51 protein-coding genes (2 of these 51 only partly in view) are annotated in these 57,671 nt (G+C 68.9%); 22 read left to right on the top strand and 29 right to left on the bottom strand.

The genetic code is table 11. From position 1 onward, the window contains the following. A protein-coding gene (locus tag FGL91_RS11615; RefSeq protein WP_153243889.1) for an NAD(P)H-hydrate dehydratase crosses the window boundary here: on the bottom strand, positions 1 to 565 show its 5' portion. It extends 266 nt beyond the left edge of the window; the window shows 565 of its 831 coding nt (coding positions 1-565); its start codon is at positions 563 to 565; the stop codon falls past the left edge of the window. Between the two features lie 55 nt (positions 566 to 620). Here FGL91_RS11615 and FGL91_RS11610 point away from each other — a divergent pair, with 55 nt between their 5' ends. After that, entirely contained in the window at positions 621 to 1,688 is a 1,068-nt protein-coding gene (locus FGL91_RS11610; RefSeq protein ID WP_153243888.1) for an NADH:flavin oxidoreductase/NADH oxidase, read from the top strand. 68 nt (positions 1,689 to 1,756) lie between these two features. On the opposite strand, the gene FGL91_RS11605 is transcribed toward FGL91_RS11610, so the two are convergent. From FGL91_RS11605 to FGL91_RS11595, 3 genes are all read right to left on the bottom strand, one after another. Then, a complete protein-coding gene (locus FGL91_RS11605) occupies positions 1,757 to 2,818 on the bottom strand; it encodes a hemolysin family protein (RefSeq protein ID WP_047524382.1) in 1,062 nt (353 codons plus the stop codon). Next, positions 2,815 to 4,131, bottom strand: coding sequence for a hemolysin family protein (locus tag FGL91_RS11600; protein WP_131492198.1), 1,317 nt, complete (start codon positions 4,129 to 4,131; stop codon positions 2,815 to 2,817). The genes FGL91_RS11605 and FGL91_RS11600 overlap by 4 nt, the downstream gene beginning before the upstream one ends. Before the next feature lie 112 nt (positions 4,132 to 4,243). Continuing rightward, positions 4,244 to 5,698 (bottom strand): GuaB1 family IMP dehydrogenase-related protein, encoded by a 1,455-nt coding sequence (locus FGL91_RS11595; protein WP_153243887.1) that lies wholly within the window; start codon positions 5,696 to 5,698, stop codon positions 4,244 to 4,246. A gap of 160 nt (positions 5,699 to 5,858) precedes the next feature. Here FGL91_RS11595 and FGL91_RS11590 point away from each other — a divergent pair, with 160 nt between their 5' ends. Then, positions 5,859 to 9,545 carry a multifunctional oxoglutarate decarboxylase/oxoglutarate dehydrogenase thiamine pyrophosphate-binding subunit/dihydrolipoyllysine-residue succinyltransferase subunit gene (locus FGL91_RS11590; RefSeq protein ID WP_153243886.1) on the top strand — a complete coding sequence of 1,229 codons (3,687 nt, stop codon included), beginning with the start codon at positions 5,859 to 5,861 and terminating at the stop codon, positions 9,543 to 9,545. 67 nt (positions 9,546 to 9,612) lie between these two features. On the opposite strand, the gene FGL91_RS11585 is transcribed toward FGL91_RS11590, so the two are convergent. From FGL91_RS11585 to FGL91_RS11575, 3 genes are read right to left on the bottom strand one after another with little or no spacing between them, the layout of a single operon-like run. Then, positions 9,613 to 10,914, bottom strand: a complete 1,302-nt coding sequence (locus tag FGL91_RS11585) for a GNAT family N-acetyltransferase (protein WP_131492201.1) — start codon at positions 10,912 to 10,914, stop codon at positions 9,613 to 9,615. A gap of 33 nt (positions 10,915 to 10,947) precedes the next feature. After that, on the bottom strand, positions 10,948 to 11,193 hold the full coding sequence (locus tag FGL91_RS11580) for a zf-HC2 domain-containing protein (protein ID WP_047524397.1): 246 nt from the start codon (positions 11,191 to 11,193) through the stop codon (positions 10,948 to 10,950). Further along, the gene (locus FGL91_RS11575; RefSeq protein WP_047524398.1) at positions 11,190 to 11,852 is read right to left on the bottom strand and encodes a sigma-70 family RNA polymerase sigma factor; all 663 of its coding nucleotides are present in this window, start codon (positions 11,850 to 11,852) and stop codon (positions 11,190 to 11,192) included. The genes FGL91_RS11580 and FGL91_RS11575 overlap by 4 nt, the downstream gene beginning before the upstream one ends. Positions 11,853 to 11,922: 70 nt before the next feature. Between FGL91_RS11575 and aroA the strand changes: the two genes are divergently transcribed. Genes aroA through bcp form a run of 3 tightly spaced genes read left to right on the top strand, consistent with a single transcriptional unit; the run spans position 11,923 to position 14,795 of the window. Then, on the top strand, positions 11,923 to 13,239 hold the full coding sequence (aroA, locus tag FGL91_RS11570; RefSeq protein ID WP_153243885.1) for a 3-phosphoshikimate 1-carboxyvinyltransferase: 1,317 nt from the start codon (positions 11,923 to 11,925) through the stop codon (positions 13,237 to 13,239). Positions 13,240 to 13,241: 2 nt separating this feature from the next. Beyond that, the gene (rsgA, locus tag FGL91_RS11565) at positions 13,242 to 14,312 is read left to right on the top strand and encodes a ribosome small subunit-dependent GTPase A (protein ID WP_131492203.1); all 1,071 of its coding nucleotides are present in this window, start codon (positions 13,242 to 13,244) and stop codon (positions 14,310 to 14,312) included. 9 nt (positions 14,313 to 14,321) lie between these two features. Beyond that, positions 14,322 to 14,795 (top strand): thioredoxin-dependent thiol peroxidase, encoded by a 474-nt coding sequence (bcp, locus tag FGL91_RS11560; RefSeq protein WP_047524401.1) that lies wholly within the window; start codon positions 14,322 to 14,324, stop codon positions 14,793 to 14,795. A gap of 51 nt (positions 14,796 to 14,846) precedes the next feature. Here the strand turns inward: bcp and FGL91_RS11555 are convergent, their stop codons facing one another. Continuing rightward, a complete protein-coding gene (locus FGL91_RS11555) occupies positions 14,847 to 15,233 on the bottom strand; it encodes a hypothetical protein (protein WP_227991555.1) in 387 nt (128 codons plus the stop codon). A 229-nt stretch (positions 15,234 to 15,462) separates the two neighbouring features. On the opposite strand from FGL91_RS11555, the gene FGL91_RS11550 reads away from it, so the two are divergent. After that, entirely contained in the window at positions 15,463 to 15,711 is a 249-nt protein-coding gene (locus FGL91_RS11550; RefSeq protein WP_017203224.1) for a WhiB family transcriptional regulator, read from the top strand. A gap of 64 nt (positions 15,712 to 15,775) precedes the next feature. Here FGL91_RS11550 and FGL91_RS11545 read toward each other — a convergent pair whose 3' ends face one another. Together FGL91_RS11545 and FGL91_RS19405 are read right to left on the bottom strand one after the other, a co-directional pair. Continuing rightward, a complete protein-coding gene (locus FGL91_RS11545) occupies positions 15,776 to 17,260 on the bottom strand; it encodes a sensor histidine kinase (protein WP_047524403.1) in 1,485 nt (494 codons plus the stop codon). A gap of 24 nt (positions 17,261 to 17,284) precedes the next feature. Beyond that, the gene (locus tag FGL91_RS19405; protein WP_047524404.1) at positions 17,285 to 17,671 is read right to left on the bottom strand and encodes an Rv3235 family protein; all 387 of its coding nucleotides are present in this window, start codon (positions 17,669 to 17,671) and stop codon (positions 17,285 to 17,287) included. A 130-nt stretch (positions 17,672 to 17,801) separates the two neighbouring features. Between FGL91_RS19405 and FGL91_RS11535 the strand changes: the two genes are divergently transcribed. Beyond that, the gene (locus tag FGL91_RS11535; RefSeq protein WP_153243884.1) at positions 17,802 to 18,413 is read left to right on the top strand and encodes a hypothetical protein; all 612 of its coding nucleotides are present in this window, start codon (positions 17,802 to 17,804) and stop codon (positions 18,411 to 18,413) included. On the opposite strand, the gene FGL91_RS11530 is transcribed toward FGL91_RS11535, so the two are convergent. Next, positions 18,401 to 18,679, bottom strand: coding sequence for a helix-turn-helix domain-containing protein (locus FGL91_RS11530; protein WP_131492206.1), 279 nt, complete (start codon positions 18,677 to 18,679; stop codon positions 18,401 to 18,403). The two genes, FGL91_RS11535 and FGL91_RS11530, sit on opposite strands and share 13 nt — an antisense overlap. Before the next feature lie 97 nt (positions 18,680 to 18,776). Between FGL91_RS11530 and FGL91_RS11525 the strand changes: the two genes are divergently transcribed. Continuing rightward, entirely contained in the window at positions 18,777 to 19,397 is a 621-nt protein-coding gene (locus FGL91_RS11525) for an SAF domain-containing protein (RefSeq protein WP_131492207.1), read from the top strand. Further along, positions 19,394 to 20,671, top strand: coding sequence for an AAA family ATPase (locus tag FGL91_RS11520; protein ID WP_131492208.1), 1,278 nt, complete (start codon positions 19,394 to 19,396; stop codon positions 20,669 to 20,671). Before FGL91_RS11525 ends, FGL91_RS11520 begins: the two co-directional genes overlap by 4 nt. On the opposite strand, the gene FGL91_RS11515 is transcribed toward FGL91_RS11520, so the two are convergent. Further along, positions 20,562 to 21,788, bottom strand: a complete 1,227-nt coding sequence (locus FGL91_RS11515) for a pyridoxal phosphate-dependent aminotransferase (RefSeq protein ID WP_047524408.1) — start codon at positions 21,786 to 21,788, stop codon at positions 20,562 to 20,564. The two genes, FGL91_RS11520 and FGL91_RS11515, sit on opposite strands and share 110 nt — an antisense overlap. 66 nt (positions 21,789 to 21,854) lie before the next feature. After that, on the bottom strand, positions 21,855 to 24,656 hold the full coding sequence (gene secA, locus FGL91_RS11510; RefSeq protein WP_047524419.1) for a preprotein translocase subunit SecA: 2,802 nt from the start codon (positions 24,654 to 24,656) through the stop codon (positions 21,855 to 21,857). A gap of 199 nt (positions 24,657 to 24,855) precedes the next feature. Here secA and FGL91_RS11505 point away from each other — a divergent pair, with 199 nt between their 5' ends. After that, the gene (locus tag FGL91_RS11505; RefSeq protein WP_131492209.1) at positions 24,856 to 25,506 is read left to right on the top strand and encodes a PadR family transcriptional regulator; all 651 of its coding nucleotides are present in this window, start codon (positions 24,856 to 24,858) and stop codon (positions 25,504 to 25,506) included. Between the two features lie 104 nt (positions 25,507 to 25,610). Next, a complete protein-coding gene (locus tag FGL91_RS11500; RefSeq protein WP_131492210.1) occupies positions 25,611 to 26,933 on the top strand; it encodes a hypothetical protein in 1,323 nt (440 codons plus the stop codon). A gap of 75 nt (positions 26,934 to 27,008) precedes the next feature. On the opposite strand, the gene hpf is transcribed toward FGL91_RS11500, so the two are convergent. The 5 genes from hpf to mtrA form a co-directional block, all read right to left on the bottom strand. Beyond that, entirely contained in the window at positions 27,009 to 27,665 is a 657-nt protein-coding gene (gene hpf, locus FGL91_RS11495) for a ribosome hibernation-promoting factor, HPF/YfiA family (protein ID WP_047524410.1), read from the bottom strand. Positions 27,666 to 27,797: 132 nt separating this feature from the next. Next, positions 27,798 to 28,346 (bottom strand): ComF family protein, encoded by a 549-nt coding sequence (locus FGL91_RS11490; protein ID WP_227991553.1) that lies wholly within the window; start codon positions 28,344 to 28,346, stop codon positions 27,798 to 27,800. Between the two features lie 191 nt (positions 28,347 to 28,537). Continuing rightward, on the bottom strand, positions 28,538 to 30,256 hold the full coding sequence (locus FGL91_RS11485; RefSeq protein ID WP_227991549.1) for an LpqB family beta-propeller domain-containing protein: 1,719 nt from the start codon (positions 30,254 to 30,256) through the stop codon (positions 28,538 to 28,540). Beyond that, positions 30,253 to 31,935: an MtrAB system histidine kinase MtrB gene (gene mtrB / locus FGL91_RS11480; RefSeq protein WP_131492212.1), complete on the bottom strand. Its 1,683-nt coding sequence runs from the start codon at positions 31,933 to 31,935 to the stop codon at positions 30,253 to 30,255. Before mtrB ends, FGL91_RS11485 begins: the two co-directional genes overlap by 4 nt. Before the next feature lie 7 nt (positions 31,936 to 31,942). Next, positions 31,943 to 32,623 carry an MtrAB system response regulator MtrA gene (gene mtrA / locus FGL91_RS11475; RefSeq protein WP_047524414.1) on the bottom strand — a complete coding sequence of 227 codons (681 nt, stop codon included), beginning with the start codon at positions 32,621 to 32,623 and terminating at the stop codon, positions 31,943 to 31,945. A gap of 97 nt (positions 32,624 to 32,720) precedes the next feature. On the opposite strand from mtrA, the gene FGL91_RS11470 reads away from it, so the two are divergent. The 5 genes from FGL91_RS11470 to FGL91_RS11450 all read left to right on the top strand — a co-directional run bounded on the left by FGL91_RS11470 (position 32,721) and on the right by FGL91_RS11450 (position 38,303). Further along, a complete protein-coding gene (locus FGL91_RS11470; protein WP_194239206.1) occupies positions 32,721 to 34,193 on the top strand; it encodes a hypothetical protein in 1,473 nt (490 codons plus the stop codon). After that, positions 34,150 to 34,791 (top strand): DUF4129 domain-containing protein, encoded by a 642-nt coding sequence (locus FGL91_RS11465; protein WP_153243883.1) that lies wholly within the window; start codon positions 34,150 to 34,152, stop codon positions 34,789 to 34,791. The genes FGL91_RS11470 and FGL91_RS11465 overlap by 44 nt, the downstream gene beginning before the upstream one ends. 2 nt (positions 34,792 to 34,793) lie before the next feature. Then, positions 34,794 to 35,975 carry a DUF4350 domain-containing protein gene (locus FGL91_RS11460; protein WP_153243882.1) on the top strand — a complete coding sequence of 394 codons (1,182 nt, stop codon included), beginning with the start codon at positions 34,794 to 34,796 and terminating at the stop codon, positions 35,973 to 35,975. 96 nt (positions 35,976 to 36,071) lie between these two features. Beyond that, on the top strand, positions 36,072 to 36,995 hold the full coding sequence (locus FGL91_RS11455; RefSeq protein WP_227992070.1) for an AAA family ATPase: 924 nt from the start codon (positions 36,072 to 36,074) through the stop codon (positions 36,993 to 36,995). Beyond that, positions 36,996 to 38,303: a DUF58 domain-containing protein gene (locus FGL91_RS11450; RefSeq protein WP_153243881.1), complete on the top strand. Its 1,308-nt coding sequence runs from the start codon at positions 36,996 to 36,998 to the stop codon at positions 38,301 to 38,303. A 29-nt stretch (positions 38,304 to 38,332) separates the two neighbouring features. Here the strand turns inward: FGL91_RS11450 and FGL91_RS11445 are convergent, their stop codons facing one another. Continuing rightward, the gene (locus FGL91_RS11445; RefSeq protein ID WP_047523006.1) at positions 38,333 to 39,325 is read right to left on the bottom strand and encodes a stage II sporulation protein M; all 993 of its coding nucleotides are present in this window, start codon (positions 39,323 to 39,325) and stop codon (positions 38,333 to 38,335) included. 16 nt (positions 39,326 to 39,341) lie between these two features. Between FGL91_RS11445 and FGL91_RS11440 the strand changes: the two genes are divergently transcribed. Further along, positions 39,342 to 40,151, top strand: coding sequence for an RDD family protein (locus tag FGL91_RS11440; RefSeq protein WP_153243880.1), 810 nt, complete (start codon positions 39,342 to 39,344; stop codon positions 40,149 to 40,151). Positions 40,152 to 40,202: 51 nt separating this feature from the next. Here FGL91_RS11440 and ahcY read toward each other — a convergent pair whose 3' ends face one another. The 5 genes from ahcY to FGL91_RS11415 form a co-directional block, all read right to left on the bottom strand. After that, complete coding sequence (gene ahcY, locus FGL91_RS11435) at positions 40,203 to 41,648, bottom strand: adenosylhomocysteinase (protein ID WP_153243879.1); 1,446 nt, start codon at positions 41,646 to 41,648, stop codon at positions 40,203 to 40,205. 43 nt (positions 41,649 to 41,691) lie between these two features. After that, positions 41,692 to 42,906, bottom strand: coding sequence for an ABC transporter permease (locus tag FGL91_RS11430; RefSeq protein WP_131491979.1), 1,215 nt, complete (start codon positions 42,904 to 42,906; stop codon positions 41,692 to 41,694). Then, complete coding sequence (locus FGL91_RS11425) at positions 42,903 to 43,667, bottom strand: ABC transporter ATP-binding protein (RefSeq protein ID WP_153243878.1); 765 nt, start codon at positions 43,665 to 43,667, stop codon at positions 42,903 to 42,905. The genes FGL91_RS11430 and FGL91_RS11425 overlap by 4 nt, the downstream gene beginning before the upstream one ends. Then, the gene (locus tag FGL91_RS11420; protein WP_153243877.1) at positions 43,664 to 44,590 is read right to left on the bottom strand and encodes an efflux RND transporter periplasmic adaptor subunit; all 927 of its coding nucleotides are present in this window, start codon (positions 44,588 to 44,590) and stop codon (positions 43,664 to 43,666) included. Before FGL91_RS11420 ends, FGL91_RS11425 begins: the two co-directional genes overlap by 4 nt. Positions 44,591 to 44,698: 108 nt before the next feature. Next, on the bottom strand, positions 44,699 to 44,905 hold the full coding sequence (locus FGL91_RS11415) for a DUF3499 family protein (RefSeq protein ID WP_047523011.1): 207 nt from the start codon (positions 44,903 to 44,905) through the stop codon (positions 44,699 to 44,701). A 78-nt stretch (positions 44,906 to 44,983) separates the two neighbouring features. On the opposite strand from FGL91_RS11415, the gene FGL91_RS11410 reads away from it, so the two are divergent. After that, positions 44,984 to 45,412, top strand: coding sequence for a hypothetical protein (locus FGL91_RS11410; RefSeq protein ID WP_227991546.1), 429 nt, complete (start codon positions 44,984 to 44,986; stop codon positions 45,410 to 45,412). A 17-nt stretch (positions 45,413 to 45,429) separates the two neighbouring features. Here FGL91_RS11410 and FGL91_RS11405 read toward each other — a convergent pair whose 3' ends face one another. The 4 genes from FGL91_RS11405 to manA all read right to left on the bottom strand — a co-directional run bounded on the left by FGL91_RS11405 (position 45,430) and on the right by manA (position 51,558). Then, complete coding sequence (locus tag FGL91_RS11405; RefSeq protein WP_153243876.1) at positions 45,430 to 46,812, bottom strand: DUF5719 family protein; 1,383 nt, start codon at positions 46,810 to 46,812, stop codon at positions 45,430 to 45,432. Next, entirely contained in the window at positions 46,809 to 49,853 is a 3,045-nt protein-coding gene (locus FGL91_RS11400) for a glycosyltransferase (protein ID WP_153243875.1), read from the bottom strand. Before FGL91_RS11400 ends, FGL91_RS11405 begins: the two co-directional genes overlap by 4 nt. A gap of 92 nt (positions 49,854 to 49,945) precedes the next feature. Beyond that, positions 49,946 to 50,266 carry a WhiB family transcriptional regulator gene (locus tag FGL91_RS11395; protein ID WP_081997016.1) on the bottom strand — a complete coding sequence of 107 codons (321 nt, stop codon included), beginning with the start codon at positions 50,264 to 50,266 and terminating at the stop codon, positions 49,946 to 49,948. 155 nt (positions 50,267 to 50,421) lie between these two features. After that, entirely contained in the window at positions 50,422 to 51,558 is a 1,137-nt protein-coding gene (manA, locus tag FGL91_RS11390) for a mannose-6-phosphate isomerase, class I (protein ID WP_153243874.1), read from the bottom strand. 67 nt (positions 51,559 to 51,625) lie between these two features. On the opposite strand from manA, the gene FGL91_RS11385 reads away from it, so the two are divergent. Continuing rightward, positions 51,626 to 53,041: an O-antigen ligase family protein gene (locus FGL91_RS11385; protein WP_131491973.1), complete on the top strand. Its 1,416-nt coding sequence runs from the start codon at positions 51,626 to 51,628 to the stop codon at positions 53,039 to 53,041. Further along, positions 53,038 to 54,336 (top strand): O-antigen ligase family protein, encoded by a 1,299-nt coding sequence (locus tag FGL91_RS11380; protein ID WP_153243873.1) that lies wholly within the window; start codon positions 53,038 to 53,040, stop codon positions 54,334 to 54,336. Before FGL91_RS11385 ends, FGL91_RS11380 begins: the two co-directional genes overlap by 4 nt. 36 nt (positions 54,337 to 54,372) lie before the next feature. Here the strand turns inward: FGL91_RS11380 and galE are convergent, their stop codons facing one another. Then, on the bottom strand, positions 54,373 to 55,362 hold the full coding sequence (galE, locus tag FGL91_RS11375) for a UDP-glucose 4-epimerase GalE (protein WP_153243872.1): 990 nt from the start codon (positions 55,360 to 55,362) through the stop codon (positions 54,373 to 54,375). Between the two features lie 148 nt (positions 55,363 to 55,510). On the opposite strand from galE, the gene FGL91_RS11370 reads away from it, so the two are divergent. Continuing rightward, positions 55,511 to 57,421: a glycosyltransferase gene (locus FGL91_RS11370; protein ID WP_153243871.1), complete on the top strand. Its 1,911-nt coding sequence runs from the start codon at positions 55,511 to 55,513 to the stop codon at positions 57,419 to 57,421. Next, positions 57,418 to 57,671 carry the 5' portion of a glycosyltransferase gene (locus FGL91_RS11365; RefSeq protein WP_153243870.1) on the top strand. The gene runs 709 nt beyond the window's last position, so 254 of the gene's 963 nt are visible here — the first part of the coding sequence; it begins with the start codon at positions 57,418 to 57,420; the stop codon falls past the right edge of the window. Before FGL91_RS11370 ends, FGL91_RS11365 begins: the two co-directional genes overlap by 4 nt.

The raw sequence follows: 57,671 nt of genomic DNA, 5'->3' as shown, positions 1-57,671 counted from the left end.
GGGCTGCGACCAGCGTGCGAGCGCCCTTGAGGAGCACGGTTCCGCCGATGTTCGCGGCGACCTGTCGGGCCCCTTCGGCGCGTTCGCCGCCTGGTTGCAGGCGCAGACGCTCCTGGAGCCTGGCGAATTCGCGTGCGTGCGGGGTGATGAGGAAGGGGGCGCGGGCACCGGGGGCGAGATCCAGCGCTCCGGCATCGATGACGACCGGCACGCTCCCCGCGAGGATCTCCCGGAGCGCGACGCTCTCCGCATCCGTCCGAAGGGCCGGATCCGTGCCGGATCCGATCACCCAGGCATCCACGCGGGAACGACCAGCGTCCGCTCCGACCACCGTCTCCGGGCGCCGGGCGAGCACGGCATCGGCCGCCCGCTCCTCCCCCACGTAACGCACGAATCCTGCACCGGTCCGCCACGCGGCCTCGACACCGAGCACCGCGGCACCGGGATAAGCGGCCGATCCGGTGCGGAGCGCCACCACCCCGCGCGTGTACTTGTCGTCCTCTGCGGCGGGCGCGCGGAAGTACCGGGACGTATCGCTGCGTGTCCACTCGCGCACCTCGACCATGACTCCACGTTAGTGCGGCGCTCCGCGAGGCGCGTCGTCGCGGTAGCGTCGAACGGTGAGTCTTCTCTTCTCCCCGCTGAGCATCCGTTCCGTCACGTTCCGCAATCGCCTCTGGGTCTCGCCGATGTGCATGTACAGCGCCGTCGACGGGCTGGTGCAGGAGTGGCACCACACGCACCTCGCGCAGTTCGCTTCAGGCGGCGCCGGACTGATCGTCGCGGAGGCGACCGCGGTGGTACCCGAGGGCCGTATCTCGCCGCGCGACGCGGGTCTCTGGAGCGACGAGCAGCGCGACGCCTGGACGCCGATCGTCCGCGCTATCCACGACCGTGGGGCGTCCGCCGGGATCCAGCTCGCGCACGCGGGACGGAAGGCATCGACGTGGTGGCCGTGGGCACGGGAGCGGGGGTCGGTGCCGGCCGCCGAGGGAGGCTGGACGACAGCTGCGCCGTCGGCGATCGCCTTCGACGGCTTCGACGCGCCGGTCGCCCTCGACCTCGCCGGGATCGACCGCGTGGTCGAGGCCTTCGCCGACGCCGCGCGACGTGCTCTCGAGGCGGGCTTCGACGTGCTGGAGATCCACGGTGCGCACGGCTACCTGCTGCACCAGTTCCTGTCCCCGCTCTCGAACCGGCGAGACGACGAGTACGGCGGCTCGCTCGAGAACCGCGCGCGGCTCCTGCTGCGCGTCGTGGATGCTGTGCGCGAGGCTGCGGGTCCCGAGGTGCCGGTCTTCGTGCGGATCTCGGCCACCGACCACGCCGAAGGCGGTTTCGCCCCCGATGAGGCGTCCGCCGTCGCCGACTGGGCCACGCAGCGCGGAGCGGACCTGATCGACGTGTCGAGCGGCGGGCTCGTGGCCCATCAGCGGATCGAGGTGTTCCCCGGATACCAGGTCCCTCTCGCCGAGACCGTCCGCCGCGGAGGCCGCATCCCGGTCTCGGCGGTCGGGCTGATCACCGCATCCGCCCAGGCCGAGCAGGTGCTCGCCGACGGCGCGGCGGATGCGGTCTTCGCCGGCCGAGAGTGGCTTCGCGACCCGCACTTCGCGCTCCGCACCGCACATGAACTCGGCGCCGAGGTCGCATGGCCACCCCAGTACGAACGCGCGCACTGGCGCTGAGCCCGGACCGAGACACGAAGGCCGCCGACTCCCCGGGGAGCCGGCGGCCTTCGTCCGTGTGATCGGGGTCAGCGTCCGCGGAAACGACGAGTCGCGTCCTGCACCTCTCCCACGAGCTCTTCGAGGATGTCCTCCAGGAACAGCACCGCGGTGGTGTTCCCCCGCGCGTCACGCACCTTCGCCAGGTGACGACCGGCGCGGCGCATGACCGCGAGGGCGTCCTCGAGATCCGTGTCCTCCTGGACGGGCACCATGTGGTGGATGCGCTTCGCCGGGACCGGTTCGATCATCTTGACCTCGGCATCGGGGCCCTCCGAGGCCCGGAGGATGTCCTTCAAGTGCACGTAGCCGATCGGCACGGACTCGTCGTCGACGATCACGTAGCGCGAGAACCCGTAGCGGGCGACCGCCTTCTCGATGTCGTCCGGCGTGGTCGACTGCGGAAGCGTGACCAGGTCGCTCAGGGGCACGGCGACGTCTCGCGCCTTCTTGTCGGTGAACTCGACGGCGGCCGCGACCGTTCCCGCGGTGTCCATGAGCAGGCCCTCACGCCGCGACTGGCTGACGATGGTGGCGACCTCGTCGAGGGTGAAGGTCGATGCCGCCTCATTCTTCGGCTCCACCCGGAACAGCCGCAGCACGCCGTTCGCCGTCGCGTTGAGCACCCAGATCACGGGCATGAACACCTTCGACACCCACACGAGGGGCGGGGCGAGGATGAGCACGGCACGGTCCGGCACCGAGAACGCGAGGTTCTTCGGCACCATCTCGCCGAACACGACATGAAGGAACGACACGATCAGCAGCGCGATGGCGAACGACACCGCGTCGACAGCGCCGTCTGGCCAGCCGAGGGCATGCAGCGGCACGGCCAGCAGGTGGTGGATCGCGGGCTCGGAGACGTTCAGGATGAGCAGCGAGCAGATCGTGATGCCGAGCTGCGAGGTCGCGAGCATCAGCGTCGCATGCTCCATCGCGTACAGCGCCGTCTTGGCCGCGCGCGATCCCTGATCGGCGCGGGGCTCGATCTGCGACCGCCGCGCGGAGATCACGGCGAACTCGCCGCCGACGAAGAAGGCGTTCGCGACGAGAAGCACGACGAGCCAGGCGAGTCCTGCCCAATCGTTCATCGGGTGGCCCCCTCTCCCTCGACGAGCGGACTCGGCACGTAGCGGACGCGATCGACGCGTCGGCCGTCCATGCGCACGACCCGGAGCGTGCCGCTGTCGAGCGGAACCTCGTCGCCGACCGAGGGCACGCGCTCGAGCACGCTCATGACGTATCCGCCGACGGTGTCGTAGACGTCGCCCTCCGGAACCTCGACCCCGGCGCGACGACGCAGCTCATCGGGCCGCAACTCGCCGGGGAAGGTGATGCCCTCACGGTTGCGGATCACTCCGGCCCGAGTGCGGTCGTGCTCATCGGCGACCTCGCCCACCAGCTCCTCGACGAGGTCCTCGAGCGTCACGAGCCCTGCCGTTCCGCCGTACTCGTCGACGACGACGGCCAGTTGGTAGCCGCGTGCCCGGAGCTCGGAGATCAGGGCGTCGACGTGGACCGTCTCCGGAACACGGAGGGGCTCGGTCGCCAGCGCGCCGACAGGCACCTCCGCACGGCGCTCGCGCGGCACGGAGATGGCAGCTTTCAGATGCACGACGCCCATGATGTCGTCGAGGTCGTCGTCGTAGACCGGGAACCGGCTGTGCCCGGTGCGGCGGGCGAGCTGGATGACATCGTCGGTGGAGTCACCGGCGGCGATCGCGTGCATGCTCGGGCGGGCGGTCATCACATCGGCCGCGGTGAGTCGGGAGAACGTCAGAGTGCGGTCGAGGAGCGTGGCCGTGTCGGCCTCGAGCATGCCCGCGCTGGCGGAGCGCCGGACCAGCGAGGAGAGCTCCTCCGCACTCCGCGCGCCGGAGAGCTCCTCTTTCGGCTCGATCCCCATGCTGCGCAGCACGCCGTTGGCGCTGCCGTTGAGCACGACCACGGCCGGCTTGAAGACCGTGGTGAATGCGATCTGGAAGGGGACCACGAGCTTCGCGGTGGCGAGGGGAAGAGCGAGCGCGAAGTTCTTCGGCACCAGCTCACCGAGGATCATCGAGAGCACGGTGGCGATGAACATCGCCACGATGGTCGCGATGGGCGAGACGGCGGCTTCCGGAATGCGCCAGGCCAGAAGCGTCGGCCGGAGGAGGTTCGACAGCGCCGGCTCCATCGTGTAACCGGTCAGCAGCGTCGTCAGCGTGATGCCGAGCTGGGCCGCGGAGAGATGGGTCGACGTGTGCTTGAGGGCACTGATCGTGAGCGAGAGCCGGGACTCCCCCCGAGCCTGACGCGCTTCGAGGTCGGCGCGGTCGAGATTGACCAGCGCGAACTCGCTCGCGACGAAGAGGCCGGTGCCGACCGTGAGCAGGAGCCCCACGCCCAACATGATGTAGTCCATCAGAGGTTCCTCTCCGAGGAGAGAGGCGGACAGTGGGGCGATGTTCTACAACTGGGAGGGTCGTCCATTATGGGGACGATTGTATCGAATGAGGACGGGCTCGCGCTCGCGCTCACCAACTGACCGGCAGCGCCTTGCCCTCTTCGTATCCCGCTGCCGACTGGAGGCCGACGAGCGCACGGTCGTGGAACTCGGGCACGGTCGACGCTCCCGCGTAGGTGAACGACGAACGTACGCCCGAGGTGATCATGTCCAGCAGGTCCTCCACGCCGGGCCGCAGGGGGTCGAGGTAGATCTTCGACGAGGAGATGCCCTCGGCGAAGAGCTCCTTGCGCGCACGCTCGTACGCGTCGAGCCGGCCGAATCGCGCCTGCACCGCCTTGGTCGACGCCATGCCCCAGGACTCCTTGAAGAGACGCCCGTCGCCCTCGTGCTGCAGCTCCCCCGGAGCCTCGATGGTTCCCGCGAACCAGGAGCCGACCATGACGGAGGCCGCACCGGCGGCAAGCGCCAGCGCGACGTCGCGGGGGTACCGCACCCCGCCGTCGGCCCAGACGTGTGCGCCGAGCTCCCGTGCGGCCTGCGCGGTCTCGAGGACCGCCGAGAACTGCGGTCGACCGACCGCCGTCATCATGCGGGTCGTGCACATGGCCCCGGGCCCGACACCGACCTTGAGGATCGAGGCGCCCGCGTCGACCAGGTCGGCGACGCCGTCGGCGGTGACGATGTTCCCCGCCACGATCGGGAGCCCCAGGTCGAGATCGGCGACCGCGCGAAGCGCCCGCAGCATGCCTTCCTGGTGTCCGTGTGCCGTGTCGACGACGAGCACGTCGACGCCTGCTCCGGCGAGTGCCCTCGCCTTGGCGGCGACGTCGCCGTTGATGCCGACGGCCGCGGCCACCGCCAGACGACCGTCAGCGTCGAGCGCCGGCCGGTAGAGAGTGGACCGCAAGGCGCTGCGTGCGCTCAGAGTGCCCACGAGGTGACCGTGGTGGATCACCGTCACCATCTCGACACCGGCGTCGGTGATGACGTCGAACGCGTGCCGCTCCGAACCGATGTCGTCGGCATCGATCGACGGCGTACCCCGGTGGACGAGGTCGCCCAGTTGCGCATCCGGCAGCGCCGTGGCGAGTCGGACGGCGGGGAGGATGCCGACGATGCGCTCCACGTCGATCGGTGCGTCGCCGCGGGCCACGACGATCCCGTGTCCGCTCGTCGCTGGAAGCAGGCGGAGCGCATCGGCGACGGACGCTTCCGGCGGCAGCACGATCGGGGTGTCCCAGAGGACCGGCTGCGCCTTCACCTCGCGAATCGCGGAGTCGAGATCCTGCAACGGCAGGTCCTGCGGAAGAACACCGAGAGCGCCGCGTCGCGCGAGCACCGCCGCGATGCGCGGACCCGTCACGGAGTTCATGTTGGCGGCGACGATGGGCAGGGTCGCGGGGGTGCCGTCCAGGGGCGCCAGATCGACCTGGAGGCGGCTGCTCACCGCGGATCGGCGCGGCACGAGGAAGACGTCCGAATAGGTCAGATCGACGGCCGGCTGCGCTCCTGAGAATTCCATGTCTCCACGGTACCCAGATCCCCTCGCCACGGGCGCATGGCTTCGACGAATCCCCGAGCGAAACACGTTAGGCTTGTTGGTCGAGAGCGTGCGGGCCCGAACGCATCCTGCGACGACGTCCGCACCAGAGAGCTTCAGCGATGAAAGAGGGCGATCGAGCGTGTCGAACCAGGTGACCGGCGTCAACGGCGACGGGGGGTTCGGAGCCAATTCCTGGCTCGTTGAAGAGCTCTACGAGCAGTTCAAGGTGGACCGCGACTCCGTCGACAAGGAGTGGTGGCCGATCCTGGAGAAGTACCACTCCGACGCGGCGTCCGCGGCTCCTTCCACGGGCACGGCGACGGCTGCTGCGCAGGCACATCCCGTCACCGCCCCGATCCCCGTGATCGGCTCGCAGCCCGTGGCACGTACCACGGCCAAGCCGGCCGCGACGGCGCCGATCCCCGCCCAGGCTCCCAAGCCCGCGCCGAAGCCCGAGGCGAAGGACACCACGGACGTCGTCGAAGAGGACAAGGTCACCCCTCTGCGCGGCCTGCCGAAGACGTTGGCCGCCAACATGGACGAGTCCCTGACCGTCCCGACCGCGACCAGCGTGCGCACCGTGCCGGCGAAGCTGATGATCGACAACCGCATCGTCATCAACAACCACATGTCACGCACCCGTGGCGGCAAGATCAGCTTCACCCACCTCATCGGCTGGGCTCTCATCCGCACGCTCGACGAGTTCCGCAGCCAGAACGTGTTCTATGCCGAGGTCGACGGCAAGCCCTCCGTCGTCGCCCCGGCCCACGTCAACCTCGGCATCGCGATCGACCTGCCCAAGCCCGACGGCACGCGCGCTCTCATGGTGCCCAGCATCAAGCGCGCCGACACCATGTCGTTCACCGAATACCTCTCCGCCTATGAAGACCTGGTCACGCGCGCCCGCGGGAACAAGCTGACCGCGGGCGATTTCCAGGGCACCACGGTCTCCCTCACCAACCCCGGCGGTATCGGCACCGTGCACTCCGTGCCTCGCCTGATGAAGGGCCAGGGCTGCATCATCGGAGCCGGTGCCCTCGAGTACCCGGCCGAGTTCCAGGGCGCCAGCGAGAAGACCCTCAACGAGCTCGCGATCGGCAAGACCATCACGCTCACCAGCACCTACGACCACCGCGTCATCCAGGGTGCGGGGTCCGGCGAGTTCCTCAAGAAGGTGCACGAGCTGCTCATCGGCCAGCGCGGCTTCTACGACGACATCTTCGCCGCGCTGCGCATCCCCTACGCCCCGATCCGCTGGAACCCCGACATCGCGGTGGACCTCGCCGAGCGCGTCGACAAGCAGTCCCGCGTGCAGGAGCTGATCAACTCGTTCCGCGTGCGCGGTCATCTGATGGCCGACATCGACCCGCTCGAATACGTGCAGCGCTCGCACCCCGACCTCGAGATCGAGAGCCACGGCCTCACGTTCTGGGACCTGGACCGCGAGTTCGTCACCGGAGGGTTCGGCGGTCGCCGCGTCGCGAAGCTCCGCGACATTCTCGGTGTGCTCCGCGACTCGTACTGCCGCACCCTCGGCATTGAGTACATGCACATCCAGGATCCGGAGCAGCGCCGCTGGTTCCAGGAGAAGGTCGAGGTCAAGTACCAGAAGCCCGGCCACGACGAGCAGCTGCGGGTTCTCCGCAAGCTCAACGAGGCCGAAGCGTTCGAGACCTTCCTGCAGACGAAGTTCGTGGGTCAGAAGCGCTTCTCCCTCGAGGGCGGGGAGTCTCTGATCCCGCTCCTCGACGAGATCCTCCAGGGCGCAGCCACCGCCGGGCTCGAGGGCGCGGCCATCGGCATGGCCCACCGTGGCCGACTCAACGTGCTCACCAACATCGCCGGCAAGACGTACGGTCAGGTGTTCCGTGAGTTCGAAGGCACGCAGACCCCCGGCAACCAGCGCGGCTCCGGCGATGTGAAGTACCACCTCGGCACCGAGGGAACCTTCGTCGCCGATGACGAGTCCGAGCTTCCGGTCTACCTCGCCGCCAACCCGTCGCACCTCGAGACGGTCGACGGGGTGCTGGAGGGCATCGTCCGCGCCAAGCAGGACCGCAAGCCGATCGGCACCTTCGCGTGGCTGCCGATCCTCGTGCACGGCGACGCCGCCTTCGCGGGCCAGGGCGTCGTGGTCGAGACACTGCAGATGTCGCAGCTGCGCGGCTACCGCACGGGTGGCACGATCCACGTCGTCGTGAACAACCAGGTCGGCTTCACCACCACCCCGAACGACGGTCGCACCTCGATCTACTCGACCGATGTGGCCAAGACGATCCAGGCGCCGGTGTTCCATGTGAACGGCGACGACCCCGAGGCCGTCATCCACGTCGCCCAGCTCGCGTTCGAGTATCGCGAGCGTTTCCACCGCGACGTCGTGATCGACCTCGTCTGCTACCGCCGACGCGGCCACAACGAGGGTGACGACCCCTCGATGACGCAGCCGCTCATGACCGACCTCATCCAGGCCAAGCGCTCGGTGCGCCGCCTGTACACGGAGTCGCTCGTCGGTCGTGGCGACATCACGGAGCAGGAGTACGACGAGGCCAAGGCGGACTTCCAGAACCGTCTGGAGATCGCCTTCGCCGAGACGCACGCAGCCGAGACCGGCACCCTGGACGTGACCCCGGACGCCCCGCCCGTCGATGACACGGTCGGTGCTCCGGACGTGACGGGTGTGCCGAGCGAGGTCATCCAGCTGATCGGTGACGCGTTCGTGAACAAGCCCGGCGGCTTCACGGTGCACCCGAAGATCCAGCAGCTGCTGGAGAAGCGTCTCGACATGAGCCGCAACGGAGGCATCGACTGGGGCTTCGGAGAGCTGTTGGCCTTCGGCTCCCTGCTCGTCGAGGGCACTCCGGTGCGACTCGCGGGCCAGGATGCGCGTCGCGGCACCTTCGTGCAGCGGCATGCGACCCTGCACGACCGCGCGAACGGCCAGGAGTGGCTGCCGCTGTCGAACCTGTCGGACGCCCAGGGCCGCTTCTTCGTCTACGACTCGCTGCTGAGCGAGTACGCCGCCCTCGGGTTCGAGTACGGCTACTCGGTGGAGGCGCCGGAAGCCCTCGTCCTGTGGGAAGCACAGTTCGGCGACTTCGTGAACGGTGCTCAGTCGGTCATCGACGAGTACATCTCGGCAGCCGAGCAGAAGTGGGGCCAGCAGTCCAGCGTGACCCTGCTCCTCCCCCACGGCTACGAGGGCCAGGGCCCCGACCACTCCTCGGCGCGGATCGAGCGTTTCCTGCAGCTGTGCGCGCAGGAGAACATGATCGTCTCCCGTCCGTCGACGCCCGCGTCGTACTTCCACCTCCTGCGGCGCCAGGCGTACGCCCGTCCGCGCAAGCCGCTGATCGTCTTCACTCCGAAGGCGATGCTGCGCCTGCGGGGCGCGACGAGCCCCGTCGAGGCCTTCACTCAGGGTCGGTTCGAACCGGTCATCGACGACGACCGCGGTCTCGACCGCGCTGCCGTCAAGCGCGTGCTCGTGCACTCGGGCAAGGTGCACTGGGATCTGCGCGCCGAGCTCGAGAAGAACCCGAACCCCGAGGTCGCGCTCGTCCGTCTCGAGCAGCTGTACCCGACGCCGATCGACGAGCTCAAGACGATCACCGATTCCTACCCCGGCGCCGAGCTCGTGTGGGTCCAGGAGGAGCCGGAGAACCAGGGCGCCTGGCCGTTCCTCGCGCTCGCCTTCGCGGACGTCCCGGGAGACCGGTCGTTCCGTCCCGTCTCGCGTCCCGCGTCCGCCTCGCCGGCGACGGGCTCGTCGAAGGTGCACGCGGCCGAGCAGGCCGAACTGATCCACGCGGCCGTCACGCTCGACTGATCCGCAGACGAGGACGGGCGCCGCGACTTCGGTCGCGGCGCCCGTTCTCGTTTCCGTCCAGCTCCGGTCAGTACCAGATGTCGAGCGAGGGCGACGGGAACGCGACCAGCGCCTTGTCGAAGGCGTCGATCGCGGCACGATCCCCGGTGAGACGGCCGGCACCGTGCAACGAGGACGCCCGAACCCCGCCGGCGTAGAGCGACGACAGCGCTGAGACGTCGAGCTCGATGTCGGCGGAGCCTCCGTGCGCCTCCTCGACGGTGGCGATGCCCGACTCGTCCACGCGCAGCCGCCAGTCGCCGGCGGTGAATCCCAACGGGTCCTCGACCCGCAGGACCGTGTCGAGCGGTGCCGAATAGCCCCGCGCGGTGAGGGCGGCCGGGAGGTCGAGGATGCGCAGCCAGCCGTGGTCATGCACCTCCTGCTTCACGCCACGCGGATCGGCGACGAGCCACGGCAGCGGGTCATCCAGCGGACGGAGGTCGGCGACGACCTCGTCGACCAGATCGTGCTGCAGCACGAAGCGCCAGAGCGCGGTGCGTGCATCGGCCGTCTCGGCGACGAGCAGACGCACGTCCATCCGGAACCGGAAGGTGCCGCTCGCCTCGCTCACCGTGTACGCCAGGACGCCGCGGAGCACTCCGTCCTCGTCGAGGTAGCGCACTCCCCTGGCCTGGTCCCGATCCGGTGTCGGCGCGACTCCCGAGTACCCTTCCCATCGGCCCTGCCAGCCCGGGATCTGCCCGGGGACCTGTCGACGCGCACGCTCGTGCACGGTCCCGAGGTCGGCGGCCAGCGTGTCGCGATCGACATACTCGAGGCGCCCGGGGGGCGTCGCACCGCCCCATCCCGCACGCCGCGTGTTCACGGTCAGCCGTGCGACCGGTATCGCGGAGCCGAAGCCGTAGCGCCCGTAGATCGTCGCCTCGGAGACGGTGAGGCCCGCGACGGGAACGCCGGCCGATGCTGCGGCTCGCAACTCGCCCTCCAGCAGAGCCCGCGCGATCCCGCGGCGCCGGTGCGTCGCCGCGACGGTGACCGCGCTGATCGCCCACATGTCGATCTCGCCGCCGCCCGGGAGCGTGAGCGGCGTGATCCAGGCGTTCGTGGTCGCGATCGGAAGCGTCGCATCCGTCGCGTCGGGCTCGAACACGCCGATGTTGCGCCGAGCCGCGAAGGTCTTGGTGACCTGGGCGATCATGTCGCCCGTCGGCTCGGCTCCCAGGAACCCGCGGTCCACCGCGCGTTGGAATGCCGCCGAACGGGTGTCGTCCGACAGATCGACGACCCGGTATTCGAGCCCGGAGGTCGCCAGGCGTTCAGTCGAAGTGGGGTCTGCGGTCACGTCCCGCGCATCGATGGAGCTCATCCATCCACACTACCGAGGCGGTCGGACGCGACGTCAGTGCTGCGCGGCCTGAGCCTCACGCAGACGCGCGAACACCTGATCGCGCAGCTGCTCCGGAGCCGTCTCCTTGCAGGCGCGGGCGATGACCTCGGTGAGGGTCGTCGCCACCAGCGCCTCGTCACGGCACGAGGGGCAGTTCTCCAGATGCTCGCGGATCTCGGTGTGCTCGGTCTTGCACACCTCGTTGCGGAGGTACTCCTCCAGATCCTGACGCGCTTTCTCGCAGCCGCAGTCGCTCATCCCTTGCTCCTCGTGTCAGCCGCGGCGATGCCCCGCTCGGCGGCGTAGTCTGCCAACAGCTCCCGCAGCATCCGCCTGCCACGGTGCAGGCGGCTCATCACGGTGCCGATGGGCGTCTTCATGATGTCCGCGATCTCCTGGTACGCGAATCCCTCGACATCAGCGAGGTACACCGCGAGTCGGAAGTCCTCCGGGACGGCCTGCAGAGCGTCTTTGACGACCGAGGCCGGCATCCGGTCGATCGCCTCCGCCTCCGCCGAACGACTGTGCGACGCGGTGGTCGACTCCGCACCGCCCAGCTGCCAGTCCTCGAGCTCGTCGATCGTGCCCTGGAACGGCTCGCGCTGCCGCTTGCGGTAGATGTTGATGTACGTGTTCGTGAGGATGCGGTACAGCCACGCCTTGAGATTCGTCCCCTGCGAGAACGTCGACCAGGAGCCGTACGCCTTCACGAACGTCTCCTGCACGAGGTCTGCGGCGTCCGCCGGATTGCGCGTCATGCGCATCGCGGCGGCATAGAGCTGATCCATGAAAGGGATCGCCTGCTCCTCGAACTCGCGCCGAGGGTCGCTGACGGTGTCTGCGGTTGCGGTGTCGTCCATCACCGGCCAGTCTAGGCCGCTGAGGTCGATCACCTCGCGCTCCAACGTCGCCGGCATTCTCTCTCCTTCACCTCGGGAGCCTCGTCTGTCGCGCCGAAGCTCCCTGCGTTTACTAAGGTGAGAACCGATGAGCGCCAACAGGTATTCCCCCATCCGCGTGCAGGGTGCCTTTCCTGCGCCCACCACCGATGTGCCCGTGCATGCCGAGCTCACGATCCCCGGCTCGAAATCGCTGACGAACCGCGAGCTGATGATCGCCGCGATCGCAGACGGCCCCGGCCGGCTGATCGCGCCGCTGCACTCCGACGACTCCGCCCGCATGGTCGATGCGCTGCGCGCGCTCGGCGTCGGCATCGAGGAGGTGGAGGCCGGTCACGAGTTCGGTCCCGACCTGGTCGTCACCCCGGCGAAGCTCAGCGGCGGCACGACGATCGACTGCGGACAAGCCGGTACCGTGATGCGCTTCATCGCTCCGCTCGCGGGGCTCGCCGAGCACGACGTGCACCTCACCGCCCACGAGACGGCCCTGCACCGACCGATGGGCGGACTCATCAGCGCCCTCCGCGACCTGGGCGTCGACATCGACGATGAAGGCACCTGGTCCCTCCCGTTCACCATTCGCGGTCACGGACGCATCCGTGGCGGCCGCGTCGAGGTCGACGCCTCCGCATCGAGCCAGTTCGTCTCCGGTCTCCTGCTCGCCGCTCCCCGGTTCGATGTCGGGCTGCACCTCGTGCACACCGGCGAACACCTCCCGAGCCTGCCCCACATCGACATGACCATCGAGGCGCTGAGCCGTCGCGGCATCCGCATCGAGCGTCCCGCCGTCGGCGAGTGGCTCGTCGAGGCCGGCGTGCCGCGCGCCAAGGAGCTCGCGATCGAACCCGATCTCTCGAACGCGGCGCCGTTCCTCGCCGCGGCGCTCGTCACCGGCGGTTCGGTGGCTGTCACCGGTTGGCCCGCGCACTCCACACAGCCGGGCGCGATGCTGCCGGACATCCTGCAGGCTTTCGGTGCCCACGTCGGACGCCACGGCGGCACGCTCACGGTGCGAGCCGGCTCGAGCATCCGCGGCCTCGATCTCGACCTCTCGGCAGCGAGCGAACTCACCCCGACGCTCGTCGGTCTCGCCGCCTTCGCCGAGACCCCCACCACGATTCGCGGCATCGGCCACATCCGCCTTCACGAGACGGATCGGATCGCCGCGTTGATCGGCAACCTCCGCGCGCTCGGCGGGGAAGCCGAGGAGCTCCCGGATGGGCTGCGGATCATCCCGCGCCCGCTGCACGCAGGAGAGTGGGCGGCGCACCACGACCACCGCATGGCCACGACCGGCGCGCTCATCGGGCTGCGTGTCCCCGGCGTCGTGATCGACGACATCGGCACGACCGCCAAGACCCTCCCGGAGTTCACGATGCTCTGGGAGCGGATGCTGCGGGGCTGACGGTGAGCTGGCTCGACGACACCGACGACCTCGACGACGACTTCGAGGACTACGACGAGAGCACCATCCGCACCCGTCCCAACCCGAAGGCCAACCGCCCCAGGACCAAGCGTCGCCCTGCGCATGAGGATGCCGAAGTCGGCAGGGTGCTCGGCGTAGACCGCGGTCGCTACTCCGTGCTCGTCGGCGAAGACACCCCCGACGAGCGCATGATCACCACGACCAGGGCCAGGGAGCTGCGTCGCATGCCCATCGTCACCGGCGATCAGGCACGCGTGGTCGGCGACACCTCCGGTGACGAGGGAACGCTCGCCCGCATCGTCGGCATCGTGGAGCGTACGTCCCTCCTCCGGCGCAGCGCCGACGACACGGACCAGGTCGAGCGGGTGATCGTCGCGAACGCCGACCAGATGCTCGTCGTCGTGGCGGCTGCCGACCCGGAGCCGCGTGCGCGTCTCGTCGACCGGTACCTGGTCGCGGCGCTCGATGCCGGGATCCGCCCCCTTCTCGTTGTGACGAAGACGGACATCGCGGACCCGACGGAGTTCCTCACCCATTTCGACGGCCTCGACCTGCGGGTGTTCACGAGCGCACAGGAAGAGATGCCGGTGGACGAGATCGGCGCCGCCCTGGTCGGGCACTCGACCGTCTTCGTCGGGCACTCCGGCGTCGGCAAGTCCACCCTCGTCAACGCGCTCGTCCCGACGGCCGGACGCGCCACGGGTCACGTGAACCAGGTCACCGGACGGGGGCGACACACCTCCTCCTCCACGGTGTCGCTCCGGTACCAGGGCGCCGAAGGGACCGGCTGGGTGATCGACACCCCCGGCGTCCGCTCCTTCGGTCTCGGTCACGTGGATCCGGCGAACATCCTCGCGGCCTTCACCGAACTCGCCGAGATCGCGGAGAACTGCCCGCGTGGCTGCACGCACCTGGCGGACGCTCCCGATTGCGCGCTCATCGAAGCCGCCGATCGGGGCGAGCTGGGCGAGACCGGGCGCGCGCGCCTCGACTCGCTCCAGCGACTGCTGCAGACCTTCGCCGACAAGGCGGAGCAGGCCCCCGGCCGGTAGGCTGGAGGCGTGACCCAGCGCCTGGAACCCGGTACCGCAGCCCCCGACTTCTCCCTCCTCGACCAGGACGGGAACCTCGTCCGTCTGGCAGACCTGCGCGGCGAGAAGACCGTGCTGTACTTCTATCCGGCGGCGATGACGCCCGGATGCACCACCCAAGCCTGCGACTTCCGCGACAGCATCTCCTCGCTCCAGGGCGCCGGCTACCGGGTCATCGGCATCTCCCGCGACGAGCCGGCGACCTTGGCGAAGTTCCGCGAGCGGGACGCCCTCACGTTCCCCCTCCTCAGCGACCCCGACCACTCGGTCCATGTCGCCTACGGCGCCTGGGGCGAGAAGATGAACTACGGCAAGGTCGTCGAAGGCGTCATCCGCTCCACGTTCGTCCTCGATGAGGACGGGAAGATCGACATCGCCCTCTACAACGTCAAGGCCACCGGCCACGTGGCGCGGCTGCGCAAGCAACTCGGCATCGACGCCTGACCCGGTTGGCGGCGGCGCGGCCGCGGCGTCGACACGGGCACCGCACGGAGCTCACTCCGGCGCGCGCTGCGCGCCTTCTCGTCGTGCGCTCGTGATGAGCAGGGCGAACCCGAGCAGAGCCGGAAGTCCGACGCCGAGGGTGAACGTCCAGGAGACCGGTTGAACCGTCAGGGACGCGAGGGCGAGCGCGACGGCCAGCACCTGGAGCACCACCCCTCCCGAACGCGCCCACGACTTGCCGGCGCGCGTTCCGAACGCGAATGCCGCGAGAGCGGCCGCACCGATCAGCGTGAGAACGATGAGCGCGATGGCGGTCGGCAGCGACGACGCGTCGCCCGCTCCGAGACCCGCGAGTTCGATGATCGCGAACACCAGGAGCGCCACCGCTTCGAGGGCAAGGACCCCTGCGGCCGCGAGGGCGATTCCGGGTGCGCGCACAGTGTCTCCCAAGGATCGAAAGAGGAGAAAACCCTTGATTTCAGGGTATTCATGTAACAGAATAGAGAAAGTCATGTGCTCCCACAGCGGCGTGGGGCGGGCGTTCACGCTCGCATCACAATTCGCGGCATTCCGTCCGCATCTCAACAGGGTAGCCGAACCCGAACAGCTACCCGAATCCGAGAAATCGCACCGCGACATCTCTTGAAATCCACACCGAGGAGCCCCCATGGACTGGCGCGATAAGGCCGCCTGCCTGACTGTCGACCCCGAGCTTTTCTTCCCCGTGGGGAACACCGGCCCGGCCGTCGACCAGATCGAGAAGGCGAAGACCGTCTGCGCCACCTGCACGGTCACCGAGATCTGCCTGCAGTACGCCCTCGAGACCAGTCAGGACTCGGGCGTCTGGGGCGGCCTCTCCGAAGACGAGCGCCGTGCGCTGAAGCGCCGCGCCGCTCGCGCCCGCCGCGCCTCCTGAACTTCCGAAAGCGGCCCGAGATCGACTCTCGGGCCGCTTTCGCGTGTGCCGGGAGCGCCGGCCCTCAGCGGTCGAGCCAGCGGAGCGGGATGTCGATGACCACCTCGGTGCCCTCGCCGTCGCTCCCCCGCCACTCGATCGTGCCGCCGAGCTCGCCCTGGATGAGTGTGCGGATGATCTGCGTCCCGAGCCCCTGACCGATCCGGCCTTCGGGCAGGCCCAGACCGGTATCGCGCACCGTCACGCGGAGGTTCTCCTCCGTGCGCTTGGCGTCGATGGTCACGATGCCCTCTTGGCCTGCCAGACCGTGCTCGACCGCGTTGGTCACGACCTCGGTGAGCGCGAGAGCGAGCGGTGTCGCATACTCGCTCGGAAGCACACCGAAGCGCCCGGTCGACTGCGTGCGCGCGCGGGTGCTCGGCGCCGATGCCACCTCCGCCACGAGCTTGAGCACGCGGTGGAAAACCTCGTCGAAATCGACCTTCTGCGTGAGTCCCTGCGCGAGCGTGTCATGCACCACCGCGATGGCGTCGACACGGCGCATGGCCTGTGTGAGCGCGTCTCTGGCCTCATCGGAGTGCGTGCGGCGGGCTTGGATCCGCAGCAGCGAGGCCACCGTCTGCAGATTGTTCTTCACCCGGTGGTGGATCTCGCGGATCGTCGCATCCTTGGTGATGAGCTCCTGCTCCTGGTGACGGAGTTCCGACACATCGCGGCACAGCACGATCGCCCCGATGCGGGTGCCGTGGTCCTTCAGCGGGATCGCACGCAAGGACACCGTGACACCCCGCGCCTCGATGTCGGTCCGCCAGGGGGCGCGCCCTGTGACGACGACCGGGAGTGACTCGTCGACCTGCCGCGAAGGCGGCACCAAACGCGTGGTGACTTCGGCGAGGGACTCCCCCTCGAGTTCGTCGTCGAAGCCCATCCTGTTGAAGGCGGACAGAGCGTTCGGACTCGCGAACGTGCTGATCCCGTCCACGTCGATGCGGATCAGGCCGTCCGACGCGCGAGGGGCGCCTCGGCGCGGCGAGGTCGGCGCTGCGAGATCGGGGAAGCTCCCGTCCGCGATCATCCGGAACAGGTCGTTCGCGCACTCGTCGAAGGTGATCTGCTGGCGAGACGGCGTCCGCAGCTCACCCAGGTTGGTGTGTCTGGTGACCACGCCGATCGCTGTGGGGGCTGTGCCTGTGTCCCGGCGTTCGGGCACGATCGGCACGGCTCGGACCCGCGTCGGCGTCTCCTCGAACCAGTCCGGTGATGAGGAATCCACGATCTCGGCCGACTCGAAAGCGCCCTGCACCTGCGTACGCCACTGAGGCCGGACCCGCTCCCCGACGATGTCACGATAGAAGAGCGTGGCCGCACCACTCGGTCGTGCGTGCGCGACCGCGATGAAGGAGCCATCCTCGGTCTGGATCCAGATGACGATGTCGGCGGACGCGAGATCGGCGAGGAGCTGTCCGTCTCCGGCGAGACGATGGAGCCACTCCACATCGCTGTCGGTCAGGAGACCCTGGGCATGGGCGAGATCGCTGAGGGTTGACACCCTTCCAGCCTACGGTCAGATCGGTCAGAGAATCGCCAGGGAGGTCGCGCGCCAGCGTCGATCGATCCCATCCAGCCTCACCGCGACCGCCCGCGTGCGCCCCGGTCCGGCCACCACGACGACCGCTTCGATGACCCCGTCGATCGGAGCCGTCACCCGCAGGGACCGGATCTCGAACGTCGGGCGAGCGGGAGCGACTCCGCGCGCGCTGCGCGCCCTCGCCGACAGGTTCGCCCGGGTGACCAGGCTGCGGAACGCGTCTTCGCTGAACCACCGCGCGAGCTGATCGACCTCACGGACGCCGGCGAGCACTTCGAGCACACCGCGGGTGAGACTGCGCAGGAGCGGTGCGGGATCGGGCAGTTCGCTGGTCGGTGTCGGCTGCGGAGCGAAGTACTCGTGAGGCGTCATGTCGATCTCTCGGTCGGGAAGGTCTGCGAGGTCGTCAGTACAGCACCGACCGCCGGGCTCCCGAACGCCGATCGAGGAAGTATGTGGATAACTCGTACGTCCGAAATCGGCGTCGCCTACGCTCGGTCGGGTGCACTGGGACCGACTGTTCGAAGACCTCGAGGGCCAACTGGCGTCCGAGTGGGAGGCCGAACGCGCCGTGCTCGATGCGGAGTCGGAGAGGCTGCGCATCGCCCGGTTGGATCTGCGTGCGCGGCTGCGGGTTCTCTGCGGCTCCGACACGGACGCCCTGATCGACCTCGTGAACGGTCAACGCCTTCCGGTGACGGTGCGCACTCTCGGGGCCGACTGGATGGCCGTCGAATCACGCGGCACCGGGGATGCCGTCCGCGCTCCGGCGGCCGCCCTGCTCGTCCCGCTGCACGCGATCGCCGGCATCACCACCGACCACGGCATGATCCTGGCGAGCCTCGAGGAGGTCCCTGTCATCGAGCACGCACTCCGGGAGAGGATGACACTGGGCTTCGTGCTGCGTGATCTCGCGCGGCGCCGCGTCCCCGTACACCTCACCACCCGGGTGGGTGAGGTGCACGGCACGATCGATCGCGCGGCCGCGGATCACCTGGATCTGGCGGTGCACGACCCGGGGCAGGCGCGCCTCACCGGTGCGGTGCAGAGCTTCCGCATCGTCCCGTTCTCCGCACTGGTCGCGGTGCGTACCGCGGGAGATCAGTTGCCGTGAGCCGACGAGATGCCCCAGACCTCGGGGAAGCTCGCCACCTGTGATTGCCTCCACAGCGCCATACGGCGAGACGTCTCCGATTCCTCGGCCAGATAGCCTTCCAGGCTCGACTCCTCCACGCGCCAGCGCGGCGGCGACCCGAGCTGAGTTCCTCGCAGTCTGCCCTCGTGCACGAGCTCGATCACCTCGCCCACTCCGATGCTCAGCAGCTCGGCGACCTGCGCGGGGGCGAGGAATCGCGGCGCGCGCGAGGACGGGGCTGACATGCCCCCATTCTCCCTGACACGCTCCCCCGGATCGGGTCGGACGGAACCCTGTGGATAACCGAGGAGGTCCTGTTTCGATCTCTGTGACGATAGCGCCATGCCTTTCCTCTCCCGACCTCGGCGCGCGTTCTGGGGCGACCTGCGGTTCCTCATCGGGATCGCTCTCGTCGCGCTCTCGATCACCGCCGTGTGGCTCATCATCGATGCGGCAGACGACGCGGAACCGGTACTCCGAGCCGACCACACCATCGTCGAGGGCGAGACCCTCACCGCGGACGACTTCCAGGTCGTCGAGGTGGGACTCGGGTTGCTGAGCGACGACTACCTCGGGCCCGAAGACCTGCGATCGGGGCAGATCGCGGCACGGACGATCGAGAAGGGCGAGATCGTGCCGTTATCGTCTCTCACCGACGCGGACCGGAGCCGGAAGACCACGATCGTGATCGAGAGCAACACCGGCATCCCGGAGGAGGTGGAGCCCGGCACCGTCGTCGAGGTCTGGCACGCTCCGCCGATCGACGACGGGCGCTCGCACGAGGCGCCCCGTATCCTCGTCGCCGACGTGATCGTCCGCGACGTGATCGAGCCGGACGGGGTCCTGGCTTCGGCGGGCACCCGGCTCGAGCTCGTGATCGACCGATCCGACGTGGCGGAGGTCCTCGCCGCGGTCACCGGCGGATCCGCCCTTTCGGTGCTGCCTGTCGGAGGCGCCTCATGACCGCGGTGGTCGTGGCAATCGCGGAGCCACGCGCGAGCGCACTGGCCGCCGAACTGGAGCTGGAGGGGATCGACGTGCTCGCGGTCCTGACGGCCGGCGCTCCGGTCGTCGACCTGCCTCCCGGCACCGAAGCGCTCATCGTTCCGGCGACCCGGGCCGTGCTGACCACCGAGCTGATCTCGACGTGTGATCGTGCGGGAGTGCGCGTCCTCGCCCTCGGCGGAGCGGACAGCCGCCTGCGCGGACGACTCGGGTTGTCTGCACCGCTGCCCACCGAAGCCACCGGCTGGGAGGTCGCCGCGGCGCTGGGCACCGAGACCGTCGACGCGCCACTGCCTCACGGCCCCGAGCCCCACCGCGTCATCGCCGTCTGGGGACCGCACGGCGCCCCTGGACGCTCGACCGTCGCGATCCAACTCGCGGTCGAACTCGCCCGGGCCGGCCGCCGCACGGCTCTGATCGACGCCGACACCGTCGCGCCGTCGATCGCCCTGCTGCTCGGGCTCAGCGACGACGCTCCCGGAATCGCCGCCGCCTGTCGTCGAGCCGAACGAGGTGCCCTCGACGACGACGAACTGTCCCGCTTGTCCACCCGAATCCTGAGCGGAGGTCAGGACGTCGAGGTTCTGGCGGGGATCAATCGCCCGAGCCGCTGGCCGGAACTGGCATCAGCCCGTCTCCGCACCACGCTGCAGGCCAGTCGGGGGTGGAGCGAGGAGACGGTCGTGGATGTGGCCGCAGCCTTCGACGCGGACGACGAGGTCACGTACGACCTCGCCGGGCCCCGTCGACACGCGGCGACCTCGGCGACGCTGATCGAGGCGGACCTGATCGTGGCCGTCGCGGCGGCGGATCCTCTCAGCATCAGCCGGTTCCTGCGTGACCACGCCGAACTGCGCCGCCTCACGGCCCCGACGCCCCTCGCCGTGGTCGTCAATCAGGTCAGGCAGGGTCCCCTCGGCATCGATGCGCGCAGGCAGGTCCGGCGCACCCTCGAGCGATTCGCGGGCATCACTGAGGTCACGTTCCTGCCCTTCGATCAGCGCGCTGCCGATGCCGCACTGCTGCACGCCCGGCCGATGACCGACGTCACGCCCCGTTCACAGCTCGTCGCCGGTGTGAGGAGGCTGGCCGCGACCCTGTCTCCCACACGTCCGGAGCTTCCTACTGGCGGTAGCTCGAGAGGAAGTTCCCCAGTCGTTCGACGGCTTCGCTCAGCACTCGCGGCTCGGGCAGCGTCACCAGTCGCAGGTGGTCCGGGGTCGGCCAGTTGAAACCGGTGCCCTGCACCAGGAGGATGTGCTCGGAGACGAGGAGGTCGTAGACGAGGCGGGCGTCGTCCCTGATCTCGTGCACGTTCGGATCGAGACGCGGGAATGCGTAGAGCGCACCCTGAGGCTTGACGCAGGAAACCCCGGGAATCGACTCCAGCCCTTCCCAGGCGATGTCTCGCTGCTCGCGCAGACGCCCGGTGGGAGCGATCAGCGCCTCGATGGACTGCACGCCCGACAGCGCGGCCTGGACGGCGTGCTGCGCAGGGACGTTCGGGCACAACCGCGTCGACGCCAGCAGCGTGATCCCCTCCAGGAAGCCCTTGGCGTGCCCCTGCGGGCCGGTGATGACCATCCACCCCGAGCGGTATCCCGCCACCCGGTACGTCTTGGACAAACCGTTGAACGTGAGGCAGAGCAGGTCGGGAGCGAGTGTCGCGGTCGGGATGTGGACCGCGTCATCGAACAGGATCCGGTCGTAGATCTCGTCGGACAGGAGGAGCAGCTGGTGCTCCCGCGCGATCTGCACGAGACCTTCCAGGATTTCACGCGAATAGACGACACCCGTCGGGTTGTTCGGGTTGATGATGACCAGAGCCTTGGTGCGAGGCGTGATCTTCGAGCGGATGTCCTCGAGATCCGGCTGCCACTCGTCGTCCTCGTCGCAGAGGTAATGCACGGGCGTGCCTCCCGCGAGACTGGTCATCGCGGTCCACAGCGGATAGTCGGGGGCGGGGATCAGAACCTCGTCGCCCTCGTCGAGCAGAGCCTGCATCGTCATCGTGATGAGTTCGGACACGCCGTTGCCGAGGTAGACGTCATCGGGGTCGAACCGGGGGAACCCCTCGATCTGCTCGTACCGGCTCACGACCGCGCGACGGGCGGAGATGATGCCCTTGCTGTCGCTGTAACCGTGCGCCGTGGGCATCGCGGCGAGCATGTCGTGCACGATCTGGTGCGGTGCATCGAAGCCGAAGATGGCCGGATTGCCGGTGTTCAGCTTGAGGATCTTGTGACCCTCCGCTTCCAAGCGCGCCGCCTCGACGAGGGCGTTTCCGCGAATCTCGTACAGGACGTTCTTGAGCTTCGACGACTGGTCGAAGTTGCGCGTTGGGGTCATCGACCAAGCCTACAGCGACGAAAGGAGGGCCAATCCACCCGGACTGGCCCTCCTCCTCACCGAACGCTACTTCTTCTTCTTGCTCTGCGCACGACGCTGTTCACGGTTGCCGGCGGCCGGTGCGTCGCCGTCCGTGCGCTGCCCGAACGCACCGCGGGGTGCCTCCTCGGGCTCGGTCTGCGGCGCCTGCGCGCGCACGGCGGCCTGACGGACGCGATCCGTCGCCGCCTGCTGAACCTGGCCGCGGTCGTTGCGCACCTCGACCTCGCCCGCATCGTTCGCGGCGGAGTACTCGAGACGCTGCTCGCCTCCGCCCGCGGCGAGGCCCTTGGCTTCGACCTCGGTGGTGTCCGAGTCGGCGGCACGGCGCACCTCGACCTCGAGGTTGTAGAGGTAGCCGACCGACTCCTCCTTGATCTGCCCCATCATCGACTGGAACATCGCGTAGCCCTCACGCTGATACTCGATCAGCGGGTCGCGCTGCGCCATGGCTCGCAGGCCGATGCCGTCCTTGAGGTAGTCCATCTCGTAGAGGTGATCCCGCCAGCGGCGATCGAGCACCTGCAGCACGACGCGTCGCTCGAGTTCGCGGGTCGCGGCCTCGCCCAGCGACTCCTCGCGGGCTTCGTAGGCGATCTTCGCGTCGGAGAGCAACTCGCGTGTGAGGCCTTCCGCGGTGATGCCGCCCTTGCGCCCTGCAGCCTCCGAGACGACCTCGTCGATGGTGACCCCGACCGGATAGAGCGTCTTGAGCTCCGTCCACAGAGCATCGAAGTCCCAGCTCTCGTTGTGGCCCTCGCCGGTGTGGTCGCGGACGACTCCGGCGATCGCGTCCTCGATGAAGTGCTGCACCCTGTCGGCGATGTCGTCGCCCTGCAGGATGTGACGGCGGTCGGCGTAGATCGCCTCGCGCTGGCGGTTCAGGACGTCGTCGTACTTGAGCACGTTCTTGCGCATCTCGGCGTTGCGCGACTCGACCTGCGACTGCGCGCTGCGGATGGCGCGGGAGACGAGGCCGGACTCGATCGGCACGTCGTCCGGGAAGTTGGTGCGCGCCAGGATGGCCTCGGCGGCACCGGACTGGAACAGTCGCATCAGGTCATCGGTGAGGCTCAGGTAGAAGCGACTCTCACCGGGGTCACCCTGACGACCCGAGCGACCGCGGAGCTGGTTGTCGATACGGCGCGACTCGTGACGCTCGGTGCCGAGCACGTAGAGCCCGCCGGCCTCGATGACCTTCTCGGCCTCCTCGGCCACGACGCTCTTCATCGCCTCGTAGGTCTCGTCCCAGGCGGTCTCGTACTCCTCGGGGGTCTCGACCGGATCGAGGCCCTTGGCCTTGAGATCCTGCACCGCGAGGAACTCGGCGTTCCCGCCGAGCATGATGTCGGTGCCTCGACCTGCCATGTTCGTGGCGACGGTGACCGCTCCCAGGCGACCCGCGCGGGCGACGATCTCGGCCTCACGCGCGTGGTTCTTCGCGTTGAGGACCTCGTGCTTGATGCCCTTCTTCGCGAGCAGGCGGGACAGGTACTCGCTCTTCTCGACGCTGACGGTTCCGACCAGCACCGGCTGACCTTCGGCATGACGCTCGGCGATGTCCTCGACGACCTGCGCGAACTTGGCGGTCTCGTTCTTGTAGACGAGGTCCGACTGGTCCTTGCGGATCATGGGACGGTTCGTCGGGATCGGGATCACGCCGAGCTTGTACGTCGACATGAACTCAGCCGCTTCGGTCTCGGCGGTACCGGTCATGCCGGCGAGCTTGTCGTAGAGGCGGAAGTAGTTCTGCAGCGTGACGGTCGCGAGCGTCTGGTTCTCAGCCTTGACCGGCACGCCCTCCTTGGCCTCGATCGCCTGGTGGATGCCCTCGTTGTAGCGGCGTCCGACCAGGATGCGGCCGGTGTGCTCATCGACGATCATGACCTCGTCGTTCATGACGACGTAGTCGGTGTCCTTCTTGAACAGCGCCAGTGCCTTGATCGAGTTGTTCAGGAACGAGATGAGCGGAGTGTTCGCGGACTCGTACAGGTTGTCGATGCCGAGGTAGTCCTCGACCTTCTCGATCCCGGGCTCGAGCACGCCGACGGTGCGCTTCTTCTCGTCGACTTCGTAGTCCTCGCCCACCTCGAGGGTGCGGGCGATCTTCGCGAACTCGGCGAACCAGCGGTTGGCCTCGCCGGAGGATGGTCCGGAGATGATGAGCGGCGTACGGGCCTCGTCGATGAGGATCGAGTCGACCTCGTCGACGATCGCGAAGAAGTGCTCGCGCTGGACGAGGTCTTCCTTCCGCCACGCCATGTTGTCGCGCAGGTAGTCGAACCCGAATTCGTTGTTCGTGCCGTAGGTGATGTCTGCGGCGTACTGCTCACGGCGGATCGCCGGCGTCTGACCGGAGACGATGATGCCGGTGGTCATGCCCAGGGCACGGAACACACGCCCCATGAGTTCCGCCTGGTAGCTCGCGAGGAAGTCGTTGACGGTGATGACGTGGACGCCCTTGCCGGCGATCGCGTTCAGGTACGCGGGGAGGGTGGCGACGAGGGTCTTGCCCTCACCGGTCTTCATCTCCGCGATGTTCCCGAGGTGCAGCGCCGCGCCACCCATGATCTGCACGTCGTAGGCGCGCATACCGAGCGTGCGCTTGGCGGCTTCGCGCACCGCGGCGAACGCCTCGGGCATCAACTGGTCGAGCGTCTCACCCTTCTCGTACCGCGCCCGCAGCTCCGTCGTCTCGTTGCGCAGTTCGTCGTCGGTGAGCTTGGAGATGTCCTCTTCCAGCGCTCCCACTGCCTTGACGACCTGATTCAGGCGGCGGATGACCCGCCCCTCGCCCGCACGCAGCAGCTTCTCAAGAGGATTGGCCACGGATGTCATCTCCCTGTCAGTGGGTAAATCGCCGGCCATCGGTGGACCCGACGCCAGGCATACTTCGCCATGTTACCGGGCCGTGACCTCCACGTCGCCTGCACGTCGCCTGCAGGACGACCCGCGCGTCACGACGAGAGCATGCCCGGTAACCATATACTCGGTATCGCATTCGGCCCGATCACACGAGGAGACGACGATGTCCGTACGCCAGAGCATGCTCGCCATCCTCGCCCAGGGACCCTGCTACGGATACCAGCTCCGGCACGAGTTCGACCGACGCACCGGTTCGGTCTGGCCGTTGAACGTCGGCCAGATCTACAACACCCTCGAACGACTCGAACGGGACGGCCTCGTGCAGCGCGGCCACACCGATGAGCAGGGGCATGTGTACTGGCGGATCACCCGCGCCGGAGAGGCGGAGGTCGCACGGTGGCTCGCCTCCCCCCTCGCGCGTGCCAAGGGAGCCCGTGATGAGCTGGCGATCAAGCTCGCCGTCGCCGCGACCCTCCCCGGTGTCGACGCCGCGACCACGATCCACGCCCAGCGCGCGGCATCCCTGGCGCATCTCGAGACGTTGCGGCAGGCCAGACGGACGAAGCGCGGTGAGGACGGCCCCGAGGGACTCGCCTGGTCACTAGTGGTCGACTCGATGATCTTCTCCGCCGAAGCCGAGGTGCGCTGGCTCGACCACGCCGCCGAGCGCCTCACCGGACACCCGCAGCACGCGATGGCGCTCGAACTCACGGAGGAGCGACCCAAACGCGGACGCCCTGCGAAATCCGGCGCCGCGATCACCGATGCCGAGATCACCGGCGCCGAGATCACCGAGACCGCGCCTGCAGCCTGAGCGAACCCCGTCGCGACGACCTCAGGGCCGCTCGGCCGAACTTCCCCGTTCGCCCGGAGCGGATGCTCAGCCGGCTCATGCGCCGGGGAAACTAGGATCGACCCATGGCTGGTTTTTGGGGCAAGCGCAAACGCGAACAGGAAGAGCTCGCCGCTCGGGACGCCGATCTGGCTCGGCGTGCGGAGCAGGCCCTCGTCGGAGCGGACGAGCGGATCCGCACCACGGCCGACGAGCTCTCCTTCGCCGAGGCCGAACTCGGCGAAGGCCTGACCGCCGACCTGCGGACGGCACTCGCCGCGGTGCGCACCCATCTGCGCGAGGCGTTCCAGCTCCACCAGCTGAATCACGATGAGATCCCCGACACGGACGAAGAGCTCCGCACCCGCAATGCACGCATCCTGCAGCTGTGCGACTGGGCGCAGGACCTCCTCGACGAGAAGACCTCCGAGCTCGCGGAGTCCGTCTCCACGGTTCGACGCGCGCCCGAGATCATCGCACGGGTGAGAGCGGAGGCTGAGGCGCTCAGCGCCCGCATCCCGCAGACCAACGAGGCTGTCGCACGTCTCTCCGCACGCTACGCCGATTCCGCGATGCACCAGATCACGGCCAGCGCCGCCGAAGCGGAGCAGCTCATCAGCTTCGCGACCCACAGCGCCGACGTGTCGGAACGCCGTCGCACGGCGAAGCAGAACGAAGAGGCGAACGTCGCGCTCGAGACCGCGACCGAAGCGACCCGGCGAGCATCCGCGCTCCTCGACGCGGTCGAGGACTTCGAGATCGAAGCATTGCGCGCCGAATCCACGCTCGCCGAAGTCGTGGCAGACTCCCGCAACGACCTCATCGCCGCACGCAACGCTCCCGCGGTACCGGCGGTGGCGTCAGCCGTCGCAGACCTCCAGGCCGCGCTCTCGGCGCTGACGCCGTCGGGACAACCCAACGATCCGTTCGCGGAGCTCTCCCGCTTGCGTGACGCCAACTCCGCGCTGGACGACGCCATCGCGAAGGCACGCCACCGCGCCGAGAACCCGCTCCCGAGCATCGCCCAGGTGCAGCACGCGATCGACGACGCCGACCGGCAGCTGGGTGTGGCACGCGGCTTGATCGCCGGTCATCGCGGCTGGATCGGCGCGGACGCCCGCACACGCCTCGCCGAGGCGGAACGACTTCGTGTCGACCTCTCCGACCTCCTCCCGGCCGAAGAGACCCGCGAAGCCGCGCTCGTGCAGGCACGACGGGTCGCACACCTCGCCTCCGAGGCGCTGCAGCTCGCCCAGCGCGACATCGACTCGTCCCGCCCGCAGGACGAGGGCTGGGGCGGCGGCGGATGGGGAGGCGGCGGCGGACGACGCGGTGGCGGCGGAGACCTCGCATCCGGCATCCTCGGTGGACTCGTGATCGGCAGCCTGCTCGACGGCATCTTCGACTGACCCGAGCCCTCACGCCTCCCGGACGTCGAAACGGCCCGGTCCCTTTCTCGGGGCCGGGCCGTTTCGCAACGTCGATCAGGAGGCGAGGGCCTCGGACGGCGGAGCCTGGGTGCTCAACGCGATCACGCCGTAGTCCCAGCCCTTGCGCCGGTAGACGACACTCGGGTGGTCGGTGCGGACGTCCACGAAGAGGAAGAAGTCGTGTCCGACCAGTTCCATCCGGTCGACGGCCTCCTCGACGGTCATCCACTCGGCGTCGAAGCTCTTCGTGCGGATGACGACGGGCGAGTACTCCTCCTCTTCCGTCTGCTGCACCGGCACGTTGCCGGTGGCGACGGCATGCAGGACATCCGCCGACGCCGGCTGGACGTCGATGCCCGTGAGAGCTCCGCTCTCCTTCTCGAAGTGAGCGCCGCGGGGGTGCTGTCGTCCATCGACCCGCTTCTCCTTCGCGCGACGCAGCTGCTCGGACATCTTGTCCACCGCGAGATCGAGAGCGACGAACTTGTCTCCATCGGTCGCTTCGGCTCGGACGACCGGTCCCTTCCCGATCAGCGTGAGCTCGACGGTCTCATCGGGCACATGACCGTTGCGATACACGCGATGGGTGACCTTCACATCCAGCCGCTGCGCGCGAGACGCGAGCATCTGGATCTTGGCGATCTTCTCTTCGACAACGGTTCGGAAGCGATCGGTGATACCCACTCCGACGCCAACGATGCTTGTTTCCATTGCTGCCTCCTTGTCCCGGTCCTCCCGGCCAAGGGCGGACCGTGGTCGCCTTGTGTCCCCCCACCGTAGTCCGCCCGTCGACGGATGTCACGAGCTGGTTCTCCTGTGTCTCCGGTGGGTTGTCGATGAGGTTCATGCGAATCCGCCACGAAGCGGCGTGGCGGCGAGCGCGACGGCCGCGACGACTCGGAACCCGGCCACCGTGAGGGCGCGCGCTGCCTCGTCGAATGTCGCCCCGGTCGTGATCACGTCGTCGACGATGACCGCCTCGGCTCCCTCCCCTCGGTGCCGTGCACGCATCGCTCCGCGGACGTTCGTCTGGCGTGCGCGAGCGCCCAGCCCGCGCTGATCCGGGCGCGCTCCCTCGACGGCGAGCACGGCCTGCGGATCCGCGTGCGCACGGCGGACCAGCAGGTCCGGGACACGGTAGCCCCGACGTCGGAAAGCGGCCCGGCTCGTCGGAACGGGCACGATCCACGTCGCCGATGTCACCAGCGGGCTGAGGACGCTCGCCAGCGCCGCACCGAGCGGGCGCGCGATGAGCGTGTCCCCTCCCCCTTGAGCCGCCGGATGCAGCGCGCCGCCACCCCGTCGAACTCGAGGGCGGACCAGACGGGCAGCCCCGCCGGTGTCACCGACTCCTGCGCCCGCGGCGCCAAGGCACTCCGACAGCCTGGGCACAGCAGGAGGCCGGGCTCAGCGCAGCCCGCGCAGTTCGCGGCGAGCAGGAACGCGGCGACCTCGGCTCCGATCCGAAGGAGACGGGATTCTTCCTGCATCCGACGATTCTGCGACTCCTGGCATCGGTGACGCCGCCGAGCCGCCGGCCGTCCTGCACAAGCCTCGTGCGGGACTCTGCCGTGCAGGAAGGGTCATTCGCCTGCGCGGGTGGCGAGGACGGAGATCCCGGACGCGACTTCACGCCAGGCCGTCCCCGCATGTGCGAACAGCTGTCCGCCCGCACCGAGGATGCGCACTCCCGCGGTCGTCCGCGCACCGGCGGCGGAGATCGCATCGCCCGGAGCGGCCTCCGAGGTACCCGGCCCCCCGACCATCTGAGTGATGAGTTTCGGACTGCTCGGGTCCATCAGCACACCCAGCTGGTCGGGACCCAACCACACCAGGCCCGTCGCCGGCTCGGAGAGCTGGATCAGCTGCTTGGCATCGCTGAGCTCGATCGGAACACCCGCGGCGTCGCGGACGACGCCGGCCACGACCACCCAGTACTGCCTGCCGACCGTGATGACCGCGGCAACCCGACTGCCGTCCGCGGCGACCCGGAGGTCCGAGATCGCGGAAGCATTCGGCCAGGCGTTCGCCACCGTCTGCGGAACCACCTCAGCGTCCCAGGCGCGTAGGGCGGAAGGATCCCCTCGCGGCACCGACCAGGTGTACCCGTACGGGTCGAGTGAAGGATCGATGAGCCCGGTACGCGAATCCAGCTCGATGCGGCTGCCGTCGCGGACGAGGTAGACGTGACCGTCTCCGAGTCGCGCCGCGACCTGGGACTCGTCCGCCGCCACATCGAGGGAGAGGATGGGTTGAGCGATCGCGGCGATCTCGGTGCTGATGCCGGGGAGCGGCGAGATCTCATCTCCCACGATCTTGCCGAAGACCCCGTCCTTCAGGACGAGCGTGCCGATCTCGGTCGAAGGTTCGATCACGTCGACCACGCCGGCATCGAGGTCGCGGCCGTCCACGGTGAACTGCACGCGCGTGACTGCGACCCCCGCGGCCCTCAGCGTCGCCTGCAACTGGGTGCGCATCCGCGCGAGCGTCGTCTCGTCGAGCGCGACCGCAGGACGGGTGAGCGCGACTTCGGCCACCTGCCCGGTGATCGGAACCGCGTCCTGGGCCAGCTGGACGTCGGCGGGGAACGAGTTCTGCACGACGGGATCCAGCCAGGCGCTGGGCACACCGCCGATCAGTGCCCGCGTCACCGTCGTCGCCGGACTCTGGCGCCGAGGGAACCACCTCATGTCGGGGACGAGTCGCGACCAGCTGACGTCGAAATACTGCAGCGGGTAGGCGTCGTACACCTTGTCGAACCGCGGGTCGTCGATCACGACCCCGTCCAGCGCTTCCGTGATGCGCCATTCGCCGTCGTCCATCCGCTCGAGGGCGAACGGCATGGTCGAGGCACCGGGCGCATCCGCGTAGGCACCGGATTCGTCGACGCTCGCGACCAGGTCCAGCTCGACCTGCACCTCCGCCGAATCCGCCTCCTCGACCAGCTCTTCGGGGACCGTCGAGGTGAGCGTGCGGGATTCCGGGCCCGCGTCGACGGACACGCCGGACGCGGGTCGCCAGGTCCGCTGCAACGCCGGCGAAAGGAACTCGCGTGCTGTGGCCCAGTTGTCAGCCGTGGTGATGCCGGCCTCCAGGAAGCCCTCCACGATCCGCTCGGGGCCGGCCCCCTTGACCGGGCCCGAGGCGACCGGGAAGAAGTCGATGTCCTGCGACGATTCGCCGAGCTTGAGGCCGACCGTCACATCGCCGCTGGTCGGAAGCCCTGCACACGCCGGCAGCAGCAGCGCGGCGATCGCCAGCGCCGCGCCACGCAATCGTCTCTTCGATCGTGCGCGGATCATGGCCTCTCCCCCTCGTCGAACAGCTCGATGCGACTCTCGGCGAGCGAGATCGGCTGTGTCGCGTCGCCCAGTTCCGCCAACGGCTCCTGCGGCTCGACGGGGACCGGGCTCGGTCCGTCCAGCGTCCCCTCGTGCCGAGGAATGGTCAGCACGAAGTTCGTCCCGACCCCGAGTTCCGACCAGACCGCCAGCGTTCCGCCGTGCAGGGTGGCGTCGCCGAGAGCGATCGACAGCCCGAGCCCCGTGCCGCCGATGGTGCGCTGTCGCGACGGGTCCGCCCGCCAGAACCGGTCGAACACCCGCTCCGCGTCACCCGGCTCCATCCCGAGACCGAAGTCCCGGACGCCGGCGGCGACCGCGTGCTGGTTGCTGTCGACCGTGATGACGACCGGACGGCCCTCACCGTGCTCGATCGCGTTGCCGATCAGATTGCGCAGCACCCGGCGCACCCGGCGGGGGTCCATGTCCACGGGCGAGTAGCCGCCCGGCGCCACCAAGCGCAATTCGGTGCCGTGGCCGTCCGCGAGCGGTCTCATCTGTTCGATGATGTCCTCGGCCAGGTGCGCGAGACTCGTGGCCTCGAGCTCGAGCTGCACCGACCCCGCATCGTAGCGACTGATCTCGAGCAGGTCGGAGAGCAGCGTCTCGAACCGCTGCACCTGCGCGTGCAGCAGTTCCGCTGCGCGCGCCGTGGTCGGCTCGAACTCCGCACGCTGGTCGTTCAGCATGTCCGCGGCGAGTCGAATCGTCGTCAGCGGTGTACGCAACTCGTGCGAGACATCGGAGACGAAGCGCTGCTGCACCATCGACAGCTCGCCGAGTTCCTTGATCTGCGCCTCGATGCTGTCGGCCATGGCGTTGAACGAACGCCCGAGAACGGCCAGCTCGTCCTCGCCGTGCACATCGATCCGCACCCCCAGATCGCCCGCGGCGAGTCGCGCACTCGTCTCGGCGGCCTGGACGATCGGTGTCGACACGGCTCGCAGGACGATCCAGGAGATCGCCGCCACGATCGCCACGAGCCCGATCCCGGCGATCCAGAGCGTGCGTTGCACGAACAGGAGCGTCTGATCGGCATCGCCCAGGTCATAGGCGAAGTAGATCTCGAACGGCCCTGCTTCCGGGACCTGGAGCTGCTGCCCCACGACGATCCCGGGGACCACCCCACCGTTCTCGACCGGGAGCGCGACGGACTGCCACTCCTGGCGGTCATCGAGCTCGACCACACGCCTGCGCAGTTCCGGGCTCAACAGGCTTTCGTTCAGCCCGGCCTCGAACCCGTTCAACGGCGAGGTGTCGGCGCCCGTCTCGATCTTGTATCCCGCGAGCTGGTCGGTGCTCGACGTCCGCGCCAACGTGTCCCTGATGCCGTCCCAGAGAGTGCTGAGTGCAGCCGGGTCGTCGCCCACCTCGGCCACATCGAGGATCCGCTGCGCCTGGTCGACCGCCCGACGGGCGTCTTCGAGGGCGACGTTCTTCCGTGAGATGAAGAGGTCGTTCTGGATCGCGAGAGCCATCGTCACGCACGTGATGAAGATCGCCAACGAGGTCGCGAGCAGCGTGATCGAGAGGGTGCGGAACCGGAGGGACCGTCTCCACAGGAGACCGAGCATCGTCGGCCAGCCTCGCCAGTCGCGCAGGACGGCGACCGTCGTCGTGGTCGCTGTCGTCGCAGCCATCGTGCTCCTAGCCCACGCTCCCGGCACGGTAGCCCACACCACGCACCGTCATCACGATCTTGGGGTTGTCCGGGTCGAGCTCGACCTTGGCGCGAAGGCGCTGCACGTGCACGTTCACGAGTCGCGTGTCGGCCTTGTAGTGGTATCCCCACACCTGTTCCAGGAGCATCTCCCGGGAGAAGACCTGCTGCGGCTTCGAGGCGAGAGCGACGAGCAGCTGGAACTCCAAAGGCGTGAGTGCGATCGGGTCCGTCCCTCGACGCACCTCATGCGCGTCCACGTCGACGGTGAGGTCACCAACCCGCAGCTGTTCGCTGGTGGCCTGCGGCGTCGGGCGGAGACGAGTACGGATCCGCGCCACGAGTTCCTTGGGGTTGAACGGCTTGACCATGTAGTCGTCCGCGCCCACCTCGAGCCCACGGACGACGTCGGCGGTGTCGCTGCGTGCCGTGAGCATGATGATCGGCACCCCGGATTCGGCGCGGATGCGCGTGCAGATCTCGATCCCGTCCATCCCGGGGAGCATGAGGTCGAGCAGCACCAGATCGGGTCGCTGCGTGCGCCACTCCTCGACGGCTCGCGCTCCGTCCGCACAGAAGACCGGCTCGAAACCCTCGGTGCGCAGCACGATTCCGATCATCTCGGCGAGTGCTGTGTCATCGTCGACCACGAGAATGCGTGAGGTCATAACTGTTACCTTATGGCACCCAGTCCCAGAGGCCCCAGGTCTGCGCACCACGTCGTGGATATGACACGATGGGACCGCACGATGGAGGGAGTGCCTTTTGAGTGGCCAGACATGGACGCCCGCCCCGAAGAAGGGGATCATCCCTCTTCATCCGCTGACCTTCGGAATGCTGCTGGGGAAGGCCTTCGCGGCGCTTCGGCACAACCCGAAGGTGCTGTTCGGGTTCGCCGTCGTCATCCAGCTCGTCGTCGTTCTCGTCACCGCGGGCGTGATGGGGGTCGTGTTCTTCACGACGTTCTCCCGGTTGGAGACGGTCTCCCCCTCGTCACCGGACTTCGAGGCGGTGCTGGCCGGGACGGTCGGGATCAACCTCATCGCCGGAATCGCCGTGGGCCTCGCGACGATCGCGTTCACCGCGGTCATGCAGGGCGTCGTCGCCGCCGAGATCGGCTACGCAGCCGTCGGCGTGAAGGCCACGCTCCGGATGCTCTGGCGCAGGATGGCGCCGTCGTTCTGGCGGCTCGCCGGCTTCGCGTCGCTGACGGTGGCCGCGGTCTTCGGGCTCTTCGCGATCGTCGCGGCGATCATCGCCGCGTTCGTGGCGGGCGGCCTGGGTGGCAGTGCCGAGTTCATCGGGGTCGTCGTGCTCACGGTGGTCCTCATCGTGCTGGCCGCCATCCCGCTGTTCGTGTGGCTGACGACGAAGCTGCTGCTGGTGCCGTCGATCCTCGTCCTCGAACGCGCACGCTTCCGCGACGCACTCGTCCGGTCCTGGCGCCTCACCCGGGGCCGCTTCTGGGTCGCCTTCGGGGTCGTGTTCCTCATCAACCTCATCATGGGTGTGGCGATGCAGGTCGTGAGCATCCCCTCGACGCTGCTGAGCACGCTCCTCACTCCCGTGATCGCGCCCACCGGCGCCGTGGAACCTGCGGCCGTCGTCGGTTTCGTCCTCGCGATCCTCGCGCCGCAGATCCTGATCCTCGTGATCCAAGCGATCGCGGCGGTGGTCCAGAGCACCGGTGCCGCGCTCATCTACGTCGACTGCCGGATGCGGTACGAGGGCCTGGATCAGACACTCCTCGCGTATGTGGAACGCCGGGACCTCGGCTGGACGGACGAGCAGCAGGGTGACCCGTTCCGCGTGGACCCCGCCCGCGCCGTCAGCTCCGCACCACCGCCCCGACAGGTTCCCGAGCACGTGCAGATGACCCAGGGCTACGCCTCTGCTCCGTACGGCACCGCACCGGGTGCTCCCTCCTCCCCCTACCCGGCAGCACAGCCCTACCCGGCAGCACAGCCCTACCCGGCAGCACAGCCCTACCCGGCAGCACAGCCCTACCCGGGACAGCCTTTCCCCCGCCCCCGGCGCCGCTCTCCGCACCCCCGGTGGCGACACCATCGCCGGGGAGCACGGGATCGATGGGGACCGCGCCGACGGGGTTCCCGCCCCCGCCTCCGCCCGCACCGCCCGCACCGACCACCCCTCGGGAGACCGGGTGGGCTGCGCCCGGCGGCGATGACACGGCATGATCCGACCGTTCGACGACCTGTTCGTCCCCGACGGCGATGAGGCGCGACGCTGGGCCGAGGAGGAGCTCTCCAACCCGCGCTATGCCGACGCGAAGCCGACGTGGTTCGACCACTTCGCCCGTGACGTGGGCCGTTTCCTCGCCGATCTGTTCAACGCCGACAACAGTGCGAATGTGGGGCCGGCTGCCCTCATCATCGTGATCGCCCTCATCGTCGCCGCGTTGATCGCGGCCCTCATCATCTGGGGTCGGCCTCGAAGGTCTCGCACCGTCCGACGCGGCCGCGCGGATCTCCTGGGCGCGGCCGATGATCGCTCGGCGTCACAACTGCGCAGCGACGCCGAGCGCCGAGCACGCGAAGGCGATTGGAGCACGGCGACGATCCTCCGGTACCGAGCGATCGCCCGGAGCCTGCTGGAGCGGGATCTGATCGATCCCGCCCCCGGCGCCACCGCGCAGTCCATCGCGCGCGACGCGATCCGGGTGTTCGAGCAGGAGGCGGAGGCGATGCGCCGCGCGGCCACTGCGTTCGACGACGTCCGCTACCTCGGGCACGCCGCGACGGAGCAGACCTATCGAGAGCTCGCCGCGACCGACGCCCGACTCCTGTCGCTTCGCCCCGAGGAGGTGCCGGCGTGAGCATGACCGCTCAAACCCCGTCCGTCCCGTCGACCGCCGAGCACCGACCGCGCAAGACGAAGGCGATCGTGGGCTGGCTGATCGTGGTGGCGCTCGTGCTGATCGTCGCCTTCGTCGCGCTCCGCGTCAGTGTGACACCGCCGGGAGCACGGGGAGCGCTCGATCCGGAAGGCCGGGACGATGCGGGCGCGCTCGCCCTCGCCGAGATCCTTCGCGACCGAGGAGTCGACGTCGACGTCGAGCGTTCCCGGACGGCCGCGCGCGCGGCGATCGGCGACGACACGACCCTCGTCATGGCGAATCCGTACACGTTGACGGACGACGCCTTGGAGACGCTGATGGAACCGGCGGACCGCATCGTGTTCCTCTCCGCAGGCACCCATCTCCTGAGCGCACTCGACATCGGCGAGAACGCCCCGGGGACGCTTCCTGCGGTGTCCGCCGAGTGCGATGTCGCCGAGTTCGCCCGAGTGGGGACGATCCGCGCGGACAGACTCTTCTCCCCCACGAGTGGGGTGGTGCCCTGCTTCGGCGATGCGAACGGCGCCGCGGTGCTCGTGGACGACCGCACGGACGACCGCCGCGTCGTCGTGGAGGGCTCGAGGCTCTTCGGAAACGCGTCCCTCGCGGAGAACGGCAACGCCGCGCTGGCCCTCGCCCTGCTCGGGCAGACGGACCACGTCGTCTGGTACGTCCCGAGTTTCGCGGACTCCGACATCGAGGGCGAGTCGATCGACACGCTCGGAACCTTGACACCGCCCTGGGTCACCCCGGTGATCCTCCTGCTGCTCCTCACGGGGATCGCCGCAGCCGTCTGGCGCGGTCAGCGCTTCGGCCCGCTGGTGGCCGAGACCCTGCCCGTGACCGTCCGCGCCTCCGAGACGATGCACGGGCGCGCGCGTCTGACGGCCAGGGCCGCGGACTCGGCGCACGCCGCGGAAGCTCTCCGCGACGGCGCCCAGCGCCGACTCGCACGACGCCTCGGGCTCGCCGCACACGCCGGCGCGGACGAGGTCGCCGACGCGGCCTCCGACCGCCTTCGGATCCCGCGCGGCACCCTGCAAGCCCTGCTGGCCGGGCCCCTGCCCACCGACGACACAGCCCTGATCGATCTCGCACGACGACTCGATGACCTCGAGGCCGCAGTGGAGTCGAGCACGCACAGTGCGAGGCATGACGAATGATCGAACGAACCGACCCTTCCATCCACCCAGAGAAGCCGAGGGAACCCCGTGACCGTTGAGAATCTCCCCGCCGACGACGCCGCGCTTCGTCAGGCCATGCATCGGGTCCGCACCGAGGTCGACAAGGCCGTCGTCGGGCAGGCCGGCACCGTCACCGGACTCCTGGTGTCCCTGCTCGCCCGGGGCCACGTCCTCCTCGAGGGCGTGCCCGGGGTCGCGAAGACGCTGGTGGTCCGGTCCTTCGCTCGGGCGCTCGGCCTCGACACGAAGCGCGTCCAGTTCACGCCCGACCTCATGCCGGGCGATGTCACCGGTTCGCTCGTGTACGACGCTCGCACCGGTGAGTTCGATTTCCGGGCCGGCCCCGTGTTCACCAACATCCTGCTCGCGGACGAGATCAACCGCACGCCTCCGAAGACGCAGGCAGCCCTTCTCGAGGCGATGGAGGAGCGCCAGGTGTCGGCCGACGGTGTCAGTCGTCCTCTGCCAGACCCGTTCCTCGTCGCTGCGACCCAGAACCCGATCGAGCACGAGGGCACCTACTCACTGCCCGAGGCACAGCTGGACCGCTTCCTGATGAAGCTCGTCGTCGGCATGCCCGAACGCGATGCCGAGCTCTCGGTGCTGCGCCGCCACGCGGACGGCTTCTCCCCCCGCGAACTCACGGGTATCGATCCGGTGGTCTCGCCGGACGAGATCCGTGCCGCCCAGGAGCGCGCGGCGGCGGTCGAGGTCACCGACGACGTCCTCGGCTACGTCGTCGACCTCGCGCGCGCGACACGCCAGTCCCCCTCGGTCGAGCTCGGTGCCAGCCCCCGCGCCTCGACGGGACTGCTCGCGGCAGCCAAAGCCTGGGCCTGGCTCAATGCCTCCTCCGCGGTGACCCCCGACCACGTGCAGACCATGCTGGTTCCGGTCTGGCGCCATCGGCTCCAGTTGCGGCCGGATGCCCAGATGGAAGGCGTGTCGGCCGACGCGGTCCTCACTTCCGTGGTGCAGCAGACCCGGGTGCCGATCTAGGTGTTCATCACCGGCCGGCTCACCATCGCCCTCGCCGTGGGCGTCCTCCCGCTCGTCCTCATCGGACTGGCGGGCTATCCGGCGTACCCCGCCCTCGGGGCCTGGATCGGCCTGTGCGTGCTGCTGGTCGCCCTGGATCTCGCACTCGCTGCGAACCCCCGATCGGTGACCGTGAGCCGCCGGGTGCCCCAGCGAGCTCGTCTGGGCGAGCAGGTCCCGGTGAGCGTCGCCGTCCACAACCACGGCACCAGGACACTGAACGCCGTGATCCGCGACGCCTGGCAGCCCACGGCCGGGGCTCCCGCCGAACGCCAGCAGTTGCGTGTGGCGCGGGGGGAACGCGCCCGGGTCTCGATCACCCTCCGCCCCCGGCGACGCGGGGAACTGGTGAGCGAGTTCGTGATGATCCGCTCGCGCGGCCCCCTCGGCCTCGCCGGCCGACAGGCACGACACGTCGTCCGCGGCGCGATCCGGGTGCTGCCTGCCTTCTCCTCGCGAAAGCACCTGCCCTCGCGCCTCGCGCGGTTGCGCGAACTCGACGGCAACACCAGCATCCAGGTGCGCGGTCAGGGAACCGAGTTCGATTCGCTGCGCGAATACGTACGGGGCGATGACGTGCGCTCGATCGACTGGCGGGCCACGGCTCGAGCCGGAACGACGATGCTGCGCACGTGGCGTCCTGAGCGCGACAGGCACGTGGTCATCATCATCGACACGGGCCGCACAGCCGCTGCCCGAGTCGGGGACGGCACCCGTGTCGATGCCTCCCTCGAGGCCGCTCTGCTCCTCGCCGCGCTCGCCTCCCGTGCTGGCGATCACGTGCACCTGCTCCTGTACGACCGCGTCGTCCGTGGCAGGGTGACCGGTGTCGACGGCAGCGCGCTGCTCCCGGCGATGACCGACGCGATGGCCCCGGTGCACGCACGCCTGGTCGACACCGACTGGCACGGTGCCTTCGCCGCAGTCCGCTCGCTCACCACACGACCGTCGCTGATCGTCGCGCTGACCGCGCAGGATGCCGCAGAATCGGCGCGCGGCTTCCTCGGGGCCTTCCCGCGGGCGTCACGGGCGACGACGGTCCTCGTCGGTTCGGTGACGGACGACGGCATCGGTGCCCTGGCCCGAGAACGAGGTTCCCGGGAAGAGGTGTACCTCGCTGCCGCGGCCGAACGCACCCTCCGTGACGCGGAGAACGTCGCCGACGCGATCCGCAGAGCCGGTGGAGAGGCGATCGCCGCCGACCCGGAGGAACTCCCCCCTCGCATCGCGGATCGCTACCTCGAACTGAAGGCCGCAGGACGCCTCTGACCTGTGCCGTGCCCGTGCACTGAGGGCGATCAGCCGGAGATGAGCCGCGGAGTCCCTGCCTCGTACTCGACGAGGTCGCCGGTCTCCCCCGCCCGGTGCGCACGCCCTCCGATGACGAGCATGTAGATCAGGAACACCGCGAGCGCGGCCGCACCGATCCCGATCTTCACCGGCCATGGGAGACCCCAGCCGGTCACGAAGCCCTCGACGAGCCCCGACAGGAACAGCGCGAAGATGAGTCCGATCGCGACCGTGGCGAGTGCCCTCCCCTCCTCGGCGAGAGCCTCCCCGCGGGTGCGGTGCCCGGGAGCGACCCAGGCCCAGAAGATGTGCAGCCCCGCGGCGCCGGCGACGAAGATGCAGGTCATCTCGAGCATGCCGTGCGGGAGGATGTAGAGCACCATCAGATCGGCCTTGTCGTGCGCCGCCATGATCGCGCCGGCAGTGCCGATCCCCATCGCGTTCTGCACGAGCATGTAGACGGGCCAGATCCCGGTGACGCCGAACAGCACACACTGCATCGCGATCCAGGCGTTGTTCGTCCACACCATGCCCATGAACGTGGCCGCGGCGTTCTCGGTGTAGTAGCCCGTGAAGCTCTCGTCCGCGTACTGCTCGAGGGCGTCGGGCGGACCGAGGGTCGCGATCAGCGCCGGGTCGCTCGCGATCCATGCGGCTGTGCCGACCGCGACCGCGATGAAGGCGACCGCGATCACCAGAGTGGTCCATCGCAGGCGATAGAGAGCGGCAGGAAGCTGCAGTCGGAAGAACCGTGCCGTCTGGGTGAGGATGCTGTCGGACGCGCCGGTGAGGCGGAGCCGGGCTCTCACGAGGATCGTGGACAGGTACGCACCCTGCGGCGAGTCGCCGACCGAGGTCTTCAGTTCGGCGAGGTCGGCCGACGCGGCGCGGTAGCGGACGATGAGCTCATCCACTCCGGCGCCGTCGAGTCGGGCGCGGCTGAGCTCGTCGAGCCGTTCCCACTCGGCACGGCGTGCATCGGTCAACGCGTCGGCATCCACCTGATTTACTGTACTCATGTCCACCCCGATCGACGTCTCCGACGAGGTGCTCTCCGGCGAAGCCGTCGCCATCGATGTGCAGCCGGTCGGCTTCCTGCTGCGCGCGCTCGGTGCCGCCATCGACATGCTCCTCGGATACGCCGTGTTCGCGCTGTGGCTCTTCCTGCGCATCTGGCTGCTGAACGCCGGCGTGCTCGACGATGCCACCGACCGCATCGCGACGGTCGCGGCGATCGTGGTCAGCTTCGTGGTGCTGCCGATCACCATGGAGGTCGCGCTCAAGGGCCGCAGTCTGGGCAAGCTCGCGATCGGCGGACGCATCGTCCGCGTGGACGGAGGCGCCGCCGGATTCCGCCATGCCTTCATCCGCGCGCTCATCGGCGTGCTGGAGATCTACATCACGTTCGGCGGCATCGCCGTGCTCACGGGCGCCTTCACGGCGCGGTCCCAGCGGCTGGGCGACCTCGTCGCGGGGACCTACAGCCAGCGCGTCCGCACTCCGGCCCTCATCTCGCACGCCCCCGTGCTGCCCCCGGCGCTGGCCGGGTGGGCGCAGATCGCCGACGTCGCGCGAATGCCCGACCGGCTGGCTCGGCGCATCTCGCAGTTCCTGGTGAGCGCTCCGCGGATGATCCCCGCCGCGCGGGCCCGCGTCGCGCAGGAGCTGCTGGCGGAAGCGACACCGTTCGTGTCGCCGGTGCCGCCCGTGTCACCCGAGCACGTTCTCGTCGGCATCACCGTGCTGCGCCGCGAACGGGAGCGCCGAGCGCTGGAGAACGCCGACCGCCGCGCCGAACGGCTCACCGGACGTCACGTCGGCGTCTGAGTCCCGCCGGAGGACGAGCTCCGAAGCGGACGAGCGCCGACGCGGACGCGGTCAGTAGCGGTAGTGCTCGAGCTTGTACGGCCCCTCGACCGGCACGCCGATGTATGCGGCCTGCGCGGCGCTGAGCGTGGTCAGCTGCACCCCCAACGCGTCGAGATGGAGGCGGGCCACCTTCTCGTCCAGGGACTTGGGAAGCACGTACACGCCGATCGGGTACGCCTCGATGTTCGTGTAGAGCTCGAGCTGCGCCAGCACCTGGTTCGTGAAGGACGCACTCATCACGAAGGACGGGTGGCCGGTGGCATTGCCGAGGTTCATCAAGCGGCCCTCGCTGAGCACGAGCACACTGCGTCCGTGGGGCAGACGCCACTCGTGGACCTGCGGCTTGATCTCGATCTTCTCCGCGCCGTCGAGGGCTTCCAGACCCGCCATGTCGATCTCGTTGTCGAAGTGCCCGACGTTGGCGACGATCGCCAGGTGCTTCAGCGCCAGCATGTGCTCGGTCGTGACGACATCGCGGTTGCCGGTCCCGGTCACGACGATGTCGACCTCGCCCGCGACGTCGAGCAGACGCGCCACCTGGAAGCCGTCCATGGCGGCCTGGAGCGCGCAGATCGGATCGATTTCACTGACGATGACCCTGGCTCCCTGTCCACGGAGGGCTTCTGCCGCCCCCTTGCCGACGTCGCCGTACCCGCAGACGAAGGCCACCTTGCCGCCGATGAGCACGTCGGTCGCGCGGTTGAGCCCATCGGGGAGGGAGTGGCGGATTCCGTACTTGTTGTCGAACTTGCTCTTGGTCACCGAGTCGTTGACGTTGATCGCCGGGAACAGCAGGTCTTCGGAGGCGGCGAGCTCGTAGAGACGATGCACGCCCGTCGTGGTCTCTTCCGTGACCCCGATCAGCCCTGCGGCGAGCGCCGTCCAGTGATCGCTCGACTCCGCGAGGGAGCGGCGCAGGAGGTCGAGGATGATCGAGTATTCTTGTGAGTCGGTCTCGGTCGGTGCAGGTACTGCTCCGGCCTTCTCGAACTCGACGCCCTTGTGCACGAGCAGAGTCGCATCGCCGCCGTCGTCGAGGATCAGGTTGGGTCCGTCGAACCCGCTCGACGACCAATCGAAGATCCGCGCCGTGCAGGCCCAGTACTCCTCGAGGGTCTCCCCCTTCCAGGCGAAGACGGGCACGCCTGCCGGGGCGTCGACGGTGCCTTCGGGACCCACGACGACGGCGGCGGCCGCCTCGTCCTGCGTGGAGAAGATGTTGCAGCTCGCCCACCGGACCTCGGCGCCGAGGGCCACGAGCGTCTCGATGAGGACCGCGGTCTGCACCGTCATGTGGAGCGAGCCCGCGATCCTGGCGCCCTTCAGCGGCTGAGCACCGCCGAACTCCTCCCGGAGTGCCATGAGTCCGGGCATCTCGTTCTCCGCGAGCCGCAGCTGGTGACGGCCGGCTTCGGCGAGGGACAGATCGGCCACACGGTACTCGAGCTCAGGCATGCGCTCATTCTTCCATCCTGTCGGCCCCTCACGACCGTGTGTGTCAGAAGCGGATCGCGTCGATCACCTTCACCCGTAGAGCCACGAGCGCGGGGATGAACCCCGACACGGCGCCCACGACGACCGAGGCGATGAGTCCGACCAGCGCCGCCCTCATCGGGAACGGCGGGACGTCCTGGATCCCGTAGAACATCGTGGTCACGATCCAGTCCGATCGCAGGACGGCGACGACGATCGCGATCCCGATGACTCCGGCGACGGTCGTCGCGACGAGGCTCTCGAGGAAGACCGAGAAGAAGACCCGGCCCGAACTGGCGCCGAAGGCGCGTCGCACGCCGATCTCCCGCACGCGCTGCCGCATCGCCACGAGCTGGATGTTGATCAGGCTGAGAGCACCGAGGGCGAGGATCAGCGAGGCGATTCCTCCCGTGATCATCTCGAAGGTCGCCTGGACGTCCAGAGCGCCCGGCTGCGCCGCCCAGTCGGTGCGACTCACCGAGATCGTCTGCCCCTCGGGCAGCCCCGCGCGCAGATCCATCGCCAGCACCGGGCCGATCTGATCGGCTTGATCGACACCGACCCACACCTCGTACTGCGTCGAGACTTCCGCGGGCAGAGCGTCCACTCTGTCGCGATAGTCGTCGTACAGCAGATCGACCCGCAGCTCCTCGTCCCCGAAGCCCTGCCGGGGAACGATGCCGATCACCTGATAGGTGCCGCCTGCCGCGCCGCCGAACTCGACGGTGGGGTGCTGAGACAGCGGCACCCTCCCCAGACGGTCCCAGAGCGCCTCCGTGATCACGACCGGAGGTGCCATCGCCTCCAGGTCGGAGTCGAGGAACCAGCGCCCCTCCAGGAGCTTCTCGCGATGGATCTGTGGGAATGCCGGGTCCATGATGCGCGCGGGGACCGCGGTGATGCCCTCGGGAAGATGCACATCCAGCACGACGCCCTGCGCGATCCGCGTGGTGTGACTGAAACCGAACCGCTCGGACACCCGGGTGAAGCGATCGTCGAATTCGTCGGCGTCGATCGGCGTGCCGTCGGCCGTGCTCGCCGAGACGGCGATGGTCGCGGCGCGTCCGCCCCACCGGTCGGACTGCTCCGCCTGGAACTGGCGCTGGTACTCCGAGATCGCCACGACCGCGGTGAGTGCGCCGACCGAGACGGCGATGCCGATCAGGCTCAGCAGCACTCGCAGCTTGTGGACGCGGATCTCCGCCCAGGCGTCGGAGAGCGCGCCGAGGAACCCGGTCACGAGACGGACTCCGCCACCGCGGGTGTCCCCTCCGACGGCACGGACGCCGCGAGCGTCGAGGCCTCGAAGGCGCGGCCCAGGTCCACCGGTTCCAGGCGTCCGGCATCCAGGCGGTAGTGCCTGCGTGCGCGCGCGGCGACGTGCAGGTCGTGCGTGATGGTGACGAGCGCCGCATCGGTCTCGGTGGCGACCTCGTCGAGAAGGGACATCACGGAGGCCCCGGTATCGATGTCGAGGGCGCCCGTCGGCTCATCCGCGAGGATCAGGACGGGCTTCCGCACCAGCGCCCTGGCGATCGCGACCCGCTGCTGTTCACCCCCGGAGAGCTTGTCGGCGATCTGGTCGATGCGATGGCCGAGGCCGACACGCTCGAGCATGTCCGCGGCGATCTGTCTGCGGTTCCAGAACATCCGGCCCTTCGCATGTCCGAGAGGCATCGTCACGTTGTCGAGCGCGGTGCGCCCGGGGAGCAGATTGAACTGCTGGAAGACGAAGCCCACGTTGTCGCCACGCAGCCGATCGAGGCGCCCCGATCGCATCCGGCGCACTTCACTCCCTTCGAAGGAGACGGAACCGGAGGTCGGCGCATCCAGCATCCCGAGGATGTTGAGCAGCGTCGACTTGCCGGACCCCGAGCGTCCGACGATCGAGACGTGGTCCCCTGCACCGACTTCCACGGTGATGCCGCGAAGGATCTCGAGCCGCGAGTCGTCCGGGAGCAGAACGCTCTTCGCGACGTCGTCGAGAGCGACGAGGCTCACCAGCTCATCCCGCTGTCGCACTGTTCGACCCCCGGCGACACTTCGTAGCAGAACTCCTCGACGGGGGCGACGAAACCGGGCACGAACTCGCGGATGCTGTCGCCTTCCGCCAGTCCCTCCGTGACCTCGACGATCACCCCGTCGTTGACCCCGAGCGTCACCGTGCGCTCCTCCGGCTCGGAGCCGTCAGCCGCGTCCACCCAGACGACGCCTGATCCGGCACCGCCCTGCACCGCGGTGACCGGGACCACGAGTGCGTCGTCGACCTGGCCGAGGGCGAGGTCGAGGGTCGCGGGAAGCCCGGCGAAGACCGTCTGGTCCTTCGGGATGGCGCACCGCACGCTGGCTGTCCCCTCTGCCGAGACCTGGACGCGCACGCCGGTGCACGCGAACGGGGCCGGTCCGCCCGTGATGGTGATCGTGGCCTCGCTCGGCGCGTTCACGAGACGGTACAGCTGGACCGGGTCGACGGTCGCCAGCAGGTGGTAGCGCGCGGGCGTGAGCTTGTACGTCTCGGTACCGACGGACGTCATCTGCCCCTTCACGAGAGCGATCTCCGACACGTCGCCGGCTTCGGGGGCGAGCACGTCGATCTCCTTCCGGGGATACTCCTGACGAACGGTGAAGAGCTTCTGACCGGCGCTCACCGCCGCGCCTTCGCTCACGTGGACGGCCGTGACCGTCCCGTCGAGTTCGCTGCGCACCCCGAAAGTCTCGTCGCGAGCGATGTTGCCGGTCAGGGTCAGAGCATTGACGACCGAACCACGTTCCACGGCGATGATCGGGTCGGTGATCCCGGCATCAGGGCTGACGATGGTCTCGGCCCTGTCGGGGAAGAAGGCGATCTTGACGAGCGCGGCGGCGCACGCACCGAAGACCACGACGAGAAGCAGGGGGAAGATCCAGCGACGCCAGACGATCACGAGTGCCTTTCCGGCTGCGCCGCCCTGGCACGCCTCGGGACAGCGTATCCAGGCTCAGGCGTTCTCCCGCGGCGGCGGACACCGCGTGTCCGGCCCGAAGGGGCGCCGTCAGACGCGGAGGGCTTCGTGGCGGACGACGAGCCAGCCGGCCGGGACCGAGAGTCGATCCGCGTGCGGCGAGCAGAGGTCGTGGGCCTGAGGGTCGTTCGCGGCACCGAGCGGTCCGAGCGCCGCCATCTGGTCGCCATAGTCATAGGTGAGGGTGGCCACGGCTTCTCGCACGCAGCCGACCTTCGAGCACAGTCGTCCGTCCATCTCCGCCAGCGTACGGCTGCCGTCCGTCGACGCTCGGGATGCCGCGCCGCAGACGCGGACACCACCTAGACTTTCGTCATGCCCCGTCGTCGCACTGCCCACACCTCCGCCGCCCCTCGGCGTGGTGCCCGGCACGGACGTCACGGACGTCTGGGCCGCAGCGAGGTCGTACGGCCTCCCCTCGCGCCCCTCGACGGACGCCTGGACCGCTTCGACCTCACGGTCGGCACGGCGGTCGAGTTCCTCCGTGGAACCTGGCCGGAGCTGCAGGAGGTGCGATTCGAGATCGGGGCGATCCCGGGTTTCGACGCGACCGACGAGGTTCCGCGCTGGTACCTCGACCGTGAGAACCGACGCATCGTGCTGTTCCGTCTGCCCATCGAACGGTTGCTTCCCCCGGGTCACGACGACGCGCCGCATCGGCGGATGGCGATCGAGAGCGCCGTGTTCCGGGCCGCCGCCGAGTACGTCGGTCGCGAGCCGTGGGATCTGGGCCACGAGCACTGACCTCTCCCCGCGGGAGATCAGGGGTAGACCGTGATCGCCTTCTCCACGCCGGCGCTGGCCTGCACGGGTGACACGGCGATCGCTCCCGGGGCGGTGAGGGTCAGGGCGGCGCGAATCGAGCCGTCCGTCCTCATCCGATAGGTGGCGCCGGGATCGACTTCCACACCGAGCGACTCGCCTGCGGCGATGGCCATCTCCTCGGGCAGACCCCCGTCCGACGTCTCGAGGGTCACGGTCACATCCTGATCCGACGTGTTCGCGAGCTGGACCCGGGGCGCCGGCCCCGACGGCACGGCGAACAGGACATCGCCCTCGATCTCCGGCGCCGGGGTGATCCAGGCGAAGTCGGAGTCGCGACCGAAGCCGTCCTGCTCCCGGAGCGCGGCCACGACCGGCGCGTCCGAAACGACGTCGACCGTGTACGAACCCGGTGCCAGGCCGGTGAGCGCGACCTGCGCGGGCAGGTCGGCCTCGACGGGGACCGAGAACTCATCGACCACGGCGGACGATCCCTCGGCCCGCACCCGGACCTGCACCCGAGCATCCACTCCCGGTGACAGCACTCGGAGGACGGCCATCTCGGCATCGTCCCCTGCGGACGCGAAGACTTGGACCCCGGCCAGCACGAGGTTCTCCTGCGGGCCCGCGACGGCGTCCTGCAGATCGATACCCGCCGGGTCGAGGACCTGCACGAGGGAGGATTGGAGGACGGCACGGACGGGTGCCCCCACCGCCCCGACACGAACCACCGGCGTGGTATTCCCCGCCGCGATCGACGTCAGTGGGACCGCGGTCTGCGTGCGAGCGGGCACGATCACGGTGCGCGCGCTCCTCGTCTCTCCATAGACCGAGAGCGTGACGGTCGACGGCACCTCGGCCGCGTTCGTCAGGATCACGATGTCTTCGGTGCCGGTCGCGGTGCTGCCGCCCACGAGCCACGAGTCCAGCTTCGGAACACCGCAGGGGGCGGCCGCGTATCCGGCGAGATCCTCTGTCGCGATGCTGACCGACTCGGCGGCGGCGATCAAGGGAGCAGTGCGTCCTTCCACAGTGCCGGTGAGCACGCGGACCTCGCCGGCATCCGGCACATCCTTCACGGCGAGCCCCTCGGACGCGGGGTCTCCCGCAGTTCCGCCGAGGGTCACGGTCGGCCGCGCGGCGGACGACATGCTGAGCGGATCGATCGCGTCGCGACCGAGCGCGCGGAGGTCCCCGTTGCAGACGAGCACGCTGTCGCCGGGAAGGGGGGTGACCTGCATCTGGGCCGCGTCGTGGCTGATGCTCGGCCAGGGCGCATGCACGGCCGCAGCGATCCCTGCCACACAGGCGACGATGACCACGCCTCCCGTGACCAGGCGCGCGCTGGTGGCGGCGACGCGGATTGCGCGTGAGCGGCTCATCGGTCTCCCTCCACGGACCTGTCGGGGCCGTCCTCATCAGCGCCTGCCGGTGGGGACGCGTCGTCCGCTGCGGCAGCCTCATCGCCGCTCGGCTCGGGGTCGGTCTCAGGTTCAGCGATCGGCACCAGCGCCTCGTCATTCAGGGCAGCGGCATCCTGCGGCTCCTCGAGAGCGCCGACCGGGGGCTGCTCCTCGAGATCGTGACGGTCCTCCGCATGCCGCGGAAGCACCAGAGGCTCATCCGGAGCGCGCCCGACGATCCGGGACTGCGCGCGCGCCGCGCGGCGCGAGGCGCGCGTGGGGATCGACAACAGCAATGCGGCGAGCACCGCCATCAGCTGGAGCGTGAGGACGAGCCTGACCGTCCCCTGCTGAGCGGCGCTGAGGGCAGGAGAGGCCGCAGCCTCCGCTTCCAGCCGCCAGAGCACCCCGCGATCCGTGCGGCCCGCATGCACGAGCCCGGGACGCTGATCGATCGAGGCGATGGCCATGGCACGGAGGGCACGCGCCTTGTCTCCGTCGCTGCCGGCGCCCTGAGCGACCAGCACATAGCTGATCCCCTTCGCCGCCAGCTCACCCGGCGCATCGAACTCGCGAGCGGACAGCAGGTCCACCGCGAGGGTCGAGACGTCCGCCCCCTGCGGTTCCGTCGCCGTCGAGGTCATGGTCGTCTGCGACCCCAAGGTCTTGCTCGCACCCCGGACGACCTCGACCGCGAGTCCGCCGTCGTTCTTCGGGGTGAGGACGAGCGTCGCGACGTCGCGATCACCCGCTGCCTGGGCTGCGACGTAGGCGGGCAGAGTGGATTCGGGACCGTTCGTGAGGAGGGAGCGATCCGTGAGGAAAGCCGTGAGCGCCGGGACCGCGCAGACCGCGAGGGACAGGGCCGCGACGGTCGCTGCGACACCTCTCAGGCGAGGCGCAGTGATGGCCGTGTCCAGCGTGACGAGCGCAGCGCCGAGCACCCCGATCCACGCCAGACTGAGGCCTGCACCCGGCCAGATCGCCACTCCTGCGCCCTGGTCGAAGCTGACGGTGATACCGACGGCGAAGAAGGCGGTGGCGAGGCCGGTCACCGCGACGACGAGGAGCATGATCCCCGCCCGCCACCGCGGCGCCAGGGCCGAGCACAGAGCGAGGAGCGCGGTCGGGGCACAGAGAACCCAGACCCAGGGTGTGACCGCTTCGGGCGCGAATGATGCCCACCCGGCGAGGTCCGTGGTCGGGAAGCCCATCGCGAGGGCCAACCTGCCCGCGGCGTCGGCTGAGGCCTGCGAGCCCGCCCAGATCAGACCGGGGTCGCCCAGGACACCCCACGGTGTCCCGTGCGCGAACTGCCAGAAGACGAGGGGGGCGAACAGAGCCACCGTCGGAACCGGCAGCCAGAGCAGACGCACGGCCCCCCGGAACTGCGCCGTGCCGAGCACGATGCCGAGCGCCACGATCCACAGCAGGACCAGCGCGGGCGCCAGCGAGGGCGCGCACGCGAGGACGGCCGCGAGCAGCAGCGATGCACTGCCGGCGGCTCCCCACGACCGGTGGGCGACCACGGCGGTGTGGAAGAGCCAAGGAAGGAGGAGATGTACGAGGACGGCGCTCGGACGCCCCTCGACGAGCGCCGTGAGGAACGGAGGGCTGAGCGCCCATGCGACGCCGGCGAAGATGCGCAAGCCCGACCGGTCGGTCACCCGAGTCGCGGCGAACCATCCCCCGAGGACGGCGAGCGGGAGGGCGAGGATCCACAGGAGCACCATCGCGAACGACGGACCAGCAGGCCACAGGGTACCGAGCACCGCCACGATCGCTGCGAACGGATCGGCAGGTCCGATGAGGTCGACGGCGGTGCCCCGAAGGCCCCAGGCCGCGTCGCTCCACAGCGTGGCGACGGTCTGACGGAGCGGGAGCAGTCCGCCGCCACCGAGTGCCGGCCACGCCAGGAGGGTGGTGAACGAGGCGATGCTGACGACGAGCGCCCCGAGCACGGCCCACGCTCCCCCTCCGGAGAAGAAGCGGAGTTCGCTGACCGCGCCGCCCTCGCTGCCATGCCCGTCGTCGAGGTGCCGACGCAGATCCGAGGAGGTGATGCGCAGCGGCGCGATGCTCGCCCACGTCGACGTTCGGAAGGCGCGGATGCGCGACCTCGATCGCGCGATCGCTCCGAGGCGGATCATCGCGGTGAGCGCTGCCCCCCATTCAGGGAGCACGGCCTCGGGCCGCTTGCCGATGAGGTGGGTGAGGGAGCGCCACAGCGCGAGCGGAAGCAGGCTCAGCCAGTGCAGCGGCACCGCCGCGGCGGGAGCGTAGGCCAGGCGTCGATGCAATTGGGCGAGCCGCGTGACGTACGCCCGGCGCGACCGCCCGGACGGCAGCGCCGCAGGACCACCGGGAGCAGCCGAGATTCGTGCGCTCGGTGCGAGTACGACGCGTCCGCCGCCCAGGCGTGCCCGCACCCCGAGGTCGAGTCCCTCATCGGCGCCGGCGAGGGCGGGGTCGAGACGCAGAGCATCGCGGACTTCGCCCCGGATGAGGATGCCCCGCACATCGGACCCGAGAGCGTCATCCATGCGATCGTGCTGGCCCTGGTCGAGTTCGCCGGCCGCGAGCTCGACCGAGCGGCCGAGAGCGGTCATCGTCACCCCGAGGGAGACGATCTCGCGGTCGTTGTCGGTCGCGACGAGCTTGGGCGCGATGATCGCCGCGGAGGGCGAGCGTTCCAGCGTTCCGCGAAGACGCTCCAGTGCGCGCGGATGCGGGGCCGTGTCCTGAGCGAGCAACCAGATCGCTGAGCCTTCGAGCACCCGCGGCCGAGCGAGGTCGACCGCCTCGGCGAAGGAGGTGCTGGCGCGTGCCTCGATGATGCCCTCGACCGTCGCGGCGACCGCTTCGCTCTCCCGCATCGAAGACGAATCCCCGCAGACGACTAGCGTCACGGCGTCCGCGGGTGCGGTCTGGGATCGCACGGCGTCGAGAGTGCGGAGGAGCTGCGCGCGGGAGGCGGATCCGGGGCGCGCGACGATGATGGCGTGAACTCGGGCTGGCATGTCCTCGTCAGCCTATGCGCGGGTCAGGCGGCGCTGGAGCAGCCCGTGCGGCGCGCCCGCGAAGCCGTGCCACGCGGAGACGATGCGGACGATCAGCTGGCGCGACGCTTGAGCTTGCGGCGTTCGCGCTCCGAGAGACCGCCCCAGATGCCGAAGCGCTCATCGTTGTTGAGCGCGTACTCGAGGCACTCGCTGCGGACGTCGCACGTCGTGCAGATGCGCTTGGCGTCCCTGGTGGATCCACCCTTCTCAGGGAAGAACGCCTCCGGGTCCGTCTGCGAGCAGAGCGCGTCGCTCTGCCAGGCGAGGGCGTTGTCATCGTCGGATGCTTCGGTCCGTCGAACCCCGGGAACACCGAGGTTGATCGGATCGACGAACCAGTTCTCCGGTACGTCGGAACGGTATCCCGTCATCTCGATCTCCAACCCTGTCTCCGCCCCCCGGCGGGCCGTGCTCATGACTAATTACACCCGTGTCATTCGCTCCGGTCAAGTCGCGGATCGTAAACCCTCAAGCGGCTCTTTAAGGTTCTTGAGGGTCGATCGGCGTGTCGCGCGGTCGGGCCGGCTCAGCGCCCGGGGCTCGCGACGAAGACCTCGCCGACGCCGGAAATGGTGAGGGTGCCTTCGTCGGCACTCGCGAACGCCGCCGCACCGACCACGACGTCGATTCGCTCGCCGTCCGCAGAAGCGACGGCGACCTGCCCGTCCGTCGCGAGCACCATCGTCGGCCCGGACACGTCGAGGGCGACGGGGGTTCCGTCGAGCTCGATCCTCGTGAGCGCGAAGTCGGGCACCGGAACCGGATACGCCGTGACCCCGCCGTCACCGTGGGGGCGCAGCACCGGAACCTCACCGGGAGTGGCGTCGAGGATCGCGAGCAGTTCGGGGACATCGATGCGTTTCGGGGTGAGCCCGCCCCGCAGCACGTTGTCGCTCGCCGCCATGATCTCCACCCCGAGTCCGGACAGGTACGCATGGAGCAGACCCGCGCGCAGGAACACCGCCTCGCCGCGACGCAGGACGACGTGGTTCATGAGCAGGGCGACCACGACGCCCGGATCCCCCGGATAGTTCTCGGCGACGCTCGCGATGGCACGGAGCGTCGTCCCCCACTCCCCCGTGTCACCGTCTCCACGCACGGACGCGGCCACGACGGCCGAGATGATGTCGTCGACCGCAGCGTTCGCTCCGCCCCCGAGCAGCCAGCCGATCGTGTCCCGCAGGGAATCGTCGCCGGCGCCGAGTCGGTCGCGCAGCTGGACGACGCCCTCGCTGTCGTCGAGCAGCCCCAGCAGCGCGAGTGTCTCGTCGACCGGACGAAGACCGCTCAGCGACTCGAACCGCTCGCTGAGGGCGACGATGAGCTCGGGCTTGTGGTTGTCGTCCCGGTAGTTGCGCTGCGGATCATCCGCAGCGAGTTCGCTCTCGCGCTCCCAGCCCGCGCGTGCCTGCGCGATCGTCGGGTGCACCTGGATCGAGAGCGGACGCCCGGCCGCGAGGAGCTTGAGCAGGTACGGCAGGGTCCCTCCGGTGACCTGATCGAGGGTTCCCCCTCCGGCGACATCGGCCGGATCTCCGGGGTGGTCCCCGAACCACACCTCAGCCTCCGGCGCGCCTGTCGGCGTGCGCCCTTCGAGTCCGGCGAGGAGGGAGTCGGATCCCCACGCGTAGTCGCGGGGAGCATTCGTGAGGCTCAGCAGCATGGTCCCAGCGTAGGGTGCACTGCGGCGTTCAGCGACGCGCCGAGCGCGGCGCGGTAGCCTGAACGCGATGGCCCAGTACACCAAGCACCCGGTGGCAGCCCCGCCGACACCGCCGGAGCGCGAGTCGACGGGGCATCTGATGCTGCGCGGCTACGTGATCCTCGTGTTGATCGTGACGTTCGCGCACACCGCGGTGTACAACCTCGTCGGCATGGAGGGGGCCGGTGCCACTCTCGTCGCCTTCACACTCGCGACGCTGGCCATCGGCGTCCCGATGCTGGCCCGCAATCACCCGCAGCCGTTCCGCTGGCGGCGCCTGCCCTGGACGGCGATCGGCTACACGGCGTTCGCCCTCCTGTCCGTCGCCTGGTCGCAATGGCGGGGGCCGACTCTGATCACCTGGTTCCTCCTCGCCGCGGTGACCGTCAACGGCCTCTTCATCGCGCACGTGCTCACCTGGCATGAGATCGTGCGGGCCCTCTCCTCCGCGTTCAAGTGGATCCTCGGCCTCTCGCTCGCCCTCGAGCTGTGGGTCTCACTCGTCCTGCACGGTCCGCTCCTGCCGAATTTCGCGACGCTGCCGGACGGCCGGATCGACCCGCAGCTCTACTGGGTGCGCGACAACCTCTTCGACGGCGGCAGGATCCAGGGGATCGTCGGCAATGCGAACGTGCTCGCGATCATCTCGCTGTTCTCGATCATCACTTTCGGGGTGCTGTTCGTCGCCCGCGCGCGCTGGCGCACCACGCTCGCGCTCTGGATGCTCCTCGCGGCATACTTCCTGTTGCGCACGTCCTCCGTGACCGCGTTCATCTGCGCAGCCGCGACCGCGGTCGTCCTCGTGGTCGCACTCCTCATGCGTCGCGCCCGCACTCCCGGCGCACGAACGCGCATCTACGTCGTCGCCATCGGCGGGACGGCTCTGGCCGCGGCCGTGGTCTGGCTGCTTCGAGAGCCACTCCTCGGACTCGTCGGCCGCACCTCCGATCTCACCGGACGTTCCGATCTGATCTGGGCGAAAGTCCTGGAACGCGTCCGCGAGCACCCGATTCTCGGCAACGGCTTCTCCAGCCCCTGGATCCCCACCGACCCGTCGTTCGATCACTGGATCACCGATCACGGCATCACCGTCTTCCACGCGCACAACATGTGGCTCGATGTCCTGTTCCAGCTCGGCGTCGTCGGCGTCATCCTGATGGGCGTGGCGTACGTGAGCCTGTTGTGGCGCTCCTGGTTCTTCGCCGTCGATCGCCCTCGGTGGGATCTCGATTCCGCGCGCCCCTTCTCTCCGCTGACTCTGCTGCCCAGCCTGTTCACCGTGGTCCTCCTCGTCCAGGGGTTCGCCGAGTCGACGCCGATCATGCTGTGGGGCTGGATGCTCGTGGTGCTCCTGTCGTTCAAGCTGAAGTCGGTCCCGCTGGTCGGGGTCGGCGAGCGCGACCTCGTGTTCGAGCGCGGTGCCCGGCAACGGCGGGTTCCGTGACGTCGTCGCGCCCCCTGGTGCGGCTGCTCGGATCGGTCGAGCTGGCTCGCGCCTTCGCCCTCGCCACTCTGACCACGATCTTCGCCTCGTACGCGATCGAGCGGATGACGTCGAAGGTCACGCTGGCCACCATCATCACGGTGCTCTGCCTCCTGGGCGCGGCGATCCTGTGGGTCCGACGGGATGAGCTGTCCCTTCTCCGGATCGCCCCGTCGTCGCTCATCGCCTTCCTCGGCTGGGCTCTGGTGAGCTTGGTGTGGACGACGGACCGCTCGGACACGCTGTTCGGCTGGATGTCACTGTTCGGCTACGCGTTCCTCGCGATCACGATCGGCCACATCCGTGACACCCTCCAGACCGTTCGCGCGATCGGCGACACCCTGCGCGCCCTCCTCGCCGTCTCGCTGGGGATCGAGATCCTGTCCGGCATCCTCCTCGATCTCCCGTTCACCTTCCTCGCGATCCAGGGAAACCTGGCGGAAGGCGGTCCGATCCAGGGCCTGTTCGGCAGCCGCAACATGCTCGGGTTCATCGCGGTCATCGCCCTCATCACGTTCGTCATCGAGTGGCGCACGCAGTCCGTGAACCCGCCACTCGCCGTGGTCTCGATCGGCCTCGCCGGTTCCCTGGCCTTCCTCTCGGCATCGCCGACCGTGCTCGTTCTCGCCGTCGCAGTGGGCACCGTCACGCTCGCGCTGACGATCGTGCGACACACGTCACCCGCGCGGCGCAACATCGTGCAGCTCGTCCTCGGGATCCTCGTGACCCTGACGCTCGCGATCGCGTTCGCGCTGCGCCACCAGATCATCGCGCTGCTGGATGCCGGATCGGACTTCTCGATCCGCGCGTCTCTGTGGAACACGATCCTCGACTTCGTCGCCGTGAGACCGATCAACGGGTGGGGATGGTTCGGTGAGTGGGCCCGTGGCGAATACCCGTTCACCTTCATCAACTTCCAGCTGGACGACCATCACCAGAGCGCACTGAACGCGTTCTTCGATGTGCTGCTCCAGCTCGGCGCGGCCGGTCTGGTGCTGTTCCTTTTGCTGGGCGGCGTTGCGCTGATCCGCTCCTGGCTGGTGGCCAGCGTGCGACGCTCGGTCGTCTACGCCTGGACGCCGATCATGCTGGTCACGTTGGCCGTCGACTCGATGTTCGAGAGCTTCACGCTGGTCGGCGCCGGGTGGTTCATGCTGGTGCTCTGCGCGTTGCGCGCCGGACAATCGCGGTCCTGGCGCGAGAACATCGACGCTGTGCACACGGGCGCGATCCCGACGCTCCGCCCACAGGAGTGACCGCCCACAGGGGTGGCTGAGGGCGCCGCGGCGCGCTCAGCTCAGCGAGCGCAGCTTCTCGGCCCAGGCGATCGCGTCGCGCACACCATCGTCGACCGAGCGCTCTGCACGCCAGTCCAGCACCTCGGCCGCACGGTCGACGATCGCGAAGGCACCCGCCTGGTCACCGGGGCGGCGATCGGTCTCGATCACCGCGAGAGGTTCACCGGTCACGCGTTCGAACGCGGCCACGAGCTCTCGGACCGTCACACCGTCGCCGGTGCCGAGGTTGATCACCTGGTACGGCTCATCGTGGGTGGCGACATCGTCGAACTTCTGAACCGCCGCGACATGTGCCAGAGCGAGATCCCAGACGTGGATGTAGTCGCGGAGACCCGAGCCGTCGCGTGTGGCCCAGTCGGTTCCAGTGATCGTGAAGGGCTCTCCGGACGCGCTGGCCTGCATGATCTTTCCCAGCGCGTGCGAAGGAGTCGGATTCTGCAGGCCGGTGCGCAACTGCGGGTCGGCCCCGATCGGGTTGAAGTACCGCAGCGCGATCGCGCGGAAGTCGCCGGCGTTCGCTGCATCGTCGAGGATCTGCTCGACCATCGCCTTGCTCGTGGCGTACGGGCTCGCCGGCGCCAGTCGGCCGGCCTCATCCACGCCGTCGCCGCCCTCCCCGGCGTACACGGCCGCCGAGGAGCTGAACACGATGCGAGGGATGCCCGCGTCCCGCAAGCGCTGGAGAAGCACGATCGTCTTCCCGACGTTCGCCTCGTAGTACCCGAGCGGGTCGGCGACGGATTCCGGGACGACGATGCGTGCGGCGCAGTGGATGACCGCATCGATGTCGGGGTGATCGGCCAGAAGTCGGTCGACCACGGCGACGTCGGCGATGTCGCCGACGTACAGATCGCGCCCCTCACCGAAGGACCGGAGCCCGCGGGAGAGGTCGTCGAGGAGGACCACATCGAGACCCGCCTCGATGCACGCCGTCGCAATGGTCGAGCCAATGTAGCCGGCGCCGCCGGTGATCAATACCTTCATCGCGGTCAGTCTAGTCAGTGCATCTGCAGGGCCGGAGGGAGACTCTCCGCAGATGCAGAGGTCATCGACGGTAGGCTACTCACTGCTCGTCGAGTCCCGCGCTGTCCGCTGACAGCGGCCTGTGGCATCAACATCGGAGAACCTCCCAGTGGCCCACGTCCTTCAGAACGTCGTCTTCCCACTTGATCGCGACCCCGACCTCCTTCCGCTGTATGCCGATCCGGAGACGTGGTCCGTGATCGAGAACGAACCCGTCCGCGTCTCGAACCGCGCGCACCTGGGGAACATCCTGGGCAGGAATCGTGCCCGCATCGTCGCCGGACGTCGCGTGTCGATGGGGACGTACTTCAATGCCTTCCCCGCGTCTTATTGGCAGCACTGGACGAGTGTCCGCCAGGTTCAGCTCACCGTGCGCACCACCGGCCCGGCGACGATCCTGGTGTACCGCTCCAACGGATCGGGCGTGCGTCAGCGTGTCGCCACCCGCGAAGTGACCGGCGAAGCGTCGACATCCTTCGACCTCGAGCTCACGCAGTACAGCGACGGCGGGTGGATCTGGTTCGACATCGTCGCGGATGAGAAGCCCGCCGTGCTCGAAGGCGCGGAGTGGACCACCGAACAGGAGCCCGCTCGGGAGGGCAAGGCCTCTCTCGGGATCACCACCTACAACAAGCCGGACTACTGCGTCGAGACCCTCCGCGCACTGGCCGCGTCGCCCGACGCGCTGGAGTTCATCGACCGCATCTTCCTGATCGACCAGGGCACACAGCTCGTCGCCGAACAGGACGGTTACGACGATGTCGCGGAGAGCCTCGGGGAAACACTCCAGGTGATCCGCCAGGACAACCTGGGCGGCTCCGGAGGATTCGCCCGGGCGATGCACGAGACGCTGCAGCGTCCGGAGAGCGATTTCGTGCAGCTGCTCGACGACGATATCCGTCTCGAACCGGAGTCGCTGCGCCGCTCCATCGTCTTCGGTCGGTATGCGACCACCCCGGTCCTGGTCGGCGGTCACATGTTCGACCTACTCGACCGCCCGAAGCTGCACGGATGGGCGGAGGTCGTCGACGAGGGCCCGTTCATGTGGCGAAACCTCTATCAGGAGAAGATGCCGCATGACTTCGGCGTCTCGAACCTGCGCCAATCGACTCTTCTGCACATGCGCATGGATGCCGACTACAACGGCTGGTGGATGTGCTTGATCCCCCTCGACGCGATCCGGAAAGTCGGGCTGTCGCTCCCTGCCTTCATCAAGTGGGACGACGCCGAGTTCTGCCTCCGCGCGGGTGAAGCCGGCTTCCCCACCGTGTCGATGCCCGGGGTCGCGCTCTGGCACGTCTCATGGGTGAACAAGGACGACTCGATCGACTGGCAAGCCTACTTCCATGCACGCAACCGCCTCGTCGCCGGACTTCTGCACTCCAACACCCCGCGCGGCGGACGATTGATCCGGCACAGCCGACGCGTCGACCTGAAGCACCTCATGATGATGCAGTACTACCCCGTCGCGCTCCGCGCGCAAGCGCTGCGCGATGTCCTCTCCGGCCCCGACCACATGCGGCAGAACCTGGCGACGGCGATGCCCGCGGCCCGCGTGATCGCCGCGGACTACCCGGAGACGGTCGTTCATCGGGACCCGACCACGGTCCTCCACTCTCGGCGCGGTCGCCAGGTGTACAAGAAGCTGTCGAAGAACGACTTCGACAGCCCGAAGGGTGTGCGGCTGCGCTTGTTCACACTGTCGACCCTCGTCTCCCACTGGATGCATCGGCCGGACCCGGCGAACATCGCGCAGCCCGAGGTCGAGTTCGGTAAGGAGGACGCGCACTGGTGGCGCGTCCCCGCATTCGACAGTGCCCTGGTGAGCGCGGCCGACGGTTCCGGGAAGAACATCTACACCCGCGACCGCGCGAAGTACCGGCGCATGCTTCGAGACACGATGCGACTGCACGCGGAACTCCGTCGCCGGTGGCCCGAATTGCAGCAGCAGTACCGCCAGGCGTTGCCCGATCTCGTCTCCCCCCAGTCCTGGCAGAAGATCTTCGAGGAGAAGGCATGACCGCGGCGACCGCTGCATTCGACCCGAAGGCCGCCACGATCGTCATCGTCACCTTCAACCGTTCCCACCTTCTCTCTGGCCTGCTCACGAGCATCACCGCGATGGACCCCAAGCCGGGCCACGTCGTGATCATCGACAACGCCTCGGCTGACGACACCACCGACGTGGTCGAGTCGTTCCGCGATGACATCGGGACCGAGATCGTGTACCGACGTCTGGAGACGAACACCGGCGGCTCGGGAGGCTTCAG

The organism is Microbacterium sp. CBA3102 (genome assembly GCF_007954505.1).
Lineage (GTDB): Bacteria > Actinomycetota > Actinomycetes > Actinomycetales > Microbacteriaceae > Microbacterium > Microbacterium aurugineum.
The sequence above is the reverse complement of the archived record's forward strand: the minus strand, read 5'-3'. Positions and strand labels throughout refer to the sequence as shown.

Coding starts and splice junctions, on each gene's coding strand:
- FGL91_RS11605 (WP_047524382.1), bottom strand. CDS start 2,818: ATGAACGATTGGGCAGGACTCGCCTGGCTCGTCGTGCTTCTCGTCGCG.
- FGL91_RS11600 (WP_131492198.1), bottom strand. CDS start 4,131: ATGGACTACATCATGTTGGGCGTGGGGCTCCTGCTCACGGTCGGCACC.
- FGL91_RS11595 (WP_153243887.1), bottom strand. CDS start 5,698: ATGGAATTCTCAGGAGCGCAGCCGGCCGTCGATCTGACCTATTCGGAC.
- FGL91_RS11585 (WP_131492201.1), bottom strand. CDS start 10,914: ATGAGCTCCATCGATGCGCGGGACGTGACCGCAGACCCCACTTCGACT.
- FGL91_RS11580 (WP_047524397.1), bottom strand. CDS start 11,193: ATGAGCGACTGCGGCTGCGAGAAAGCGCGTCAGGATCTGGAGGAGTAC.
- FGL91_RS11575 (WP_047524398.1), bottom strand. CDS start 11,852: ATGCCGGCGACGTTGGAGCGCGAGGTGATCGACCTCAGCGGCCTAGAC.
- aroA (WP_153243885.1), top strand. CDS start 11,923: ATGAGCGCCAACAGGTATTCCCCCATCCGCGTGCAGGGTGCCTTTCCT.
- FGL91_RS11550 (WP_017203224.1), top strand. CDS start 15,463: ATGGACTGGCGCGATAAGGCCGCCTGCCTGACTGTCGACCCCGAGCTT.
- FGL91_RS19405 (WP_047524404.1), bottom strand. CDS start 17,671: ATGACGCCTCACGAGTACTTCGCTCCGCAGCCGACACCGACCAGCGAA.
- FGL91_RS11530 (WP_131492206.1), bottom strand. CDS start 18,679: ATGTCAGCCCCGTCCTCGCGCGCGCCGCGATTCCTCGCCCCCGCGCAG.
- FGL91_RS11525 (WP_131492207.1), top strand. CDS start 18,777: ATGCCTTTCCTCTCCCGACCTCGGCGCGCGTTCTGGGGCGACCTGCGG.
- FGL91_RS11520 (WP_131492208.1), top strand. CDS start 19,394: ATGACCGCGGTGGTCGTGGCAATCGCGGAGCCACGCGCGAGCGCACTG.
- FGL91_RS11515 (WP_047524408.1), bottom strand. CDS start 21,788: ATGACCCCAACGCGCAACTTCGACCAGTCGTCGAAGCTCAAGAACGTC.
- FGL91_RS11505 (WP_131492209.1), top strand. CDS start 24,856: ATGTCCGTACGCCAGAGCATGCTCGCCATCCTCGCCCAGGGACCCTGC.
- FGL91_RS11500 (WP_131492210.1), top strand. CDS start 25,611: ATGGCTGGTTTTTGGGGCAAGCGCAAACGCGAACAGGAAGAGCTCGCC.
- hpf (WP_047524410.1), bottom strand. CDS start 27,665: ATGGAAACAAGCATCGTTGGCGTCGGAGTGGGTATCACCGATCGCTTC.
- FGL91_RS11485 (WP_227991549.1), bottom strand. CDS start 30,256: ATGATCCGCGCACGATCGAAGAGACGATTGCGTGGCGCGGCGCTGGCG.
- mtrB (WP_131492212.1), bottom strand. CDS start 31,935: ATGGCTGCGACGACAGCGACCACGACGACGGTCGCCGTCCTGCGCGAC.
- mtrA (WP_047524414.1), bottom strand. CDS start 32,623: ATGACCTCACGCATTCTCGTGGTCGACGATGACACAGCACTCGCCGAG.
- FGL91_RS11465 (WP_153243883.1), top strand. CDS start 34,150: ATGATCCGACCGTTCGACGACCTGTTCGTCCCCGACGGCGATGAGGCG.
- FGL91_RS11460 (WP_153243882.1), top strand. CDS start 34,794: ATGACCGCTCAAACCCCGTCCGTCCCGTCGACCGCCGAGCACCGACCG.
- FGL91_RS11455 (WP_227992070.1), top strand. CDS start 36,072: ATGCATCGGGTCCGCACCGAGGTCGACAAGGCCGTCGTCGGGCAGGCC.
- FGL91_RS11440 (WP_153243880.1), top strand. CDS start 39,342: ATGTCCACCCCGATCGACGTCTCCGACGAGGTGCTCTCCGGCGAAGCC.
- ahcY (WP_153243879.1), bottom strand. CDS start 41,648: ATGCCTGAGCTCGAGTACCGTGTGGCCGATCTGTCCCTCGCCGAAGCC.
- FGL91_RS11415 (WP_047523011.1), bottom strand. CDS start 44,905: ATGGACGGACGACTGTGCTCGAAGGTCGGCTGCGTGCGAGAAGCCGTG.
- FGL91_RS11410 (WP_227991546.1), top strand. CDS start 44,984: ATGCCCCGTCGTCGCACTGCCCACACCTCCGCCGCCCCTCGGCGTGGT.
- FGL91_RS11405 (WP_153243876.1), bottom strand. CDS start 46,812: ATGAGCCGCTCACGCGCAATCCGCGTCGCCGCCACCAGCGCGCGCCTG.
- FGL91_RS11400 (WP_153243875.1), bottom strand. CDS start 49,853: ATGCCAGCCCGAGTTCACGCCATCATCGTCGCGCGCCCCGGATCCGCC.
- FGL91_RS11395 (WP_081997016.1), bottom strand. CDS start 50,266: ATGACGGGATACCGTTCCGACGTACCGGAGAACTGGTTCGTCGATCCG.
- manA (WP_153243874.1), bottom strand. CDS start 51,558: ATGCTGCTGAGCCTCACGAATGCTCCCCGCGACTACGCGTGGGGATCC.
- FGL91_RS11385 (WP_131491973.1), top strand. CDS start 51,626: ATGGCCCAGTACACCAAGCACCCGGTGGCAGCCCCGCCGACACCGCCG.
- galE (WP_153243872.1), bottom strand. CDS start 55,362: ATGAAGGTATTGATCACCGGCGGCGCCGGCTACATTGGCTCGACCATT.